Source organism: Coprococcus sp. RTP31081st1_H1_RTP31081_211007, from assembly GCF_040227275.1.
GTDB classification, from domain to species: Bacteria; Bacillota; Clostridia; order Lachnospirales; family Lachnospiraceae; genus Coprococcus; species Coprococcus aceti.
Genome location: NZ_JBEHVP010000004.1, coordinates 96668 through 154338 on the forward strand (window position 1 = coordinate 96668; position 57671 = coordinate 154338).

At 46.1% G+C, this 57671-nt stretch carries 43 protein-coding genes and 2 pseudogenes (1 of these 45 cut by a window edge); 36 read left to right on the forward strand and 9 right to left on the reverse strand.

Going from position 1 to position 57671, the window contains the following annotated elements; genetic code table 11:
• Both ABUA31_RS08360 and ABUA31_RS08365 read left to right on the forward strand, forming a co-directional pair.
• Positions 1-731: pseudogene (locus ABUA31_RS08360) on the forward strand (hypothetical protein); the annotation flags it as partial.
• Positions 732-764: 33 nt separating this feature from the next.
• Entirely contained in the window at positions 765-2855 is a 2091-nt protein-coding gene (locus tag ABUA31_RS08365; protein ID WP_349818794.1) for a transglutaminase domain-containing protein, read from the forward strand.
• 87 nt (positions 2856-2942) lie between these two features.
• Here ABUA31_RS08365 and ABUA31_RS08370 read toward each other — a convergent pair whose 3' ends face one another.
• The gene (locus ABUA31_RS08370; RefSeq protein WP_055223024.1) at positions 2943-3917 is read right to left on the reverse strand and encodes a putative ABC transporter permease; all 975 of its coding nucleotides are present in this window, start codon (positions 3915-3917) and stop codon (positions 2943-2945) included.
• A 387-nt stretch (positions 3918-4304) separates the two neighbouring features.
• Between ABUA31_RS08370 and ABUA31_RS08375 the strand changes: the two genes are divergently transcribed.
• The 3 genes from ABUA31_RS08375 to trxA all read left to right on the forward strand — a co-directional run bounded on the left by ABUA31_RS08375 (position 4305) and on the right by trxA (position 7399).
• Entirely contained in the window at positions 4305-4625 is a 321-nt protein-coding gene (locus ABUA31_RS08375) for a DUF6110 family protein (protein ID WP_055223026.1), read from the forward strand.
• Between the two features lie 37 nt (positions 4626-4662).
• On the forward strand, positions 4663-6738 hold the full coding sequence (locus tag ABUA31_RS08380; RefSeq protein ID WP_349818793.1) for a heavy metal translocating P-type ATPase: 2076 nt from the start codon (positions 4663-4665) through the stop codon (positions 6736-6738).
• Positions 6739-7087: 349 nt separating this feature from the next.
• Positions 7088-7399: a thioredoxin gene (gene trxA / locus ABUA31_RS08385; RefSeq protein WP_022217252.1), complete on the forward strand. Its 312-nt coding sequence runs from the start codon at positions 7088-7090 to the stop codon at positions 7397-7399.
• A 178-nt stretch (positions 7400-7577) separates the two neighbouring features.
• On the opposite strand, the gene ABUA31_RS08390 is transcribed toward trxA, so the two are convergent.
• The 4 genes from ABUA31_RS08390 to ABUA31_RS08405 all read right to left on the reverse strand — a co-directional run bounded on the left by ABUA31_RS08390 (position 7578) and on the right by ABUA31_RS08405 (position 11853).
• The gene (locus tag ABUA31_RS08390) at positions 7578-8924 is read right to left on the reverse strand and encodes a citrate/2-methylcitrate synthase (protein ID WP_055146778.1); all 1347 of its coding nucleotides are present in this window, start codon (positions 8922-8924) and stop codon (positions 7578-7580) included.
• A 40-nt stretch (positions 8925-8964) separates the two neighbouring features.
• Complete coding sequence (locus tag ABUA31_RS08395) at positions 8965-9615, reverse strand: endonuclease III domain-containing protein (RefSeq protein WP_015533674.1); 651 nt, start codon at positions 9613-9615, stop codon at positions 8965-8967.
• Positions 9616-9796: 181 nt separating this feature from the next.
• The gene (upp, locus tag ABUA31_RS08400) at positions 9797-10426 is read right to left on the reverse strand and encodes a uracil phosphoribosyltransferase (protein ID WP_015533675.1); all 630 of its coding nucleotides are present in this window, start codon (positions 10424-10426) and stop codon (positions 9797-9799) included.
• A 38-nt stretch (positions 10427-10464) separates the two neighbouring features.
• A complete protein-coding gene (locus ABUA31_RS08405) occupies positions 10465-11853 on the reverse strand; it encodes a uracil-xanthine permease family protein (protein ID WP_238051906.1) in 1389 nt (462 codons plus the stop codon).
• A gap of 211 nt (positions 11854-12064) precedes the next feature.
• Here ABUA31_RS08405 and ftsE point away from each other — a divergent pair, with 211 nt between their 5' ends.
• From ftsE to ABUA31_RS08455, 10 genes and pseudogenes are all read left to right on the forward strand, one after another.
• The gene (gene ftsE, locus ABUA31_RS08410) at positions 12065-12751 is read left to right on the forward strand and encodes a cell division ATP-binding protein FtsE (RefSeq protein ID WP_022216898.1); all 687 of its coding nucleotides are present in this window, start codon (positions 12065-12067) and stop codon (positions 12749-12751) included.
• Positions 12741-13649: a permease-like cell division protein FtsX gene (gene ftsX, locus ABUA31_RS08415; protein WP_015533677.1), complete on the forward strand. Its 909-nt coding sequence runs from the start codon at positions 12741-12743 to the stop codon at positions 13647-13649. The genes ftsE and ftsX overlap by 11 nt, the downstream gene beginning before the upstream one ends.
• A 136-nt stretch (positions 13650-13785) precedes the next feature.
• Positions 13786-15075, forward strand: coding sequence for a murein hydrolase activator EnvC family protein (locus tag ABUA31_RS08420; RefSeq protein ID WP_015533678.1), 1290 nt, complete (start codon positions 13786-13788; stop codon positions 15073-15075).
• Positions 15076-15357: 282 nt separating this feature from the next.
• A complete protein-coding gene (locus ABUA31_RS08425) occupies positions 15358-16782 on the forward strand; it encodes an MBOAT family O-acyltransferase (RefSeq protein ID WP_022217256.1) in 1425 nt (474 codons plus the stop codon).
• Positions 16783-16793: 11 nt separating this feature from the next.
• The gene (locus tag ABUA31_RS08430; RefSeq protein WP_349818792.1) at positions 16794-17888 is read left to right on the forward strand and encodes a GDSL-type esterase/lipase family protein; all 1095 of its coding nucleotides are present in this window, start codon (positions 16794-16796) and stop codon (positions 17886-17888) included.
• 52 nt (positions 17889-17940) lie between these two features.
• On the forward strand, positions 17941-18819 hold the full coding sequence (locus ABUA31_RS08435) for a DMT family transporter (protein WP_349818791.1): 879 nt from the start codon (positions 17941-17943) through the stop codon (positions 18817-18819).
• Between the two features lie 651 nt (positions 18820-19470).
• Positions 19471-20154: pseudogene (locus ABUA31_RS08440) on the forward strand (patatin-like phospholipase family protein); the annotation flags it as partial.
• A gap of 201 nt (positions 20155-20355) precedes the next feature.
• Positions 20356-20919 carry a histidine phosphatase family protein gene (locus ABUA31_RS08445; RefSeq protein ID WP_334290611.1) on the forward strand — a complete coding sequence of 188 codons (564 nt, stop codon included), beginning with the start codon at positions 20356-20358 and terminating at the stop codon, positions 20917-20919.
• A gap of 282 nt (positions 20920-21201) precedes the next feature.
• Complete coding sequence (locus ABUA31_RS08450) at positions 21202-21912, forward strand: ABC transporter ATP-binding protein (protein WP_238051902.1); 711 nt, start codon at positions 21202-21204, stop codon at positions 21910-21912.
• Between the two features lie 43 nt (positions 21913-21955).
• Positions 21956-24313, forward strand: coding sequence for an FtsX-like permease family protein (locus tag ABUA31_RS08455; RefSeq protein ID WP_349818790.1), 2358 nt, complete (start codon positions 21956-21958; stop codon positions 24311-24313).
• 211 nt (positions 24314-24524) lie between these two features.
• Here ABUA31_RS08455 and ABUA31_RS08460 read toward each other — a convergent pair whose 3' ends face one another.
• Positions 24525-25379: a hypothetical protein gene (locus tag ABUA31_RS08460; protein WP_349818789.1), complete on the reverse strand. Its 855-nt coding sequence runs from the start codon at positions 25377-25379 to the stop codon at positions 24525-24527.
• 170 nt (positions 25380-25549) lie between these two features.
• Here ABUA31_RS08460 and ABUA31_RS08465 point away from each other — a divergent pair, with 170 nt between their 5' ends.
• The 8 genes from ABUA31_RS08465 to ABUA31_RS08500 all read left to right on the forward strand — a co-directional run bounded on the left by ABUA31_RS08465 (position 25550) and on the right by ABUA31_RS08500 (position 38142).
• On the forward strand, positions 25550-27841 hold the full coding sequence (locus tag ABUA31_RS08465; RefSeq protein WP_349818788.1) for a S8 family serine peptidase: 2292 nt from the start codon (positions 25550-25552) through the stop codon (positions 27839-27841).
• A gap of 15 nt (positions 27842-27856) precedes the next feature.
• Positions 27857-29983, forward strand: coding sequence for a HelD family protein (locus tag ABUA31_RS08470; protein WP_161172081.1), 2127 nt, complete (start codon positions 27857-27859; stop codon positions 29981-29983).
• Between the two features lie 386 nt (positions 29984-30369).
• Positions 30370-30951: a TetR/AcrR family transcriptional regulator gene (locus ABUA31_RS08475; protein WP_243869271.1), complete on the forward strand. Its 582-nt coding sequence runs from the start codon at positions 30370-30372 to the stop codon at positions 30949-30951.
• 102 nt (positions 30952-31053) lie between these two features.
• Positions 31054-32538: a DUF6937 domain-containing protein gene (locus tag ABUA31_RS08480; RefSeq protein ID WP_349818787.1), complete on the forward strand. Its 1485-nt coding sequence runs from the start codon at positions 31054-31056 to the stop codon at positions 32536-32538.
• Between the two features lie 17 nt (positions 32539-32555).
• The gene (locus ABUA31_RS08485) at positions 32556-33569 is read left to right on the forward strand and encodes an alpha/beta fold hydrolase (RefSeq protein WP_015533688.1); all 1014 of its coding nucleotides are present in this window, start codon (positions 32556-32558) and stop codon (positions 33567-33569) included.
• Between the two features lie 19 nt (positions 33570-33588).
• A complete protein-coding gene (locus ABUA31_RS08490; RefSeq protein WP_349818786.1) occupies positions 33589-35040 on the forward strand; it encodes a glycoside-pentoside-hexuronide (GPH):cation symporter in 1452 nt (483 codons plus the stop codon).
• 11 nt (positions 35041-35051) lie between these two features.
• Complete coding sequence (locus ABUA31_RS08495) at positions 35052-37541, forward strand: alpha-galactosidase (protein WP_349818785.1); 2490 nt, start codon at positions 35052-35054, stop codon at positions 37539-37541.
• A 199-nt stretch (positions 37542-37740) separates the two neighbouring features.
• Entirely contained in the window at positions 37741-38142 is a 402-nt protein-coding gene (locus tag ABUA31_RS08500; RefSeq protein ID WP_015533691.1) for a Fur family transcriptional regulator, read from the forward strand.
• 111 nt (positions 38143-38253) lie between these two features.
• On the opposite strand, the gene ABUA31_RS08505 is transcribed toward ABUA31_RS08500, so the two are convergent.
• On the reverse strand, positions 38254-39810 hold the full coding sequence (locus ABUA31_RS08505) for an asparaginase (protein ID WP_349818784.1): 1557 nt from the start codon (positions 39808-39810) through the stop codon (positions 38254-38256).
• Between the two features lie 319 nt (positions 39811-40129).
• Here ABUA31_RS08505 and ABUA31_RS08510 point away from each other — a divergent pair, with 319 nt between their 5' ends.
• The 8 genes from ABUA31_RS08510 to dut all read left to right on the forward strand — a co-directional run bounded on the left by ABUA31_RS08510 (position 40130) and on the right by dut (position 49477).
• Complete coding sequence (locus tag ABUA31_RS08510; RefSeq protein WP_022217270.1) at positions 40130-41398, forward strand: glucose-1-phosphate adenylyltransferase; 1269 nt, start codon at positions 40130-40132, stop codon at positions 41396-41398.
• Between the two features lie 2 nt (positions 41399-41400).
• Positions 41401-42525 (forward strand): glucose-1-phosphate adenylyltransferase subunit GlgD, encoded by a 1125-nt coding sequence (gene glgD, locus ABUA31_RS08515; protein WP_022217271.1) that lies wholly within the window; start codon positions 41401-41403, stop codon positions 42523-42525.
• A 79-nt stretch (positions 42526-42604) separates the two neighbouring features.
• Complete coding sequence (gene spoVG, locus ABUA31_RS08520; protein ID WP_015533695.1) at positions 42605-42865, forward strand: septation regulator SpoVG; 261 nt, start codon at positions 42605-42607, stop codon at positions 42863-42865.
• Positions 42866-43016: 151 nt separating this feature from the next.
• Positions 43017-43751: a sugar phosphate nucleotidyltransferase gene (locus tag ABUA31_RS08525; RefSeq protein WP_022217273.1), complete on the forward strand. Its 735-nt coding sequence runs from the start codon at positions 43017-43019 to the stop codon at positions 43749-43751.
• A gap of 43 nt (positions 43752-43794) precedes the next feature.
• Positions 43795-44352, forward strand: coding sequence for an aminoacyl-tRNA hydrolase (pth, locus tag ABUA31_RS08530; protein WP_015533697.1), 558 nt, complete (start codon positions 43795-43797; stop codon positions 44350-44352).
• 12 nt (positions 44353-44364) lie between these two features.
• Positions 44365-47931: a transcription-repair coupling factor gene (gene mfd, locus ABUA31_RS08535; RefSeq protein ID WP_117550884.1), complete on the forward strand. Its 3567-nt coding sequence runs from the start codon at positions 44365-44367 to the stop codon at positions 47929-47931.
• A 57-nt stretch (positions 47932-47988) separates the two neighbouring features.
• Positions 47989-49017, forward strand: a complete 1029-nt coding sequence (locus ABUA31_RS08540; RefSeq protein WP_349818783.1) for a SurA N-terminal domain-containing protein — start codon at positions 47989-47991, stop codon at positions 49015-49017.
• Between the two features lie 13 nt (positions 49018-49030).
• Positions 49031-49477 (forward strand): dUTP diphosphatase, encoded by a 447-nt coding sequence (gene dut, locus ABUA31_RS08545; RefSeq protein WP_022217276.1) that lies wholly within the window; start codon positions 49031-49033, stop codon positions 49475-49477.
• A 53-nt stretch (positions 49478-49530) separates the two neighbouring features.
• Here dut and nrdG read toward each other — a convergent pair whose 3' ends face one another.
• Together nrdG and nrdD are read right to left on the reverse strand one after the other, a co-directional pair.
• A complete protein-coding gene (gene nrdG / locus ABUA31_RS08550) occupies positions 49531-50070 on the reverse strand; it encodes an anaerobic ribonucleoside-triphosphate reductase activating protein (protein ID WP_022217277.1) in 540 nt (179 codons plus the stop codon).
• A gap of 147 nt (positions 50071-50217) precedes the next feature.
• Entirely contained in the window at positions 50218-52344 is a 2127-nt protein-coding gene (gene nrdD / locus ABUA31_RS08555; protein WP_015533701.1) for an anaerobic ribonucleoside-triphosphate reductase, read from the reverse strand.
• Positions 52345-52439: 95 nt separating this feature from the next.
• Between nrdD and ABUA31_RS08560 the strand changes: the two genes are divergently transcribed.
• The 5 genes from ABUA31_RS08560 to ABUA31_RS08580 all read left to right on the forward strand — a co-directional run.
• Entirely contained in the window at positions 52440-52694 is a 255-nt protein-coding gene (locus tag ABUA31_RS08560) for a hypothetical protein (RefSeq protein WP_173795951.1), read from the forward strand.
• A gap of 132 nt (positions 52695-52826) precedes the next feature.
• Positions 52827-54056, forward strand: a complete 1230-nt coding sequence (gene tig, locus ABUA31_RS08565) for a trigger factor (protein ID WP_015533703.1) — start codon at positions 52827-52829, stop codon at positions 54054-54056.
• Positions 54057-54078: 22 nt separating this feature from the next.
• The gene (locus tag ABUA31_RS08570; protein ID WP_349818782.1) at positions 54079-55185 is read left to right on the forward strand and encodes an FKBP-type peptidyl-prolyl cis-trans isomerase; all 1107 of its coding nucleotides are present in this window, start codon (positions 54079-54081) and stop codon (positions 55183-55185) included.
• A gap of 182 nt (positions 55186-55367) precedes the next feature.
• Positions 55368-57575 carry a fibronectin type III domain-containing protein gene (locus ABUA31_RS08575; RefSeq protein WP_349818781.1) on the forward strand — a complete coding sequence of 736 codons (2208 nt, stop codon included), beginning with the start codon at positions 55368-55370 and terminating at the stop codon, positions 57573-57575.
• Positions 57576-57592: 17 nt separating this feature from the next.
• Positions 57593-57671, forward strand: partial view of a fibronectin type III domain-containing protein gene (locus tag ABUA31_RS08580; RefSeq protein ID WP_349818780.1) — the beginning only. 2117 nt of this gene lie beyond the right edge of the window; the window shows 79 of its 2196 coding nt (coding positions 1-79); the start codon lies at positions 57593-57595; its stop codon lies beyond the right edge, outside the window.

The following is a 57671-nucleotide window of genomic DNA, read 5'->3' on the forward strand; positions in this document are numbered from 1 at the left end:
TACAGCCAACATACAAGACAGAGGGAACAAGAAAGTACACCTGTACAAACTGTGGCGAGACAAAGACCGAGACTATAGCCAAGCTTGTATGTACGACCCATGCATGGGATAATGGAATGGTTACTAAGAAAGCTACATATACAGCTACAGGAGTCAGGAAATATACGTGCAAGACATGTGGCGCAGCAAAGCAGGTCACAATTGCAAGGCTGAAGCTTGCGAAGGTAACCGTAAAGTCTGCACAGCAGGCCGGCGCGATAAAGCTTACCTGGAATAAAGCGTCAGGGGCATCTGGTTACAAGATATACAGGAGAACCGCCAAGGGAAGATATGTATGCATCAAGACAGTCAAGTCGGGAACGACAAGCTATGTAGACAAGACAGTCAAGTCAGGAAACAGGTATTACTACTGTGTAAAGGCATATAATGGAAATGTACTCAGTGGATATACAGAGGCAAGTATTCTCTACATCAAGGCTCCGGTTGTCACGGTCAGGAAGTCAGCACAGGGAGTGAAACTTTCCTGGAAAAAGTCTGCCGGTGCAAAAAAATACATTGTGTATAGAAAGACACCAACAGGCAAATACAGGGCAGTCAAGACTGTAACAGCGAAAACTCTCAGTTGGACAGACAAAACGGCAAAGAAAGGTCAGACTTATTATTACATTGTGAAGGCAGTGAATAATAAGACATACAGTGCAGCGTCACCGCAGAAGAGAATAAAAAGGTAGATGCTTACTGCGTAATTATAAGGGAGAAAAAGAATGAAATATGAAAATGTAAGACTCACAGAAGCTGTGCGGCGTATCAGGATGATATTTGTGGTGGGCGTCATCGCTGCGTGTGTGCTGTACGGCGGAAAAATACCAGCATTTGCGGAAGATACTCAGGAACAGTATGACTCATCACAGAGCAGCTATGGTCAGTTGCTTGAGCAGGAGGGCGATACTTCAGGTATCCTGCAATTTGGCGGACAGATAATAGAAGATGAAGCATCGGATTCATCGGAAGCGTCACTGGCAGCGGCAAATTCAAAGAAATATGAGAGTGCCATTGTCGGCGCTGTGGAGAAATTTTCACCGAGACTCAATGTAAAGAGCTGGGGATTGACCACACGAAATGTTGCAAATGTAGTCACAACCGCAATGAATGCGCATCCCGAGGTCGTGTATGTGGCAAGATACAGTTATCTGTATGACCAGACCACAGGAAAGGTCGTGTATCTGAAGTTCTCATACAAGCCAAATGCCCGAACCGAAAAGAAGCAGTTGGATGCAGCCATAGCGGAAGTGAACAAGCAGATAAATACAAAGAACATGAAGCCGACAGAGATCGTGCTTGCATATCATGAGTTCCTGACATCCACAGTTGCATATGACACCAGCGGGGCTAAGGAATTTGATCCAACAACCGGAAGAGACCACATGTATGATATGTATGGTGTATTGGTTAAGAGGAGCAGCGTGTGTCAGGGATATGCGGAGACCATGTGGTATTTCCTCAGGAAAGCCGGGGTTCCGTGTGGAGTTGCCACAAGCCAGTATGTAAACCATGCGTGGAATGTTGTAAATATAGGTGGAAAGTGGTATCACGTTGACGCAACCTGGGATGATCCCGCAAGTGATATACCGGGAAGGTCGATGCATGATTATTTCCTTGTAAGCTTTGACACCCTGAACAGTAAGACTAAGGCCGCCAGCAGCGATTATTATCTTGGCAGATATGACACAAAGGTGGGAAATGTATGGAAGGGAACATACAGCAATGCCACGGATAAGCGATATGAAAAAGGCCAGTTCTGGAATGGCGTTGAGAAGGTAATCTTTTATAGAAAGGGCTACTGGTACAGCATAAAGCAGGGCAGCCAGTCATCATACTATCAGATAAACAAGTACAGCTTCACCAACGGTGTAAATACAACGATATTTACCGGGCAGGATGAATGGCTGGATACAGATGGTACGGCACTTAACAAACAGTATGGAACAATGTTCCTTGCACAGGAAAAGCTCTATTTCTGCACATCGAGATATGTTGCATGGATAGATCTTGAGGTAAATGAGCGCAAGGCGTGGGCTATATATGACATAAGACAGAAGTATGTATCAGGTGTAAACATATATGGAATGGGATATTACGGAAATGATGTTGTGATCTGGGTTTCCGACACTCCATCCTGTACAAGAAAGGACGCTTATTATCTCGGAGCATGTATGAGCCACAAATGGCAGGCGGGAGAGGTTACAAAACAGCCGACATTCACATCCCAGGGATCGCAGAAGTACAAATGCAGCAACTGCGGATATACCAAGAATGTCACACTTGACAAATTGAAGCTTGCGACGGTGACGGTCAAAACGAAGAATACAGGTAAGGGAATAAGCCTCACCTGGAATACCGATTCAAGAGCCACCGGTTATAAGGTATACAGACGCACAGGCAAGGGTGCATACAGACTTATAAAGACAGTGAAGGGAAGCTCTGTGAGATCAATGGTAGACAGATCTGTTGTAGGAGGAAAGACCTACACATACAGAGTATCGGCATACAACAGCTATACAAAGGGCGGCTCCAAGGCAAAGAGCCAGTATTATATAGGTTGCACGACCGCAAGAGCAAAGAATACCTCACAGGGAGTAAGAGTCTCCTGGAAGAAGACAAAGGGAGCCGCCGGCTATAAGATATACAAAAAGACAGGCAGCGGCAGATTCAAATGTGTGAAGGTTGTGAAAGCAAAGACCAGAACATATCTTGACCGCCGTGTGAAGTCAGGAACAAAGTACACATACTTTGTAAAACCATACAAAGGAAAGACGGCAGGAACCTACAAGAAGGCTAGTGTCAAGTACAGATAAAAAGTAAATAGAGCGCGTAAAAAATACCATGTACAGCATTTCGCCTGTACATGGTATTTTTGCTTTTGTTATATGCTTAGAATGATATTATTTTTCATTCTTGTGTTCTGTTATGTCCCTGTGGGAATTGTCGAACAGATCTGTGTCGGCCACATCTGATGAATCATTTCGATTCAGCGTCTCGCCTATGCGGGCCTTTGCCTCAGTTCCGGCAGCCTTGATACCCTCGGTGATCACCTCGCTCTTTTCCTTGAGATTTTCACTTATCACAGCGCTTTTTTCCTTTACGTTCTCTGTAAGCTCCTCAGCCTTCAGTTTGATCTTCTTTGTTATGGAGAAGCTTTCAGGGTTATTCTCAAATGCTCGTTTGATCGATGCTGTATCGTGAAGAGAGAGAAGGAAGCTTGGCTTCTCCTTGAACTTCTCACGATCCAGAGCCAGTCGGGACTTGAGTTCCTCAACACGGACAATAAGATCATTCTCTTTCGCAAATTTCTTCACCTTGCTCATCAGGTTGAATGATACAACACAGTCGATCACGAATACCCCGTAGAAGAAACCGATGAAGAAGGAGAATGTCAGGTGATCCGCCAGCCAGTACACAGCGTTCAGTATGTGTGGATGGAGGAAGAAATAGTACAGTGCCGCGATCACACCCCAGAAGAATGAGAACAGCGGACATATGATGCCCTGTATATTGCCCCACTCATCTGAGTAGTCCCACAGCTTGATGTTCATTCCTATTATAAATATACGTCCGGCAATGTATTCCACAACGGTCATGGCGATGGCCATGATCAGTACCACCAGAACCTTTTGCAAAACAGGATGGGCGTCAACAGCATCTATATGGATCAGGGACAGGAGATACAGCACCACCAGGCCTGAACCGTAGAGAGGCAGGTAAGGTCCGATGAGGAATCCCGGGTTGATCCATTTGTGGCTTGGGTTGCTCTTGGAGAAGAACTTTCTGAATATGACTTCAATGCACCAGCCCATGATGCATCCTATGAAAAATAAAAATAATATTACCAGAATACTTTTGATATTGAAATTATCCATACATGGAATCTCCTTTGTATATATGACTTTGCCAATAGTAATAAGATAGTATATAGAAGGAAAAAAAGCAACCTTACAAAATGTCACAAGTGTAAGATAGCTTGTTGATACTTATTGAGAAAAAAAGTCATTTAAATTGCGAATGTTATATTGGACTAACGCCGGGGACAGTGCTATACTTACAGCAAATAAAAAGCCACGAAACAGATGCAGACTCTTTCTACAGTACGAAGATCGAGAATGCATTTTTTACGTTAAGGAGAGTTTGATTGAACAAACCGTGATTAGAAAAATCGAATCACGGCGAAGCCTGTCATATAATCTACCATGCGTATAAGTGGTCATATCATTAATCAGAATAAATATATAATCAAGGAGGACAAAATCATGATGAAGGCATTAAAGAAGGTAAACTGGAAGAAGCTTGGAATATTTGCAGGTGGAGTATTATTTGGAACAGCTGGTATCAAGGTTCTCTCAAGCAAGGATGCAAAGAACGTATATACACATTGTACAGCTGGTGTTCTTAGAGCAAAGGACTGTGTCATGAAGACAGCAAATACTATCCAGGAGAACTGTGGTGATATCTACGCAGGAGCAAAGGATATCAACGAGGCAAGAGCACAGAAGGCAGCAGAGGCTGACTTTGAGGATGCTGAGTGCACAGAGGCTGAGAGCGCTGACGCAGCAGAGACTGTAGAAGAGTAATCAGTATAAGACAAAACATAAGAAAGAGGCGAAGATCTTGAAGTTTTCTATTTTAAATGAAACAAAGAATCGTCTGCGTATACACATGGCACAGAGCCGTATGACCATGGCACAGGCCGACATACTTCAGTATTATCTGGAGAACTGTGAGGCAGTGGAAGAGGTCAAGGTGCACGACAGAACCTGTGACGCGATCATCATATATGATGGTGACCGTGCAGCGGTGATAGATGCGCTGAGACAGTTTGGATATGACAGGGTGGAGGTTCCGGCGGATCTCACAGAGACATCAGGCAGAGTCATGAACAGACAGTATGAGGACAAGCTGTTTTGGAAGACCGCCTGGTACATGACCAAGAAATGGATCATGCCAATGCCGCTTCGGTATTGTCTGACATCCGTCAAAGCTCTCAAGTATATAGGCAAGGGGCTCAAGTGTCTTGCGAACAGGAAGCTTGAGGTGCCGGTTCTCGATGCAACAGCCATAACAGCATCCATTCTGACAAATGATTTCGCGACAGCGGGATCAGTCATGTTCCTTCTGGAGATCGGTGAGATCCTTGAGGAGTGGACACATAAGAAGTCGGTGGATGGACTGGCAAGAAGCATGTCACTCAATATCAATAAGGTATGGGTGCGTGTGGATAATTGTGATGTACTTATGGACAGTGCGAAGATCGCAAAGGATGATTTGGTAGTGGTTCATATGGGCAATGTCATTCCATTTGACGGTGTTGTGGATCAGGGCGAGGGCATGGTCAATCAGGCATCCCTCACCGGAGAGTCAGTACCGGTCCACAAGGGACACGGAGACAGTGCATATGCAGGTACAGTTGTTGAGGAAGGTGAGCTGGTAGTCAGAGTTGTAAAGACTGGTAAGACCAGCAGATATGATAAAGTTGTTGCGATGATAGAGGAGTCTGAGAAGCTTAAGTCAGGACTTGAGAGCAAGGCAGAGCATCTTGCAGATGGTCTTGTGCCATGGACTCTCGGTGGAACTATCCTCACATACCTTTTAACAAGGAATATCACCAAGACACTTGCGGTGCTCATGGTCGACTATTCATGTGCACTGAAGATGTCCATGCCTATAGCGGTATTGTCTGCTATACAGGAGGCAAACAAGCATCACCTCACAGTCAAGGGCGGCAAATTCCTGGAGGCTGTAGCTGATGCAGACACGATAGTATTTGACAAGACAGGAACACTTACAAAGGCATCACCTACGCTTGTACGCGTCGTATCATTTGACGGAAGAGATCCTGATGAACTGCTCAGGATAGCTGCATGTCTGGAGGAGCATTTCCCTCATTCCATGGCAAGAGCGGTTGTGGCAGGAGCTGCAGCCAAGGGGCTGGAGCATGAGGAGATGCACTCCAAGGTTGAGTATGTTGTGGCTCACGGTATCTCATCAAGCATAGACGGCAAGAAGGTTGTCATAGGAAGCTATCATTTCGTATTTGAGGATGAGGGCTGTGTGATACCTGAGGATAAGATAGAGCTGTACGAGTCGTTGTCCAAGACTCATTCACATCTGTTCATGGGAATCGATGGCAGGCTGGCAGCAGTCATATCCATCAAGGATCCGGTCAGACCTGAGTCGGCTGAGGTTGTTTCAAGGCTCAAGAAGCTGGGAATCAAGAAGGTTGTCATGATGACAGGAGACAGTGACAGAACGGCCAAGGCTATTGCAGAGCAGGTAGGGGTGGATGAGTATTACTCAGAGGTCCTTCCTGAGGACAAGGCAAAGTTTGTCGAGGCTGAGAAGACTGCGGGTCGAAAGGTCATCATGGTGGGAGATGGAATCAATGACTCACCTGCACTGTCGGCATCCGATGCTGGAATTGCCGTAAGTGATGGCGCGGAGATTGCCAGAGAGATCGCAGATATAACTGTCAGTGCGGACAATCTGTACGAGCTCGTAACACTTAAGGAACTCAGTAATAAGCTGATGAGCAGGATCAACAGGAACTATCGCAATATAGTGACCATCAACACAGGACTTATTATCTTGGGCGTGATGGGAGTTATCCAGCCAACCACATCAGCACTGCTTCACAATTCATCGACGCTTCTCATAAGTCTTGACAGTATGAAGAAGCTGCTGGATTGATGATCGGAGCATAGAATTATATTGATGATCGAAGCGTAGAATCATATAGAATATAAAATAAAGCTGCCCTCTTCACTGTGATGAGTACCCGGGATTCCGGAACATTAGTGAGGAGGGCAGTTTTGTAGTTAAAAGATGATTTTAAATAATAAAAATAATCTGTAAGAATTGTTGACCGGGCCGACAGAATATGACAAAATGTACGTATAAATCATGAGTAGATAGCTGAACATAAGGGCAGAATATTAGCAGATATTATCTGGAATGTTTATGAAATGAAAATATACAGATGTGTGTGGAGCACAGCGTGATGCGTGTGTTCATCACAATAGAATGGAGGATGATCAGTATGGTAAAAACGGTAAAAGGCGATAATTTTGAAGATATAAAGGCATGCGGTGTGGCGGTTGCGGATTTCTCAGCAACATGGTGCGGACCATGCAAGATGATGGCACCGGTATTTCACACGGTTGCAGATGAACTGAATGGTGAAGTGGATTTCTTCAGTGTGGACGTGGATGAGAATCCCGGACTTGCGGCTGCCAATAAGGTGTTCAGTGTTCCGACATTGATACTGTACAAGAATGGTGTTGAGGCATCGAGGAGTGTCGGAGCTATATCCAAGTATGATCTTCTCGATTTCATTGAGAAGATCAAATAATTGTCTGTGATATGTATCCCGGATATTTTAATTGGGATCTGAATTGAAGTGGGGATACAAACTAGAAACAGGAAAAACATAAAGCCCTGTCAGACTTAACATTCATATGGGTCTCATATTATGGATACATATGAATGTTAAGTCTGACAGGGCTTTAAGGTTATTGAAAACACATTGACTATCTGGCGTCTCTGTCTACATATTCTCTATACTTAACCAGACTCTTATATGCCGGTCTGATGATCTTGTCCGTGGTGACAAGCTCCTCGATTCTGTGAGCGCTCCATCCAACTATACGTGCCACTGCAAAGAGCGGTGTGTAGAGCTCCCTAGGAATTCCGAGCATCTCATACACGAATCCGCTGTAGAAGTCTACGTTAGGGCTGACACCCTTGTATATCTTGCGTTCCTTGGCGATGAGCTTTGGCGCGATCTTCTCAATGTTGTTGTACAGAGTCATATCCTCGTCCCTGCCCTTGGCAGCGGCAAGCTGTTCGACAAATGACTTGAATACTTTTTCTCTTGGGTCTGACAGTGAGTAAACGGCATGGCCCATACCATAGATGAGTCCCTTGTGGTCGTAGGCTTGCTTGTTCAGCAGCTTATCCAGATATGCCTCTATGGCCTCTTCGTCATGGTAATCCTTTATGTGCTCCTTGATATCGTCCATCATGTTCATAACCTGCAGGTTGGCACCACCATGCTTCCTTCCCTTGAGGGATGAAAGGGCGGCGGCAATGGCAGAGTATGTGTCAGAGCCGGATGACGTTACAACTCTTGTGGTGAATGTGGAATTGTTACCACCGCCGTGTTCCATGTGAAGCAGAAGTGCTATGTCAAGAACTCTTGCCTCAAGCTCGGTATACTTCATGTCAGGCCTGAGCATCCTGAGGATGTTTTCAGCCACGGAAGCATCCTTGTCAGGTCTGTGAATGTACATACTTCCGTCGTTCTCATAATGGTTGTATGCGTGATAACCATACACAGCCATCATAGGAAATGTTCCGATGAGACCGATACACTGTCTGAGAACATTGTCTATATCCAGGTTGGTAGCCTGATTATCGTATGAAGCCAGAGTCAGCACACTTCTTGTCATGGAGTTCATTATATCCACACTAGGTGCTTTCATGATGACATCACGGGTAAAGTTGGTCGGCAGGTTCATGGACTCGGCGATGACACTGCTGAATTCTGAGAGCTGAGCCTCGGTAGGCAGTTCTCCGAAGAGAAGAAGATAAGCAGCTTCCTCAAATATATGGCGTTTTCCTTTGCCGCCTTTTACGAGATCCTGTACATCATAGCCTCTGTACAATAACTGTCCGTCACACGGAACCTTCTGGCCATCCACATCCTTAAATGCTATGATCTGTGATATATTGGTAAGACCGGTCAGAACTCCCTGTCCATTCTCATCACGCAGTCCTCTTTTTACTCCGTATCTGGCATAGAGCTCTTTGTCTATCACATCATGCTGCTGACAGAGAGAAGCCTGCTTCTCCACGTATTCTGTCAGATTCTCCATATACTCCATATAAGTAACTCCTTTCCGTTTGTATGATAAATCAGATGATCTTTTTGCATATGTCGCTTAGACAACATGCGTCGCAATGTGGCTTCGTTCTGGCTGTGCACACGGATCTGCCGTGATCCACCAGCCTGTGACAGAAGTCATTGCTCTCATCTGGAGGTACAAGCTTCCACAGTTCCATCTCAACCTTCTTCGGATCTTTTATCCCGTCAACCAGTCCCATTCGGTTGACAAGGCGTATACAGTGGGTATCTGTTACAATGGCAGGTTTGCCGTAGATATCACCCATGATGAGGTTTGCGCTCTTGCGGCCTACGCCGGGGAGCTTAAGCAGCTCATCTAGACTGTCAGGAACCTGGCAATCATAGGAATCAACAAGCATATTCATACATGCACTAATATCTCTGGCCTTGCTCTTCCCCAGTCCGCAAGGTCTCACAATGGCCTCGATGTCACTGACATCGGCAGCAGCCAGTTCTTTTACTCCTGGATATTTGGCAAATAAATCCTGGACTACCACATTCACCCTTGCATCAGTGCACTGCGCCGCCAGGCGGACACTGACAAGAAGCTGCCATGCGTGTGAAGTATCGAGGGTGCATACCGTGTCAGGATATTCCTTCTTCAGCCTCTCGATAATGTCCAGTGTTCTCTGTTTTTTCGTATATCTCTTCTGTGATTCCATAAAAAAGACCTCCAGTCTCTATATGATAACATGAAAGGCCTGCAAATGGATATCGAAAAAGAATTCTTAATAAAAATGTTAGAAGTGTGAAAATGTTGGGAAGAGAAGACATGCCGCAGCCCAGTATATGTGCTGGGCTGCGGCATGTCTTTGCTGGTATAAATAGCATGTCTGAAAGATTTTACTTTGTTCCGAAGATTCTGTCGCCGGCATCGCCAAGTCCTGGGCAGATGTAAGCGTTCTCGTTCAGCTCGCGGTCAACATGACCAACGTAGAGCTGGATGTCAGGATGAGCCTTGAGAAGTCTCTCAATTCCCTGCGGTGCAGCGATGATCGACATGAACTTGATATGCTTACCGCCGTGCTGCTTGATGAAATCAACGGCAGCAACAGCTGATCCTCCGGTTGCAAGCATAGGATCCGTGACAACTATAAGTCTCTCATCGATAGGATCAGGGAGCTTGCAGTAGTACTCGTGAGGTTCATGAGTCTCCTCGTCTCTGTACAGACCGATGTGTCCGATCTTGGCTGTAGGAACCAGAGCCTGAAGTCCACTGACCATTCCAAGTCCTGCACGGAGAATAGGTACGATCGCAAGATTTCTTCCTGCGATGACCGGAGTCATGCATTCCTCGATAGGAGTCTCTATACATACATCCTCGGTAGGAAGATCTTTCAGAGCCTCATATCCCATGAGCATGGCGATCTCTTCAACAAGTGCACGGAATTCGGCAGTTCCGGTGTTCTTATCTCTGAGCTTTGAAATCTTATGCTGAATAAGTGGATGTGTCATAACTGTGTAATCTGTCATATTGTGTAACCTCCTAATAAATAATATACAGATAATTATTATGCCTCAATGTCAGAGTTCTGTGGATTCATTCCAAGTCCGCGGCTTACATCACCCTTGGTGTTCTCACCAAATGTATAGTCGTTACCAGGCAGTATAGCGTTCAGCAGGATGCCGAATATAGCTGCGAGGGCAAGTCCTGTAAGAGTGATAGTTGTGCCTCCGATCGTGAATGTAAGGCCATTTGAGAAACCAAGTCCACATACCATGATAACGGCTGCGATGATCAGGTTTCTTGACTTCGTGAAGTCTACGTGGTTCTCAACCACATTTCTTACACCGATGGCTGAGATCATTCCGTAGAGGATGAAGCTTATACCGCCGATGATGGCAAGTGGCATAGAGCTGATGACTGCAGCAACCTTAGGTATGAAACCGAGGATGACTGCAAATAAAGCAGCAAGTCTGATAACTCTTGGATCGTGTACACGGCTGAGCTCGAGAACTCCTGTGTTCTCTCCGTAAGTCGTATTTGCAGGACCGCCGAAGAGAGCTGACAGTGATGTTGCAAGACCATCACCGATAAGTGTTCTGTGGAGACCTGGATCCTCAAGGAAATTCTGATCTACAGTTGCTGATATGGCACATATATCACCTATATGCTCCATCATGGAAGCGATGGCGATAGGAGCCATGACAAGTATGGCAGTTAAGTTAAATTTACAGATCTGGAAAGGTGGCAGACCGAGAAAATGTGCGTCTGAAACTCCAGAAAAGCTGAGTATTGCTGAACCATCAGGGTTGGTCATACCACAGAAGTGAAGTATGAGTGCAACGCCATATGAGATAAGTACACCCATGAGGATAGGTATGATCTTGAACATGCCCTTGCCCCAGATGTTGAACACAATGACAACAGCCAGTGCGATAAATGCAAGCAGCCAGTTAGTGGATGCGTTTGATATAGCTGATGGTGCGAGGCTCAGACCGATACATATGATGATAGGTCCGGTAACCACTGGTGGAAGGAATCTCATGACACGCTTCACGCCGACAAGCTTGACGATCAGTGCAAGTATCAGATACAGAAGTCCTGCAACCACAATACCGCCACATGCATATGGAAGCTTTTCGCCCATTGGCATGTCCTTGAATATGCCTGTTTTAAGGTCTGCAACTGTGGAGAAACCTCCCAGAAATGCAAATGAAGAACCGAGAAATGCAGGTACCTTAAGCTTAGTGCATAAGTGGAAGAACAGTGTTCCAAGACCGGCACATACAAGAGTTACCTGAATTGAGAGTCCCTGACCCTCGAAGTATCCGTTTACGAGAAGCGGAACAAGAATTGTTGCACCAAACATGGCAAACATATGCTGGAATCCAAGTAAAAGCATCTTTGGAATTCCAAGCTTACGTGCATCACGAATGGCTTCTTTTTGATTATCCATAAGTAATAATCCTCCCATATTTTTTCTTAATTAAATATTATAAAGTTTATTTACACTAAGGTCAATTTGAATAGTGAAATTTCCAAAATAAACTTAAGATATGTAATATATGTCAGCACTTGACAAAATGTTACAGAATTGTTACAATTCTGCTTGGATTGAGTAAAGGGGAGAAAAATAAAGATACAGGTCGAAGGAGACTACAGATATTATGATTGAATTAGAGAACGTGAGTATGACATATCCTGGGGGCAATCAGGCACTCAAGAATGTCAATATTAATATAGAGAAAGGCGAGTTCGTATTTATCGTTGGAAGCAGTGGTTCGGGCAAGACCACTCTGTTCAGGCTTCTGCTCAAGGAGCTCGATCCTACGGAGGGCAATATCACTGTTGCCGGATACGACTACGGCAAGATCAAGAGGAAGGATATACCGAAGGTCAGAAGAAGGATTGGAGTCGTATTCCAGAACTTCAGACTTCTCAAGGACAGGACTATATACGAGAATGTCGCATTTGCACAGAGAGTCATCCAGACCCCGGCGAGATATATCAGAAGACGAGTTCCGGCCATGCTGACGCTGGTTGGACTTGCAGACAAATACAAATCATACCCGAAGGAGCTCTCAGGTGGTGAGCAGCAGAGAGTTGCCATGGCGAGAGCACTGGTCAACAATCCGGACATCATACTGGCGGACGAGCCTACAGGAAACCTTGATCCTAAGAACTCACTGGATATCATGAACCTCCTTGAGGATATTAACAAGAGAGGAACCACAGTTGTTGTGGTAACCCACAACAAGGATATCGTCAATGAGATGAAGAAGAGAGTTATCACCTTGAAGAAGGGCGTTATAATCAGTGATGAGAAGGAAGGAGGCTACATAGATGAAGATTAGTACATTTTTCTATGTCCTCAGACAGGGCTTTGCGAATATAAGAAGAAACATACTGTTCTCACTTGCATCACTGGGAACCATCATATCATGTCTGTTCCTTTTCGGAATCATATATGCGGTGGTTGTAAACTTCCAGTCAGGTATGCAGGAGCTTGAGAAGACAGTCACCATATCTGTATTCTTCGACGAGGATGCGTCAGATGAGACCATACAGCTCATAGGTGAACAGATAAGAACGGTCGATTATGTTGAGACGATGGATTTCATCTCAGCCGATGAGGCATGGGACAAGTTTGCAGATCAGAACTACGATGATCCACAGGTTGCAAAGAATGCATTTGGCGGAGATAACCCGTTAAAGAATGCTGCGTCATATGAGATCACACTCAAGGATGTATCAAGACAGCCGGAGTTCGTGGCATTTGCCCAGGGCCTTTCAGGAGTCAGAAAGGTAAAGAGTTCTGACGTGACTGCGGACAGCATCACGACACTGTCATCCCTTGTGGGATATGCATCCATAGGAATAGTTGTGATACTGATGCTGGTATCTATATTCCTTATAAGTAACACGATCACCATAGGTATCACAGTGCGAAAGGAAGAGATAGGGATCATGAAGCTGATCGGTGCGACAAATGTATTTGTAAGAGCACCGTTCATCATAGAGGGTGTGATCATAGGCGCGGTCGGTTCGGCTATACCTCTGGTCCTTCTGTACTACATGTACGATAAGATACTGACATACGTTGCCGGAAGGTTCAAGGTTGTCACAACGCTGTTCGCATTTGTGAGCCAGCAGGATCTGTTCAGGACTATGGTACCGGTCGGACTTGTGCTCGGTATCGGTGTTGGTCTGGTAGGAAGTATTCTTACCACAAGAAAGCACCTGAGAGTGTAGTGTTAAATGCGGTCAGAGCAATGCACAAAAAATTCACAAATTGTTATTACTTTTTTAGGAACAATATGTGTTATAATGCTGATAAGTAGGGCAAAAAGATAATAACATTATGAAATGCGATTAGGAGGCATGAATGATGAGAATAGATTTATACAAGATAAAGAAGAAAGGTATGCAGGTGGCAGTGGTTACTACAGGAGCACTGCTCATGTCGTTTACATCCATATTTGCGGCTCCTGTGTTCAGCGTGCATGCTGAGGAGACCAAGGAGGATGTTGAGCAGCAGAAGGAAGAGGCTCAGCAGGCTCAGGAAGAGGCGAATGCAAACGCAGAGAAGTATCAGAAGAAGGTAGACAAGCTTACAGCGGCTGTAAATGAGCTCGATAAGCAGGCCACAGATATAAGCACACAGATCGTGGAGAAGAAACAGCAGGCTGAGGATCTTCAGAATGAGATAGATGAGACTCAGACAAAGCTTGCAGAGGCTCAGGTCAGTGAGGATAATCAGTATGAGGCGATGAAGAAGAGGATACAGTACCTCTACGAGGAGGGCGATGTTGCTTACATAGATGCACTTATGTCATCGGCTTCATTTGAGGATAGTCTTAACAAGTCTGAGTATGTTGATCAGCTCAGCACATATGACCAGAAGCAGCTCAACAAGCTGGTAAAGACTAAGAATGACATAGCAGAGTATCAGCAGACACTCAAGGATGATCTGGCGGATGTAGAGAAGGTAAAGGCAGACCTGGAGACCAAGCAGGCAGACCTCGATGATGTTATAAGCCAGAAGAATGCGGAGATCAACAAGTACAGTGATGATGTTGAGATGCAGAAAGCTCTTGCGGCTGAATACGCAAAGCAGGAGTCAGAGCTGGATGACAAGCTGGCAGAGCTTGCGCGTCAGGAACAGCAGAGACTGGAGGAGGAGCGTAAGCAGAGAGAAGCTGAACAACAGCAGCAGGATAACAACGGTGGAAGCGATAACTCAGGCAGTGACAGCGACAACAGTGGAAGTAACAATGGCGGTTCAACAACCGGTTCAGGTCAGTTCATATGGCCTGTATCAGGACCTATCACAGACTACTTCGGACCTAGAGAGTCACCGACAGCAGGAGCAAGCTCCAATCATATGGGTATAGATATAGGATGTTCATACGGAGTGCCTATCGCAGCGGCTGATGCAGGTGTTGTAACGGTAGCCGAGTGGGGCGAGAGTGGTGGTAACTACGTTATGATAGATCACGGTAATGGATTTGTGACGATGTACCTTCACAACTCATCACTTGCAGTAAGCGTTGGCGATGTGGTTTCACAGGGACAGACCATTGCGTACGCAGGTTCAACAGGATATTCAACAGGTACACATTGCCACTTCTCAGTATTCCTGAATGGCTCATATGTCAACCCACTTGATTATCTGTAAGATGAGGCTGAGACATGGCATAGGGATATGTGTCATATCATAAGATCTTAATATGATCATATATAGAATAGAGAAAAAATGCGTGATTCATGAAATATGGATCACGCATTTTTTATGTTAATAGGGGCGTGGATATGGGCGAAGTACCATATGTTGTGGTGGTGAGAAAATATGTCGAAAACAATAGTTTTTTTAAGAAAAAATAGGATTAGTGTCGGTTGACATAAGTGGTAAAAGTATTTATACTCACACTGGACTGAGTATTTATTTAAGGAGTATATTATGGTTTTTTCGAGCATGGAGTTCTTATTTAGATTCCTGCCTTTATTTTTGCTTATCTATTTTGTGACAAAGCCGAAGTACAGGAATGTTGTACTGCTTTTAGGCAGCCTTGTGTTCTACGCGTATGGCGAACCCATATACGTGTTCTTGATGATGTTTTCTATTATATTTAACTATTCGGTGGCAAGACGAATCAAGCGTTTTTATGATATAGAAGTATATTCGGAGATCGACTGTTCATTTGAGAGAAACTGCTGGCTGGCGGTGGCTATGGTGTTTGATTTTGGAATGTTGTTCATATTCAAATATATCAACTTCTTTATAGAGATAATAAACACTGCAGCGGGAACAAAGATATTTGATAGCGTGGCGATCACACTGCCGCTTGGAATAAGCTTCTATACGTTCCAGATAACATCGTATATATTTGACGTGTACAGGCTCAAGTATCAGGCGGACAAGAGTATAATCAAGTTCGGAACATATGTGAGCATGTTCCCTCAGCTCATAGCCGGCCCTATAGTCAACTACGATGAGGTGAAGCCTGAGCTGGATCACAGAGAGGTCAAGGCGGACGATATAGAGCGCGGTGCGACACTGTTCGTATTGGGACTTGCGTACAAGGTGCTTCTGGCAAATAAGATAGCCAGTCTGTGGAACGATGTGCAGACGGTTGGCCCTTATGGAATAAACACTGTGACCGCATGGCTTGGTTCATGGGGATATTCATTCCAGCTCCTGTTTGATTTCATGGGTTATTCCGTGATGGCAATAGGAATTGGCCTTATACTTGGCTTCAGGATACCGGAGAACTTTGTCGATCCTTATATGGCACATTCCCTCACAGATTTCTGGAGACGCTGGCATGTTACACTCGGACGCTGGTTCAGAGAGTATGTGTACATACCGATGGGCGGCAACCGAAAGGGAAAGCTCAGAATGATACTTGCCATGTTCACTGTGTGGATGTTTACCGGATTGTGGCATGGTGCGGACTGGAATTTCCTGATATGGGGCTTGTTCCTGTTCGTGTTCCTTCTCATGGAGAAGCTGTTCCTTGGCAAGGTATTTGACAAGGTGAAGGTTCTTGGCCATGTGTACATGTTCTTCCTGATACCGATATCATGGACAATATTTAACATATCTGATCTGAAGCTTCTGGGACTGTACCTGAAGAGAATGTTTGGCATGAACATAGAGGGATCAGTCACCACACATGCCATGGACAAGCTGATCATGCTGGGACACACATACTGGTGGCTACTGCTGATCTGCGTGATCTTCTGTACACCGTGGCCTAGAAAGCTCATAGAGAAATTCTACAAGAACTGGGTATGCAAGCTTGTAATGCTCGCACTGTTCTGGTTCTGTGTATATCAGATAGCAAAGGGTGGCTCCAATCCATTCCTTTATTTTAGATTTTAGGAGGTGGGCAGATGAAGAAATTATGGCAAATGATAAAAGGCTGTCCACTGTTCTCGATACTCATAATATCCGGCGTGATAGTTACCGCAGGCGGTTATGTGGGAGCTGCGCTTGGCGTGTATAAATGGGATGTCAGCTTTCATCATCCTATGGCCCAGACCGTGCTGCTTGATGAGAGGGTGGCAACCGGAACTGACGCAACAAGCACGGATGCTCCGGGAAAGAGCGAGCTGACGTCGGAGTCCACGGGCAGTGCGGCTGCAGAGGAGCAGACAACGGAGGTGAAATCCACGGAGAAGCAGACTTCTGAGAATGCATCCACGGAGAAGACAACAGAGAAATCTACAGAGAAAGCGACCACCGAAAAGGCAACTACGGAAAAAGCAACCATAGATACAGGCGGTTCGGCTGCTCCGGTGACAAGACAGACTCAATACAAGAAGGTTAAGAAGAGAAAGGCAAGAAATAGCTGCTACAGAGATCTCACACAGATCGCTCTTGAGACCCAGTACCCATATATAAAGGTTGACAAGTCTTATTTTGACGATGCTCTGTTCATAGGTGATTCCAGAGTGGAAGGACTGGCGTTGTATTCCGGACTGGACAATGCAGAATTTGCATATATGGAGGGCCTTACTTCATTTGGACTGATGGGTGAGAAGATCGCCTCAAATGGAACAAAGACACTCACAGAGCTGCTTAAGAGCAAACAATTCAGAAAGATATACATCATGCTCGGCATAAATGAGGCGGGTTACAATACGGAGACATACGCATCCACATATATCGATGCGGTGGCCCAGATACAGGCGCTTCAGCCGGACGCAGTGATCTTTATGATGGGCTGCATGCATGTATCCAGCGACTATTCGGCAAGCCACGATATTGTGAACAATGACAATATCGATGACAAGAATGGTGCCATAGCTGCATATGCTGATGGAATAAAGCTTTTCTATCTGGATATGAATACGGTTGTGGACGATGGCAAGGGTGGTCTTGTAAAGGACTATACTTGGGATGACATACATTTGCAGGCGCAGTATTACAGTCTGTGGGAGCAGTATCTGTATGAGCATGGGCTCAAGGATGATGCTTTCAAATAGATAAAGTGCTGCGGGACCTGATGGCATTTTATCATTATCGGGAGTTGATCAAATGGCAAAAATACTGGTAATAAAAGATAAATATAAGGGAATCCTGTTCATAATCATGGCAGGGTTCTTTTTCTCACTGATGACATTCTTCGTGAGACTGTCGGGGGATCTTCCGACCATGCAGAAGGCATTTTTCAGAAATGCGGTGGCCGCTGTTGTGGCCATTGCCATGCTCATGAGGACTGAGGAGAAATTCAAGATAAAGAAGAGCAGCTGGCCGGGAATCGCGGCGAGAAGCATATGTGGAACGACAGGACTTATCTGCAATTTTTATGCAATCGACAAGCTCAACATAGCGGATGCCAATATCCTCAACAAGCTTTCTCCGTTCTTTGCTATCATAGCATCATACTTTGTGTTGAAGGAACGGGCAAACCGGGTAGAGTGGGCATCTGTTGTGCTGGCTTTCGCTGGTGCATTGTTCGTTGTGAAGCCTTCGTTTCATATGGATTTTCTGTATGCCATGGTTGGTGTGGCAGGAGGCCTTGGGGCAGGAATAGCCTACACCTATGTGAGAAAGCTTGGAAAACAGGGGGAGCGCGGACCGGTCATAGTCATGTGTTTCTCTGTATTCTCATGTCTGGTGACGCTTCCATTTATCATATTGGACCACGCACCTATGACATGGCAGCAGATTGTGTGCCTGCTCTGTGCCGGACTTGCGGCGGCTGGTGGACAGTTCAGTATAACCGCAGCATACCAGAAGGCTCCAGCCAGGGAGATATCGGTATTTGACTACAGTCAGGTCATATTTGCGGCTATACTGGGATTTGTATTCCTGGATCAGATCCCTGACATGCTGAGCATTATAGGATATGTGATCATCATTGGAAGTGCAGTTTTCAAATGGTGGTACACCATGAGACAGGACCGCACTTAGCATGATCGGCATGGCTGAGAGTGGCAGTGCCTTGTACAAATACTTGTAGAATAATTGATATATACAAAAAGACGGATGTCAGAAATGGAAAATGGGTAAAAGTTTCATTGTCTGATATCCGTCTTTTTTATAAAAGTTATAAAGGAAGGTTTTAGGTGTTGTGACCGGACTTGTGAGGTATCCGGCCTCCCATCTATATAAATTGGATTGTTGTTAGTTTGAGTGACGGCAGATACGCTGGTGCTGCCTGGGCATGTCGCACATCTGCTGTCCTCATCAATCTGTATATATAATAAGATGGTACTGTGTACATTCTGTGTATCGGATGTTAAAGAAATATGTTCATAAAAGAAATAATATATAAAGCGTAAATAAATGTTCTATAAATGGTAAAGCTTCTGAATATAGTGAGTATAAGGTTGTGGGTATAGTTGCTGACATGTTAAAATGAAACACACATATGATCATAATTGGTGGATATATCAGATGACAATATTGGATAGAGCAGCTTTATTATGGAATAGTAAGGGGGATTAATATATGGATAAAGAAAAGGTTATACAGGAGCTTCAGGAGAGAACAGAGGAGATAAAGGAAAAGGCCGGGGAGCTTCATAAGGCGATAGAGGAGACTATATCGCAGAAGAAGCAGATGCATTACACGGAACTGGGCGGTCAGGCCGGGCAGCCGGACGTGCCGGTTAAGGAAGGATACGGTCTGGTGCTCGGTGGCGGTGGTGGCCGTGGCTCCTATGAGATCGGAGTGTGGAAGGCTCTTGAGGAGTACAGAGATGTGATCGATATAAAGGCGGTATCAGGAAGCTCGGTAGGCGCACTGAATGCGGCATTGTACGCTTGCGGCGATCTGGATAAGGCTACACAGATGTGGTACGACATAACCAACGACAGGATACTTTCCAACAAGGATATAGACGAGGACAACAGGAACAAATGGTTTGAGTCCATCAAGGAGAAGCTCACGACCATAGACAATCCAGTCATACAGAGTGCAATAGAGTGCATAGGACTGGATGCTGTGGCAAAAGGCATGAGGATAAAGGATGGCTTCTTCTCCAGAGAAGGACTTATGGACATACTGGAGAATTCACCAGTACTTGATGGTGTGTCGAACAGTGACATGAGCTGTTATGCTACATGTCTCAATGTGGAGGGCAAGCCTACTCCTGAGAGATTCCAGCTGTCAGGCATGGAACCGGAGGAGATAGAACGTATACTTCTTGCTTCTTCAGCCATACCGGTCATATTCCCTATGGAGACGATAGACAAGACAAAGTATTATGATGGAGGCTTCTTCCTTGGGGGAGATAATGTGCCAATACAGCCTCTTTATGATGAGGGCTACAGAAAATTTGTCGTGGTGCATCTCGATGAGAGGAAGACCGACAGATACGATGATGCAGAGATGATACATATATATCCGTCTATTCCTCTTGGTGGTGCCATAGATGGCATGCTTGACTTTTCGCCTGAAGGTGTTGAGAAGAGGATAACACAGGGATATGACGATGCAAAGGCGGTGCTTGTTGAGAAGTTTGGCCCAAGACTGTTCTTCACCCGCCATGGGCAGACCGTGTGGAATGTGGAAAACAAGATATGTGGAGCCACGGATATTGAACTCACAGAGCTTGGACATCAGCAGGCGGAGCAGCTTGGTGAGATGATAAAGAATGGAGATTATCACATAGATGAGATCCTGTATTCGCCTCTGGTCAGGGCTTCGGAGACGGCAAGACATATATCCGAGATAACAGGAATTCCTATGAGAGCCGAGGAGAGACTCCGTGAGCAGTGTTTTGGCAAATACGAGGGAACAGCCAGAAACGGCGCTATATTCGCCAAGGCGAAGACGCATTTTCTGGATCACTATGAGGGTGGAGAGACCATGGTTCATCTGTGTCAGAGGGTGTACAATTTGTTAGATGAGCTTAAGGCTGAGTCGGAAGATTCCGGTAAGACATATCTTCTGGTTGCCCACAATGGAATATCAAGAATAGTACAGTCGTATTTCAATGATATGACAAATGAGGAATTCGCAGCATTTGGCATAAAGAACTGTGAGATAAGAGAATATAGATTCTGATCGCCACATGTGTGGAATCAGATGTAAAAAAGAGAAAACAGCAGGCAGATCAATATGATGTGAATGTGGTTTTCTCTTTTTTTCTGGGATATCCCCAAATGCTCCTGTAAATGTGTATAAAAGAATACTTGATATTATTTATCACTAATATAGTTGACACAGAGCCTACATATGTGTTAATAAATATATGAACATATAATCATATGTTTAAATATTAACGTACGGCATGAGAGCTATGCGATGCGTTTATGGAGAATATAAAATGTGGAAAAGGAGAGAATCATGGGAGACAACAGTTTTTTGAAGATAAGTGGGATAAAGAAAAGCTTCGGTTCAGGGGATAACCGAACTGAGGTACTTAGAGGAATTGATTTTGAGGTCGCAAAGGGAGAGTTCTGTGTGCTGCTTGGCCCATCGGGGTCTGGCAAGTCAACTCTGCTCAATATCATAGGTGGGATCGACAGCCCGGATTCCGGTTATATCTCCATAGATGGAGAGAAGACAGGGGATATGGATGAGAAGACACTGACCAGATACAGGAGAAAGCATCTCGGTTATGTATTCCAGATGTATAATCTCATACCTAATCTCAATGTAAAGGAGAATGTGGAGGTTGGAGCATACCTTAGTGATAATCCTTTTGATGTTGATGATCTGTTAAAGACTCTGGGGCTTTATGAGCACAGACATAAGCTCCCAAATCAGCTGTCGGGTGGACAGCAGCAGAGGACCTCGATTGGAAGGGCAATCGTGAAGAATCCTGATATACTTCTCTGTGATGAGCCGACAGGTGCCCTTGACTACAACACTTCCAAGGAGATACTTAAGCTCATAGAGGATGTGAACCAGAAGTATGGCAACACAATAATCATGGTCACCCACAATGATGCCATCAAGAATATGGCGGACCGGACTGTGAAGCTCAGGGACGGCATGATAAGACGCAACATTGTAAATGAGAACAAGATATCCGCTGTAGAGCTTGACTGGTAATTGGGCAGACAGGGTAGATGTTCAATAGGAAAGGGGATCTGTTATGAGAAATCCATTGTGGAGAAGAATTCCAAAGGAACTGAAGGAAGAGCTTGGAAAATATATAGTCATATTCCTGTTCATGGTCATCACGACGGGAATGGTGTCGGGCTTCATGGTTGCAGGTGAGAGCATGAAGAAAACCTACGACAATACATTTGACAAATACAACGTGGAGGATGGACATTTTGATCTGTCGGATGAGGCGTCAGACAATATGAAGGGCAATATAGAGGATGAGGGCGTGAAGCTCTATGATATGTCGTATTATGAACTGCCTATGAGTAAAATCGGATCAGACTCTGATGGCAATAGTGGTAATGTGGAAGGCAATGCAGAGACAAAAGATGATACGGTGAATTCTGTAAATGATGCTGCAGATGATGGGGGAAGGACACTGAGGATATTCGCACCAAGACACGATGTAAATAAAATGTGCCTGATGGATGGTGAATTTCCTGTAGGAACTGATGAGATCGCCATTGACAGAATGTATGCGGTGAACAACGATATAGAGATCGGTGATGATATAAAAGCGGGTGACAAGGTATACAGCGTGTGCGGATTTGTGGCACTCTCCGACTACAGTACCATGTTCCAGAACAACAATGATACCATGTTTGATGCCACGATATTCGGAATTGCGGTTGTGTCAAATGAGGAATTTGATGATCTTCCAGAGAAAAATAAGACCTGGTCGTATTCATGGATGTACGATGATGGAATGCCGGATGAGGAGAACGATGAGAAAAAGCTGGCGGATGACCTTCTTGAGATTGTGTATACACAGGCGGTCATGAACGGCATTATGGTGGAGAACTACATTCCAAGGTATCAGAACCAGGCGATCAACTTTGCAGGGAATGATATTGGCAGTGATACAAATATGATGAAATGGTTTGAATACATCGTCATAGTTATACTTGCATTTATATTTGCGGTAACCATCAGCAACACTCTGACAAAGGAAGCGTCGGTTATTGGAACATTGAGGGCTTCAGGATATACGAAGGGCGAGCTGCTTATTCACTACATATCACTTCCTGTCATAGTTACATTTGTGGCATCAGTGGTGGGAAACGTGCTGGGCTATTCGGTGTTTAAGGATATGGGTGCGCAGCTTTACTATGGAAGCTATTCCCTCACTAAGTATGTGACGTATTGGAATGCCGATGCATTTGTGCTTACCACAGTCATACCTCTTATAATCATGATCGTTGTGAACCTGTTAGTGGTAAACAGCAAACTGAAGCTCTCACCACTGAGGTTCCTGAGGCATGATCTCAGCAGATCAAAGAGAAAGAAGGCGGTGAAGCTGCCTCACTGGAAGTTCATGACAAGGTTCAAGACCCGTGTCATACTTCAGAACATTCCAGGATATGTGGTCATGCTTCTTGGAATTTACTTCGCACAGGTTCTTCTGATGTTCGGACTTATGTTGAATCCTATGCTGAAGCACTATCAGAATGACATATTGGATAATATGGTAGCTGACCACCAGTATGTTCTGGATTCACAGGTGGAGACGGCAAATAATAATGCGGAAACCTACTGTATGAAGACGCTAAGGACGACCGGAGATATAGATGATGAGATCATGGTGTATGGAATACACTCGGACAGTAAATATTTCCCGGTTAAGCTGGACGACGGAGATGTGCTGGTATCTGACAGCTACGCAGACAAATATGAGATAGTTGATGGCGACAAACTTGAGCTCAAGGAGAGCTATACTGATGACACATATGAGCTCAAGGTGACGGGTTCTGTGGTGTATCCGGCAGCCCTTGCGGTGTTCGTGACAGAGGGTGATTTCAGAGAAATATTTGACAAGGACGAGGATTACTTCACCGGCTATTTCTCGAATGACAAGCTGACCGATATAGAGGATCATGTAGTGTCAGAGATCACAAAGGATGATATGATAAAGGTGTCCAGACAGCTCACCAAGTCCATGGGAGGTATGTTCTACATAGTGGTTGTATTTTCACTTGTTATGTTCATGCTTCTCGTATATCTGCTCACAAAACTAATAGTGGAGAAGAACACGGTGTCCATATCCATGGTTAAGATACTGGGATATGACACAAAGGAGATCAGTAAGCTGTATCTGTCATCCACAACTGTCATGGTTGCGGTGGTGACACTGCTCGATATACTGCTCAGTTACCTGTCGATCAAGGTGATATACAGGGCAATGCTGATAGATATGCTAAGCGGCTGGATGCCGATATACATGGCACCATGGATATTCCCACTCATGTTCGCGCTCAGCTTTACCTGCTATCTGGTGATCTCACTGTTGCAGATGAAGAGGATAAAGAAGATTCCTATGGACGAGGCGCTCAAGAATGTGGAGTGATGTGTCAAGCTGTGTTCAGGTATTATATTGAAAAAAGAGAAAATTTTGTGCTGTAAATCCCCCGAATCCCTGAAAAGGATACATGGATTAGAAGTTGTGTATCTTTTCAGTGGGAATCCGGGAGTTTGAGCACAAAATTTTCTTTTTTTGCTATTTTGTGGGAAATGTTCCCAAAGCTGTCAGGTTGTCGACCCGGACAGGCTCATGCCAGCTAGATGGTTCCTGTGACAGTCACGGTTGCTGTTCCCGGTGTTGTGGTGATGACTCCTGTGGCTGTATTCTGTGTGAATGTTGCCGCTGGAACAGTGATCTGTCCGGCAACTGTTGCGAACTCGCCTGTTGCTTCATTGTAGGTGTAGCTGGCTGGCGCTGTCCATGCATTTCCATTGTATGCCACAGTGATTCCGGTGAGAATCGGATTGAAGGTATCTGTGATGATGACGTTGTCACTTGCGGATGCCTCGGTGTTGCCGTAGTTCTCTATAAGGAAGGTGTAAGTGATCTGACCATTCTCTGCAACTATGCTAGGACTCACAGACTTTGTGATGGCGAGATCGGGAGCTACAACAGGGGAAACCGACTCAGTTGCAGTGACTGCGTTGGTAAGTCCTGCGCCGGTTACTGTAACAGTGTTGGTCACGGAATCCTCATTGCCTCTAGGTGTAAATTCATTTGTTGTTGTCTCATATATAATAGTAGCATTTCCACCCGCTGGAACGGAGATTCCAGTGAGTGTCAGCGGAGCTGCAGCACCGACAGCCGGAGCGGCTACCAGAGTTCCATTGGTGTAGTATCTGATGGAATCCGGAATATATGTGAGAGGATATACTGTTGTATTTCCCACTGCATATGCTCCCAGATTATCTGTGAGAGACAGACCTGTGAGTGTGGTAGTTCCGGAATTGATGAGACTTATCACATACGTGATCTTATCCGGTGTTCGGTAGGTGTCCACCACAGCCGTCTTGGAGACTGTGAGGACTTCAATTATTTCTCCAGTTATGATATTGGAATTGGTGGATCCTCCGTTGTAGGACAGAGTTGCCTGATTAGTGAATGTTGCCATTACTTTACCTCCGTATTGTGTTGTCAGAGGTTTATATACCTCTGATATAAAATATGTGCTGTGGAGGCTTTGGGTTACAGATATTACTCACCATCTGCGGCACATTTATGTTATACTAAAAGATAACTATGTGGTTTAAAGAGCTGTTTTTATATACAGGAGGAATATAGGTGAGAAGGAAAAGGTGGTCGTACCTGATTGCCTGTGTGGTGCTGGCAGGTGGGCTGGCAGCGCCTGGCACATATACCAAGGTGTACGCGCAGGATTATGAAAATGTAGAATACGTAACCAGTGTGTCAGAGCTTAGAGATTCCATGGACGAAGCTGATGTGGTAAACTCGGCCGATGTGATGGATAGGGGAGCGGATGTCGACGCCACGGCAATGTACAGCAGTGAGTCAGCCGACATATACAGTCTTCGCAGGATCATATTGTATACAGATGAAGTGCCGGAGACCTATGGCGCGACAACAGTCATCTGTTATGACAAATACGATTACTATGTGCTTGGCTACGATACCGAGGAAGCGACGAAACAGGCATACGAAAAGCTTCAGGAAGAGTACGAGCCTGACAAATGTATGCTTGATCAGGTCATATATTCAGAAGATGTGCTAGCGGATTCAGATTTGGATTCAAATTCGTATGCTGCACAGCGGAACGTTGATGCCATGCTTGCCGCATCGGAGACATATAAGGCTGTAAGCTGGGGCACAAGGTACATGGGAATGGACAGGCTCAAGGCGGAGGTGTCAGAGTACAAGCTGGATGCTAAGGTAAATGTGGCGGTCATAGATACCGGAGTTAATTCCTCGGATACTCTGTTTGAAGGCAGGATAAATGAGGAAGGAAGTATGAACTGCTGCGAGGGCGAAGACCGGAGCGACTACGGAGACAACATGGGACATGGAAGTCATGTGGCGGGTATAATAGCGGATGCGACACCGGACAATGTCCGGCTCACGATCATCAAATGTTTCACAAGCCGGGGAGCAACAACAGTGTCAACGGTACAGCAGGGAATCATGGCTGCGCTTGACAGCGGTGCGGACGTGATCAATATGAGCTTCTGCTTCTATGGTAAAAATGCAAGTGACAACACCAGGTCGAAGCTTGACGAATTGTTAAAAAGTGCAAAAGAAGATGGCGTCATCATGTGTGTGGCAGCAGGCAATACGAATAGCACTGTGAACAACTGGGAGATCAGCGACGTGGAAGGTGTGTCATATCCTGCGGACAGCAGTGATGTGATAACAGTGTCGGGGCTTATGCAGAAGGCTGGAACGGAGGAGACAGCAGACATGATATCGACGGATGCGGTGAAATTTGACGATAGCTATTCTTACTATGGAAATGCCGTAGATTTTTCCGCTCCCGGAACGAAAATAACATCGGCGTGGAAGACCGGAACAAATCATGGGTTTTCCACTTCAGGAACATCCATGGCGGCTCCGCATATATCAGCGGCGGCGGCCTACGTGAAGCTGGCGGAGCCAGAGCTTGACAGTGACCAGTTGAAGAATAGACTTATCTCATATTCCGTGGATCTGGGAACAGCGGGAAAGGATAAATACTACGGTTACGGTTGTCCATACATGGCGGATTATTTTGCTAATACATTTGGCGGAAAACATCCGGAGACAAAGGTCGGAACCTGTGCGGTGGAAAGTCTTGGAAATGCGAAGGATGGACTGAGACTGTCGTGGACTTCGGCGGATAATGCAAGTGGGTATAAGATATACAGGAAAACTGCGACAAGCGCATACAAATGTATAGCTGAGATAAAAGGTTCAGGAGTCAGAACATACACTGACAAGACTGCGGCGGCTGGAATCAGATACAGATATGCGGTGAGGGGCGTGAACGGCACGGCCGAGGGACAGCCGGCGGCTACAAAGGCACTGGTCAGACTTACCCAGCCGAAGTACAACGTGAAGAATGCATATTCCGGCGTGAAGGTATCCTGGAACAAAGTAAAGGGCGCGAGTGGATACAAAATATACCGCAAGGCACCGGGGCAGAACGGATGGAAGCAGTACAAGGTGCTGTCAGCGGGAACGCTCACATTTGTCGATAAGAATATGACTAATTACAGAAACTATACATACACGGTCAAGGCGTTCAAGGGTACTTCTGCAAGCTCGTATGATACTGCGGGGGTCAGGTTGTACAGGATGCCGGGATGCAAGGCGAAAACGGTCAGATCAAATTCCAGAAAGACGATGGATGTAACATGGAACAAGGTCAGGTATGTCAGCGGGTATCAGATTCAGTACAGTACATCGTCGAAATTTGACAGATATAAGGTGGCAACGATAAATAAGTCCACAAAACTCAGACGCAGGATAAGCTCTCTGTTCTCAGGAAAATATTATTATGTGAGGATGAGAACCTACAGAAGAGTTGGCGGCAAGACCATTCATGGCGGTTGGAGCAGTGTACAGCGCATAAAGGTAAAATAGTGAAAGGCAGATAAGATGGCAGAAAATAAGGATTTGGAAGGATACAAGATCTCCACGATGGAGGATGAAGAGGATTATTTTGACAATGTGGAGATGGAGCTCGACTACAGCATCAGTATAACTGAGGGTTCCATGGAGCTTGGAAAGGACAATATAAAGGAACAGAAGAAGTACATGCGTGACAGCCATGGAGACATGGACGACGAGGAGTTCCTGCAGAACATGCAGTCGGTGAACAATGATGAGGCGTTCCTCAGAAGAGCTGCGAAGCGCCTGGAGGTGTATGAGCACCAGAAGAAGGTGCCGTACTTTGGCAAATTTGTATTCAAATATAAAGATGACGAAGAGTATCTCACGGTATATGTGGGTATGAGCGGTTATCAGTCAGATATGAATGGGCAGCAGCTTGTGTACGACTGGAGAGCACCTGTATCCTCTATGTATTATGCTTATGAAAAGGGACCGGCATCCTACAATGTCCATGTGGATGACATGGAAGATGACGAGTTTTCTGGAGACATAGTGGAGAAGAAACAGTTTCTGGTGTCAAATGGCAGACTTAAAGACGCGGTGGATACTGACTCCAACATCAACGACGCCATATTGCTGGAGGCCCTTGGCGGCAACAGTGGTGTGAAGATGAAAAATGTGGTGGCTACCATACAGAAGGAGCAGGATGCGATCATAAGAAACCGCACGGCGTATAACCTTATAGTGGACGGCCGCGCCGGAAGCGGCAAGACGGTCATAGCCATGCACAGACTGGCGTGGCTGTTGTACAATTACAAGACACTTGAGAGTGACAATGTCATGATACTGTCTCCAAACAGTATATTTGGCGATTATATATCAGAGGTTCTCCCGGAGCTCGAGGAGAACAGTGTGCCTGAGAAGGAATTTGACAGTCTGCTTGAGGAGCTTCTTTTCATAGAGGAGGAATATGAGAGCAAGCTGGATCAGTCGGAGTTCATTATAGACAGCGGCGATCAGGACAACCAGAGGATGAGAAATATCAAGGTCAAGTCGTCCATCTCTTTCTACGACAGTTTCAATGAGTATCTGGACAGGTATGTGTCAGGTATAAAGTTCAGAAATTTCCACTATCAGAAGGTGGAGTATACAGGCGAGGATATAGCTGCCATGTTCAATGGAAGATTTGCAAGAAAACCTGTGTATGAGAGATTCGAGAACATAGCATACTTCATAGTAGACAGGGTGGAGGATAATTCACCAAAGGAGTTCCCGGACGAGAAGAAGCGTAATCTGGCAAGGCAGATACAGAAGCAGATGGTAAATTTATTTGCAGAGAGGAATCTGGTTGAGTTGTATGTTGGATTCCTGGCGGAGATGGAGAAGAAATATCCGGGTATATCGGAGTACAGAAATGAATATGGAAAGATATGCTATGAGGATATCCTTCCTATACTTTACCTGCAGGTGTATTTCTACGGATGTCATTCCTACAACAATATCAAGCACCTCGTCATAGATGAGATGCAGGATTACAATATATTCCAGTATGCGGTGATAGACAGGGTGTTTGGCTGCAAGAAGACTATCCTCGGCGACAGGTATCAGGTACTCTTCTATGATCCTGAGGAGACTGTTGTGGATGTTCTGACGAAGATATTTGCAAAGAGGAACGGACAGGGCGGCTATGAGCTCAAGGAGCTGTTCGCGTCGTACAGATCCACGGCGGAGATCACCGAGTTCTGCAACGGTATACTTGGCGGAGAGGGCGTAGGCGGCAACACTGTGGAGAGACACGGCAGGGTGCCTGAGGAGATACAGTGTGAGTCACTGGATGAAGCTGTGGAGTTCATAAATGACAAGCTGAGCTACGGAGACATGGACGCCTACGACAACATAGCAATCCTGACAAATGACGAGGCAGACGCCTACGAAGTGTACAAACAGCTTTCCGAGTACACCGAGGTGACGCTCATCACCAATCAGTCGGTTGTCTATGCGGGCGGTGTGGTCGTACTTCCAAAGTTCCTTGCAAAGGGAATGGAGTTCGATGCAGTGTACGTCATGACGGACGGAACCTACGACGGAAGCATGGTCACAAGACATGCGCACTATATAGCCTGTACGAGAGCACTCCATGAGCTGTATGTGCTTGATGTGGAGCAGCCATAGGAGTGATACAAAGACAGAAATATTATATCTAGAAATATTTTTCGGGAAAATCGCGATTCCAACTGAACATATATGATGTACTATACGGCATTTCCGCTTTGGGAGATGCCGTATTTTTTATTGTTGCTATATGGCAGATGGTACGCCTGAGCAGAAATGTAATTGTGAGTGTCAGAACTCTGTAAATTATTCGCCAGCTAATAATTGAGATTTGTGTTGATTGTGCAAAAATTATACATAAAACGAGATAACGTATTTTTATTGTTGCAATATCTACAAAGAAATGTTATCATTAAGGAAACGAGAAAACTAAAAATAGTTTCTGAGTTTCCTGAGCGGGAAGCATGTACAGGAAGCTGACAGGTACGGATGGACAGGAGGGAGTTATGGACGGAGAAGCACAGCAGCAGCTTAAATTGAGGATATATGAGGCGACCATAGAGGAGTTCCGGGAGAAAGGGTTCAAATTCACCATGGACGATATGGCAAGGCGACTTGGAGTGAGCAAGAAAACCATATATCAGGTCGTCAGGGACAAGGAATCATTGTTCTTTGACACGGCGACATATATATACGAGCAGATCAAGAGAAGTGAGCAGGCGGTCATGGATGACGACCACCTGACCACTGTGGAGAAGATAAAGGCGATACTCATAGCCATGCCGGACAGCTACAGCGAGCTGGACTGGAGGCAGATATACCAGTTGGAGAATTCATATCCACGGATATTTGCCCGGGTGAGAGTAATGATGGAGCAGCAGTGGGATAATACCATAGAGCTTCTGAAGCGCGGAATTGCCGAGGGTGTTATAAGGAATATTCCGATTCCGGTCATCAAGACGATGTTCGAGGCCACGCTTGAGAAATACATGGAGACTACAGTCCTGATAGACGCGGGACTTACATTTGACGAGGCGGTGCAGTATACACTTGATGTACTTATGGATGGCATATCCTGTAAGGAGTAGGAACCGCTATGAATGAAGTGATTATATGGAATTGATGCCCGCGGCCGGTTTCATTCACCGGGGCGAGATGGGCGGTATATATAAAAGACAGGAGGTTGTGTTATGGGTAAGAGATCTGAGGTTGTATTTGGCAACAGGATGAGCGGTCAGGTCGTCAAAAAGGCGGAGAACTCCAAAGAGAGATTTGTAAAAAGATTCGGTGATGACAGTGACGTGGATTATCCTCTTGCAGTTGTGAAGAATCCGTATATTGGAGATACTCTCGGTGTCTCCAATATTGTGATCGACGGCGGAGTCAGTGATTATGCGGATGCCGGTGAACGTGAGGCGTTTGACAGGGACAAAGGAATCATAGTTGGCAATATCAGGATGGGATTCGGACACTACAGGATATCCATGGCGATAGCATCAGCGGCCAATCATCTGGGATACAAGCCGTACTGGATGGATCTCAATTCCTACAGTGAGACCACTGGAGGAAAGGTCATAGAGGCGCAGAATAAGCTCTATTCCCTGGGATCCAGGATCTCTGGAAAGAGTAAGGCTTTCAACAAGGTGGTGTGGGAGCCTATGAATTATGAGGGCTTCAGGAAGTTGTCATACAATGCCTCGGATCAGATGAATGCGGAGCTCATGACACCCGTATTCGGGAATGTTCCGAAGGATATCCCGCTTGTGGCGACACATGTGTGGCCTGCCCAGGCGGCGGTTCATGCAGGGATGAAACATGTGGTGAATGCAATCCCTGACAACTGGCCTATGGCGCTCCACCTTGCGGAGGGAAGCCTTCACACGGTTCAGACCAGATCGGCATACCTCGGATACAGGACCCTGAACGGAATGCAGGGCGACGAGGTGCTTAAGCCTATGCCCGGTGATTCAATCAGATACGTTGGACACTATATAGACCATGAGCTGGTGGCAGCCATAGAGGAGGACTGCGACAGGAGAATAGAGAGAAGAAAGAAAAAGGCACCGATGCGTTTCCTTCTCACCATAGGAGGTGCCGGAGCACAGAAGGATATATTTGCAGCTATCATCAGGACGGCGCTTGCCAGCGTGAATAAGGGCAACATGGTCCTGTATGTAAATGTGGGCGACTATATGAACGTGTGGGAAGAGCTGGTGAGAGAGATACCCGCCATGGAGAGCCTTGTCACTACACATTTCGATGACTGGAGCGACACCACAGCATTTGCGGATAAGGCACTTAAGGAAGAGGTGTACGGAATACACGCATTTTGCCATGAGAATATATATGAGGCTGTGTACTGCACCAACCTTCTCATGAGAAGCTGTGATGTACTCATAACGAAGCCGTCTGAGCTGGCCTTTTATCCAGTTCCAAAGCTGTTCATCAAGAGAGTTGGCGGGCATGAGCAGTGGGGGGCGATACACTCGGCGGAGATCGGAGATGGAACACTGGAGTGCCGTGATATACCGCACACTCTACAGATGATGAAGCTGTTCATGCAGGATGACAGCATACTCACAGATATGTGTGAGAACATAAAGCGGAACAAACTGGATGGAATATACGACGGAGCGTATGAGGTCGTAAAACTGGCGATGGATATGAAGAACTGAGAATGGAGGGTTACATTATGTATAAGGTAAAGAAGAAAGAGACATTTATACCATCATCAAATGGCAAGGACAAGCTGCACGTTATCGTGTGGGAGCCACAGGGCGAGGTGCGGGCGATACTTCAGATATCCCATGGAATGATAGAGCTGATAGACAGGTACGACGAATTTGCGAGATATCTTGCTGCGAAAGGCTTCGTAGTTGCAGGAAATGATCATCTGGGACATGGGCTTACGGCGGCAAATATGGATGAACTTGGATATATGAATGCCTACGATGCGAGCAAGGCAATAGTCGCGGATCTTCATAGAGTCACTAGAAGTCTGAAGAAGGCATACAAAGGAGTACCGTTCTTCCTGATGGGACACTCTATGGGTTCATTTATGGCGAGACGATACATGAGTGACTACGGCTGGGATCCAAAATATCCGTCACCTTACACGGAGGGCTCAAGTGTGGACGGCTTTATCTGCATGGGAACTGGAAGCATGCCTGAGTATATGCTGCAGATCGGAAGACTTGTGTTGGAGCTTGAGAAGAGTCAGCACGGCGAGAGATACAGAAGTACCCTCATGGAAGTGTTGGCATTTGGAACATACAACAGGGGTATCCCGAAGACCACTATCGTGGACGGTGAGGTGAGAAAGAGGACGAATAAAGACTGGGTGAGCCGTGACCCGAAGCGCGTGGATGCATATGTGGATGATCCGCTGTGCCAGTTCTCATTTACCCTGAAGGGCTACGAGACGCTGTTCAATACACTCCACTATATACAGGAGGACAGGAACATAGCGAAAATACCGAAGAATGTGCCGGTTCTGTTTGTGTCCGGTGACAGGGATCCTGTTGGACATTACGGCAGGGATGTTCTGAAGCTCTACGAGTTATACCACAAGAGAGTTTCGCACAATGTGGCATGCTATCTGTATGAGGACTGCAGACACGAGATACTGAATGAGCTGTGCAGGGATAAGGTATTTGACGATATTGACAAGTGGCTTGAGACAAGGCTTGCAGATATAAAAGGTTAGGCCTTTAAGGAGGTTATATATGGGAGAAAATTCACAGGATAATACACAGAACGGCGCACCTGCGGGCGGCCTTCAGAAAAAGACAAAGATAGCCTACGGAGTAGGGGCCGTGGGAAAAGACATGGTGTATATGCTGGTAGCCAGCTATATACTGTACTACTACAATTCTGTGCTTGGTGTCAGCTCAGTGTTCATAGGAACAGTGCTGATGGTGGCGAGAGTGTTTGATGCATTTAACGATCCTATCATGGGTATCGTGGTGGCAAAGACCAGAAGCAGATGGGGAAGGTTCAGACCGTGGATATTCTCGGGAACCGTGCTGAATGCGGTTGTCCTCTATGCGATGTTCGCCGTGCCGGAAAGCATGGGAGCTGGTGGGATGAAGGTGTTTCTGACAGTGACATATTTCCTGTGGGGAATCACATACACGTTGATGGATATTCCGTACTGGTCCATGATCCCTGCCATCACTGAGCCGGGCAAGGAGAGGGAGAATCTGTCTGCACTTGCAAGATCCTGCGCGGGCGTGGGTTCTGCCATCCCTACTGTGCTTACTATGATAGTAGTTCCAGCCATCAGCGGCGCAGCCCTGGCGGCGGACAAGCTGAAGATCACGGATTACCGCATCGGCTTCAAGTGGTGGGCTCTTCTGGTTGCAGTGGTGTTCGTCATCTCGGAGGCCATTTGCGTGGCAAATGTAAAGGAGAAGGGTGACACAGTAGTGGAGTCCCATGGCATAGGTGAGATGTTCCATTCGCTGGTGACAAATGACCAGGCTCTGGCGGTGGTCATAACCATCGTGCTCGTAAACTCTGCACTCTATATAACAAGCAACCTGCTCATATATTTCTTCACATATGACATAGGAAGTGAGAGCGGATATGCGCTGTTCTCCGCATTTGGCGGCGGTGCGCAGATACTTGCTATGATGCTGTTCCCGCTCTTTAGAAAGAAGATGTCCAAGAGAAAGCTGTTTGTACATTCGGTGGTATATGAAATCGTCGGATATGTGATGCTGCTTGCCTGCAGCCTTGCCGGTGTTACCCGTATGACGGTGGGCGGAGTGCCTTGTTGGTACGTTCTGTTCATCCCGGGACTTCTGGTATTTGCGGGAAGCGGACTTCTAAATGTGCTGATAACTGTGTGTCTTGCCGACAGCATAGACTACGGAGAGTACAAGAATGGGCAGAGAGATGAGAGCGTCATATGCTCCATGCAGACATTTGTAGTAAAGCTTGCATCGGGAGTTGCAGTGTTCTTTGCCGGACTTGCGATCAAATGGGTCGGACTTATCCAGCCGGCAGATGGAACATCGGAAGTCATAGAGCAGAGCACAGGAACTCTCATGGGACTTTCCATGATGATGACGGTCGTTCCGATAGTCCTTCTAATCATAGGACTTGTATTCTTCATCAGGAAATACAAGCTGACCGAGGAGAGGATGCAGGAGATCATGACGAAACTTAGATAGGAGGAACCGCTATGATCAGATATATAGAAGAACATCAGGTATTCATACTGGAGACAAAGTCGACGCAGTATGCCATGTGCGTGCGCCCGGATGGACACCTTGAGCACCTGTACTACGGTGGCAGGAGTCTGGACTGCGGAGATCAGAATATTGCGGGACTTTGGGATGTGGCACATGACCGCAGCCTGTTCGAGACCGGCAATGCCATAGCGCTGGATGGTGGACTTACCTTAGAAAGTCTGCTACAGGAACTGTCGTCAACCGGCAAGGGGGATGTCAGCGAACCATTTGTCTGTATGACCCATGCAAATGGCAGTACGACCTGCGACTTTGTGTACGAATCATACGAGATAAAAAACGGCAGGGATGAGCTTGAAGGACTTCCGTGTGCGGTGGAATATCATAGGGGGACAGATGGCAGATTCAACACAGTAAATGAGCAGCAAGGCACAGAAGTGGGAAGCGGTGTGGCTGGTGGATTGCAGAGCATACAAGCATATGAGCGACAGAATACAGCGGGCGAGGTAACACAGCTCACCATAACCCTCCGGGACAAATTCTACAGACAAAGGCTTGAGCTAATATATGTCACATGGGATGACTGCGACGTGATAACCAGAAGTGCCCGCCTGACAAATGAAAGCGATGACGTGGAGCGGGTGGACAGACTTATGTCCATGCAGTTTGATATGAGAATGTATCAGGAATATGACATGATACATTTCGGAGGAGCCTGGGCGAGGGAAATGCACAGATCGGTGCACCCTGTAAGGCAGGGAAGAGTGTCTGTTTCATCGTCGACCGGAACTTCGGGCAGCAGGGCCAATCCATTCTTCATGGTGGTTGAGCACGGCAGTTCAGAGGAACACGGTGAGTGTTACGGCTTCAATCTCATATATTCAGGAGACCATATGGAGAGCTGTGAACAGAATTCATATGGACGTATGCGTATACTCAGCGGCATCAATCCGGAAGGATTTTCATTTGCGCTTGAGCCGGGACAGTCATTCCAGTCGCCGGAGGCGGTTATGACATATTCAGATTCAGGATTTGGCGGTGTCAGCAGTCATATGCATGCATTTGTCAGAAGACATGTAGTCAGAGGCCACTGGGCGGATCGGGAGAGGCCTGTTCTGCTGAATAGCTGGGAGGCCGCATACTTTGATATAAATGAGAAAAAGCTGCTGAAGCTTGCAAAAGAAGCAAAGAAGTGCGGCATAGAGCTGTTCGTCATGGATGACGGCTGGTTCGGACACAGGGACAATGACACATCCTCACTTGGAGACTGGCAGGAGAACCGCAGCAAGCTTCCGGGCGGAGTGAAGCAGCTTGCGGACAAGATAAATGCACTTGGACTTGACTTTGGCATATGGGTAGAGCCGGAGATGGTGAACGAGGACAGTGATCTCTACAGGGCACACCCGGAGTGGGCGGTCAGAGTGCCGGGACAGAGCCACGCCGAGGGGCGTCATCAGATGCTTCTGGATCTCACCAATAAGGATGTGAGAGACCATATAGTGGAAGCCATGACAAATGTGTTCTCATCTGCCAATATATCGTATGTTAAGTGGGATATGAACAGGATTATGTCTGACAGGTACAGCCAGACGCTGCCGCCTGACAGGCAGAGTGAATTTGGACACAGGTATGTGCTTGGACTCTACGACATCATGGGAAGACTCACGGAGCGTTTCCCTGAGATATTGTTTGAGGGATGTGCCGCCGGGGGAAACAGATTCGATCTCGGTATACTGTGTTACATGCCGCAGATATGGGCGAGTGATGACACGGATGCCAGGGAGAGGCTTGAGATACAGACGGGTTACAGCTATGGCTACCCTATGTCGGTAGTCAGCAGTCACGTGTCCGGATGCCCGAATCACCAGACACTCAGAGTCACCCCGCTTGAGACGAGATTCGGAGTGGCGGCATTTGGCGTGCTGGGCTATGAGTGCAATCTGTGCGATATGAAGAAGAAAGATCTGGAGGCAATAGAAGAGCAGGTGGAGTTCTACAAGAGACACAGGCGCACATTTCAGTTCGGCGAATATCACAGGATCGAGAATGGCACAGTGTCAGATCTCCGGAGGAATGAGTACCAGTTCATGACGGTTTCCCAGGATGGCTCCGAGGCGGTGTCCTGCTATTATGAGGGACAGGTGATACCGAATTACACTTACAAGCATATGCGGACTAAGGGACTTGACGAGAATGCAGTTTATGTCATGGAGGGCAGAAGCCTGCAGTACAGCGTAAAGCTCATGGGAGATCTCATCAACACTGTTACGCCGGTGCATGTGAAACCTGATTCCCTGACCCAGAGTGCGATAGACAAGGTGGTAAAGCTTCAGGGCGAGAAGGAATATGTAAAGGCGTCCGGTGCAGTGTTTAACCGCGTTGGGGTGAACCTTGCTCCGAACTTTGCGGGAACTGGCTACAACGACCAGACCGCTCTCTGGACAGAGCATGGACTGAGGTTATATACCTTCACCAGACAGTGATATATATGATCACAAGCAGATGTATATATAGAATTGGGGCTCTGGAACATAGTACATTATAAAAATAGTGGAAATAATATCTGAAATGTGTTATCTTGCTCTTATAGAGAACTGTTCCTATTTGAAATGCTAAAAGAAAAATAGTTAGTTAGAACAGCTTTAAATATCTGCATAATAATACCAGAAGGAGGACTATACAATGAGTGAGAAGCGTAACACATGGCAGAAACAGGTCATATACTCTGTTATAAAGGAGCTCAAGACTCATCCTACAGTCCAGAGCCTGATAGATGAACTGGAAAAGAGAGGATATAAGATAGGCAAATCAACTGTGTACAGGGTGCTCTCTGATGCGGTTGATGAGGGAATTGTCATGAATGTGTATTCAGGGGACAAGATGGAGCATTTTGATGGCAATACCGAGAATCACTATCACATACGCTGCAAGGTATGTGACAGGATATTTGACAGTGAGCTTCCATACCAGGATTCCATCACACAGATGGGCGTGGAGGCGGACAGCGATTTCGTCATACTGTCACACAACCTAGAATTCATCGGGATATGTCCATCCTGTAAGGACAGCCTGAAAAGTCTGTGATGGGGAAATGCAAAAGACCGGTACACATAAACGCATATTGTATGCGGTGTATGTGTACCGGCCTTTTTGTATGTGCAGGCAATGCCAAGAGCCTGTATCTTATCTGCTCTGTCAGTCTCTCTTTTTCTGTGAAATGATATTTGCAGATTTTATTTCCTTCTTTATAAATTCAGGAATTGCGGAATTGTCTTTCTGGTCAGATTCAGGTGTGTCCGGCTGCGCCTTAACTGTATGTGAGTTTACACTTATAGGATCCACGCGTGGATTGCTGATAAATGTCTTGTTGGCCGAAGGCTTTACAACTGTCATTCCGAGGATGGACTTCTTGTTGCGAAACTCTCTTTCCTCCTCTGGTGTGCGCTCAGGGGCGGCATCCACCAGATTGCCGTCTCCGAAAAGGTCTATCTCAAAGCTGCTGTCATTTTCCTCCTGCTCATCATCCGTATCGTCATCCAGCGCATCTGTAATTATCGGTTCTGCGTGGATGGAAGTATCCGTATCGTCGTCTGCAAATGCACTGTCGAGATCAGGATCGTATTCATCAGCAAATGCGCTGTCAAGATCAGGGTCATATTTTTCATCTGATTCAGTGTCGCCAAATTCAGAATCGGAGTCGACATACTCCTCAGGCTTTTCAAAAAATGTAGGATCTATATCGAGCTTGAAGTCGACCTCTGAGTGACCCACTTCAATGCCGCAGTCGTTGAACAGCTTGGTCGTGTAGCAGTTTTTCAGCTTCTCGATGAGTTCAGTGTTTTCGTACTTGAGCTGTTCGAGTATGTTTGCGATTATCATTCCCTGATATTCATCCGTCCATCCGTCCTCAAGCTTTACTGCGATACCGAGCTTCATGCTCTTTATCGCCATACATATAACACCCCTGGAGCCGTCCTTCATTATGAGGTCAGGATTCTGGTTGATATAATATGAAGGTGTTCCGTAATCGTTGATCTTCTCAGGATATTTGTGGATGCATGAGAAGTTGTAGTCTATAGTCTCCCGGAGTTCGTTTGACAGGCTGAATGGATCCATGAGCTTTGCGTAGGACATGGCGATGCTTCTAAGTGGCAGTGCAAATACCGGAACTCCACAGCCGTCTATGCCGAGCCCGATCTTGAATGTAGGGGTCTGGCTGAGCATGGATATGAAATTGATTATCTGCTGCTGTACAGGGGAATCCTTGCGCTGATAGCCGTCCGGCTTACCGGTGAGCTCTCTCTGGAGCAACATAAGGCTGAAATGTTTTCCCGAGCAGCAGTGCTGAAGTTTGCTCTGTCCCTGCCTTGGGTGGAGCTTTGACCTGTCGGTGAGCTTTGCCGCCAGCGCTGAAGCTGATGTGGAAGCGCATGGCTTCATGATCATGTCATCGGGATTCAATCCTGTCTTGCGCGAGATCTCCTCCAGCACAAATATATGATGGTTGCTTCCCCAGTGGGAAGAGTTGAACATGGCAACATCCTCGTCGGTGAGGTTGAACCTTCTGTGAAGTCCTGCCAGCAGTGTAGGCAGCACCTGTATAGGCTTGCTTGCGGAACGCATGAAAGTCTGTTTCTCTATGTCGCCAAGGTAGGCGATTGTATCTCCTGTGGATGACACAACTGCGATGGAGCCGCGGTGTGCATTCTCAACAATATTTCCACGGTATTCTTTTACTAATATCTCTGACATATATTCAACACCTCATTTGTATTTTGTATGATTTTCTTCCGATATAGTCATTATATGAAAAAGATATCCGTTTGCAAAATGAAAATTACATAATATATAAGAAAAATATGAGAAATGTAATTGAGTGTAAGTAAGTAATAACTAAAAAATATCGCCTGATACTGACAAAATACATCATTTGTCATATATACCCTGAGTAAAAAATGTTTAAAAAAATCGAAAAATGCGCATTTTTTTTGTGAAAATGCATAAAAAACTTTGATTATTATAAAAAGGATGGTATAATGTCTTTATAATTTTGCATGGAGAGGTGACTTACATGATTAAAAAAGAAATGATCGCCATGCTCCTTGCTGGTGGACAGGGCAGCCGTCTTGGGGTTCTTACATCCAAGCTTGCCAAGCCAGCGGTAGCATTTGGCGGCAAATACAAGATAATCGATTTCCCACTGAGCAACTGTATCAACTCGGGGATTGACACAGTAGGTGTACTTACACAGTACAGACCACTCAGACTTAACCAGCATATCGGAATCGGCATTCCTTGGGATCTCGATAGAAACATTGGTGGTGTCACAGTGCTTCCACCATACGAGAAGAGCAACAACAGCGAGTGGTACACAGGTACTGCCAACGCTATCTACCAGAACATAGAGTTCATAGATTATTACAATCCAGACTATGTTCTCATACTTTCCGGTGATCATATCTACAAGATGGATTATGAACACATGCTTGACTATCACAAGTCCATGAATGCGGATGTGACACTTGCCACATACCAGGTTCCATGGGAGGAGGCAAGCAGATTCGGAGTAGTTATAACGAATGATGACGGCATTATCTCAGAGTTTGAGGAGAAGCCGGAGAACCCAAGAAGCAACAAGGCTTCCATGGGTATATACATATTCAACTGGAAGATCCTCCGCGAGGCACTTGTTACCATGAAGGATCAGCCGGGATGCGATTTCGGTAAGCATATCATTCCATACTGCCATGAGAACGGCAACAAGATATGTGCATACGATTTCAAGGGATACTGGAAGGATGTAGGAACTCTCGGTTCATACTGGGAGGCCAACATGGAGCTTGTCGACATAGTTCCTGAGTTCAATCTGTATGAGGAATTCTGGAAGATATATACGAAGACAGACGCCATACCACCTCAGTACATAGATGAAGCGGCAAAGGTATCCAAGTGTATCATCGGAGAGGGAACCGAGATATACGGAACCGTTGAGAATTCAGTTATAGGCTCTTGTGTAACCATAGGAGAGGGTGCGGTCGTTAAGGATTCGATTATAATGAATGGGGTTACGATCGAAGCTGGTGCCTATGTTGAAAAGGGAATCATTGCCGAGAATGTCAAGGTTGGTGCAAATGCCAAGCTTGGAGTTGGTGAGGAAGCTGTCAATGAGATGAAGCCTAATATCTACGCATTTGGCCTTGTTACTATAGGTGAGAACTCAGTTATACCTGAGGGCGTAACAATAGGTAAGAACACTGCAATATTCGGTGACACAGATCCTTCGGATTATCCGGACGGAACACTTCCGAGTGGCGGTAGTATTATAAAGGCAGGTGAGTAGACATGAGAGCATTAGGAATTATTCTGGCAGGTGGTAACAGCAATAAGCTGGGAGATCTTTCAGCAAAGAGAGCCGTTGCAGCCATGCCTATCACAGGAAGCTACAGAGCAATTGATTTCGCACTTTCCAATATGACTAATTCTCATATTCAGAAGGTAGCGGTATTCACACAGTACAACACAAGATCACTGAATGAGCATCTGAACTCAAGCAAGTGGTGGGATTTCGGAAGAAAGCAGGGAGGTCTGTTCATCTTCACACCTACCATCACAGCAGCTAACAGCTACTGGTACAAGGGAACAGCAGATGCACTTTATCAGAATATCAAGTTCCTCAAGGAGAGCCATGAGCCATATGTAGTTATCGCTTCAGGAGACGGTATCTACAAGCTCGACTACAACAAGGTTCTTGAGGAGCATATAAGCAATGGTGCAGATATCACGGTTGTATGCAAGGATATGGCACCGGGCGAGGATGACATCAACAGATTTGGTGTTATCAAGATGAACGAGGATGGCAGGATCATAGACTTCGAGGAGAAGCCTCTTGTGGCAGGAACCAACACGGTTTCCATAGGTGTATATGTCATAAGAAGAAGACAGCTCATCGAACTCCTTGAGACATGTGCCAACGAGGGAAGAAATGATTTCGTAAGAGATATTCTCGTGAGATATAAGGGTGTCAAGAGAATTTACGGATACAAGATGGACAGCTACTGGAGAAACATAGGAACAAAGGAGTCATATTACAGAGCTAATATGGATTTCCTCAAGAAGGACGTAAGAGACTTCTTCTTCAAACAGCATCCGGATATCTACTCAAGAGTGGATGATCTCCCACCAGCAAAGTACAATGCAGATGCGGTGGTAAATAACAGCTTGATAGCAAGCGGTTGTATCATCAACGGAACCGTTGAGAACTCAGTTATATTCAAGAAGGTATACATTGGAAATAACTGTGTGATCAGGAACTCGATCATACTTAACGATGTCAACATTGGTGATAATTCCATCATCGAGAATTGTATCGTGGAGAGCAGGGATACACTCCGCGCGAACACAGTACATCAGGGAACACCTGAGGACATCAAGGTAATAGTGGAGAAGGATTTCAGATATGCGTTGTAGGATGCATACGGTATAAGTAGTACAAATGACAGTTGCGTGTGGGATCGCAATGTGTGTCAGGGTTAAGGGGGTAATTCAGATGCAGATAACTGATATCAGGATCAGAAGTGTTGAGAAGGAAGGCAAGATGAAGGCGGTTGTTTCTATTACGATCGATGACGAGTTTGTTGTGCATGACATCAAGATCATCGAGGGTGAGAAGGGCATGTTCATCGCGATGCCGAGTAGAAAGGCAGCGGATGGAGAATATAGAGATATCGCTCATCCGATCAATACAGCTACAAGAGAGCGTCTGCAGAGTATGATTCTTTCAAAGTATCAGGAATCTTTGGAAGAGTAATACCAGTCTCAAATAGACATTCAGAGCCAGTGCTAGAGGCGTAAGTCACCAAGCTGATAGCATTGGCTCTTTTTATATGGTCTTGTAAAAAAATATAGTATAAAGTAGAATGTATCTGTTTAGATCCAGATAGAATATGGAGGATATAATAATGGTAAAATCAGTTATACTTGCGGCAGGCAAGGGAACAAGAATGAAGTCAGATAAGCCAAAGGTAGTTCATCAGGTGATGGGAAAACCGATGGTATATTATTCTATAGAAGCGGCGCGCCAGGCGGGTGCAGACGAGGTGTGTGTGATCGTTGGATACAAGGCAGACGAGGTGAAGTCAGCCATAGCTGCCAGTGTCAACGATGTGAAGGTTGACTATGCGCTTCAGGAGGAGCAGCTCGGAACAGGCCATGCGGTAAAGTGTGCTGCAGATTTTATTGGACGTGATGGGGATGTGATCATACTCTGTGGAGATACACCGCTTGTGACAGGGGATACACTCAGAAAAGCACTTGATTTCCACAAGGAGAGCGGGAATGGTGTAACTGTAATATCGGCGATGCTTGATGATCCATTTGGATATGGAAGGATCATAAGGGACGGTGACAGCCTGGCAAAGATCGTGGAGCAGAAGGATGCTGACGAAGCGGAGCAGGCTGTGAAGGAAGTTAACTCGGGCATGTATATATTTGACTGCGCAGCACTTCAGGACGCACTGTCACAGATATCAAATGACAACGCCCAGGGAGAGTATTATCTTCCGGATGCGATAGAGATAATAAAGAAAATGGGGCTTCCGGCTTCCGCTGTTCCGATGGACGATGCTGACCAGATAAGAGGAGTCAACACCCTGGAGCAGCTTGCAGATGCTGAGAAGATCATGGAGAACAGATAACAATAGAACGATCCACCTGGGTGGAGGAAAATGGAGAGACCAAATGAAGATCATAGTTGGACTTGGCAATCCCGGTGCGAAATATGCCGGAACAAGACACAATGTAGGATTTGCGGTTCTGGATGAGCTGGCAGAGAGACATAATATAAGGATAGACACTGCAAAGCATAAGGCACTTATAGGAAAGGGTATAATAGACGGAGAGAAGGTCATACTCGCCATGCCTCAGACATTTATGAATCTCAGCGGAGAGAGCGTAAGGGCGATAATGGACTTCTACAAATGCACGGTTGAAGATCTGATAGTCGTGTACGATGACATAGATCTTGACGTCGGCAAGCTCAGGATCAGACAGAAGGGAAGCGCCGGCGGTCATAACGGTATGAAGAATATCATACAGCATGTTGGCAGCCAGGAATTTGTCAGGATCAGAGTGGGTGTTGGCAAAAAGCCGGATCACATGGATCTGGCTGATTATGTGTTGTCGAGATTTGGAAAGGAAGATCTGGCGAATATAAGAGAGAGCTGCGGTAATGCCTGCGATGCGGTGGAGACCATACTGGCGGATGGCACAGTTGCAGCTATGAATAAGTTTAATTGAGAGTGATGGAGAATGATACGTGTACTTGGTGAGCCATTTGAAAAACTGAATATATATACAGAGTTGAAGGAGTGGCTTGCATCCGGAGATGGATTTGTCAATGTGACAGGTACGACGGGCGAGGGCACGGACAGAGTATTCATGATGCAGGGCTTCGGTGATGACGCATCGGTGCGCCTGATACTGACATATAACGACAGGCGTGCGGAGGAGCTGTACAGCGATATGAAGTTCTACGGAAGGGATGTATATATGTATCCTGCAAAGGATATTCTGTTCTTCAGTGCAGATGTCCACGGCAATGCCATAACCAGACGGCGCATGGAGGTCCTTCGGCGTCTGGCAACGGGAGAACCATGTACGATCATAGCCACGGTAGATGCAATGTATGACAAGATACCTGCATTGTCCTATATGAAAAAATACGTGATAAATATCCATGCGGCACAGTCTCTTGATCTGGATGAGCTTAAGGGCAAGCTGGTGGACCTTGGTTATGAAAAAACTGACAGTGTGGAGGAGCCGGGACAATTTGCCATACGAGGCGGTATCGTGGACATATTTCCGCTGACTGAGGAATGTCCATACAGAATAGACATGTGGGACGATGAAGTCGATACCATCAAGACATTTGATGCGGAGAGCCAGAGATCCATAGAGGATGTGGATGAACTTGTAATTTATCCCGCGGGAGAGATGGTGCTTTCAAAGGAGAGGATCGACAGAGGTATACACAGGCTGGAGGCAGAGCTGAAGCCGTATGCGAAGAAGCTTAAGGATTCATTTCAGACGGAGGCGTATGCCAGGATAAAGGGCGAGATAGCCACGCTGAAGGAACAGCTCACGGAGTTCAGTGCGATATACGGAGTGGACAGCTATGTTGATTATTTCTACAGTGACACGGTGTCTCTGGTGGACTGCCTGCCGGAGGATGCGTACATTTTCATAGATGAGACGAAGAAGGTCACGGAGAAGGCGGATGGCAGTGAGAAGAGTTTTCTTAGCAGCCTGACGCATAGGCTGGAGGGGGGATATATCCTCCCGGGGCAGATGAAGGTTCTGTTCACTTATGATGATGTTCTGGAAAAATGCAGACGCTACAAGGTTGTGGGCTTTGACTCATTTGTGGGTGAGGATGACCGTGTAAAGTATGCTCACCGCGTGGAGATCGAGAGCAGGGAGGTTCACAGCTACAGGAACAATTTTGATGCGCTGGTTACTGATATCAAGAAATGGAAGAAGGACAAATACAGCGTCCTGTTCGTATCGCCATCATCGGTCGGTGCGAAGAGAATGGTCGATAACCTCATGGACAATGACGTCATATGTCATTACCTGAACGACCCGGACAAAGCTCTGGCTGCCAGAGAGATGGCGGTCATGCCGGGAAGGCTCAGAGCCGGTTTTATGATACCGGAGATGAAGCTCATCGTGGTCAGTGAGGGAGATGTGTTCTCCAGCAAGACATCACATTCGCAGGCTTCGAGGAAGAAGCTGCCGCGTGCCGGGGAGATAGTAAAGTCATTCTCGGATGTGAGCGTGGGCGATTATGTGGTCCATGAGAAGTACGGAATAGGTATCTATCGTGGGCTTGAGAAGATAGAGGTCGACGGCGCCTTGAAGGACTATCTGGTCATCGAGTATGCTGAGGGCGGCAAATTATATGTCCTGGCTTCCGAGACGGACAGGATCCAGAAGTACAGGAGCAAGGAGAGCCGAGCCCCGAAGATCAACAGACTCGGTGGCAGTGAGTGGCAGAAGGTAAGAAACAAGGTTAAGGGCCATGTCAGCGAGGTGGCTCAGCATCTTGTAAAGCTGTACTCAGAGAGACAGGCGAGGGAAGGCTTTGCCTATTCTCCTGATTCCGAGTGGCAGAAGGAGTTCGAGGAGACATTTCCTTATACTGAGACTGACGATCAGTTAAAGGCCATAGAGGATGTCAAGGCGGACATGGAGAGCCATAAGATCATGGACAGACTGGTGTGCGGAGACGTTGGATTTGGCAAGACTGAGGTGGCGATCCGTGCTGCGTTCAAGGCTGTCGGTGACAGCAAACAGGTTGCGTATCTTGTGCCGACCACGATCCTTGCCGAGCAGCATTATGAGACGTTCACAGAGCGAATGAAGGATTATCCAGTGACGGTGAGACTGTTGTGCAGATTCTGTACCCAGAAGGAGATAAAATCTACACTCAGAGAGCTGAAAGAGGGCAAGGTGGACATAGTCATAGGAACTCACAGGCTGCTCTCAAAGGATGTGGAGTTCAAGAATCTGGGACTTCTCATAATAGATGAGGAACAGAGATTCGGTGTAAATCACAAAGAGAAGATAAAAGAGATGAAGACCAATGTGGATGTTCTGACACTGACGGCGACGCCTATCCCGAGAACACTCCATATGAGTCTTGTTGGAATCAGAGACATGAGCCTGCTTGAGGAGCCTCCGGTGGACAGGAGGCCGATACAGACCTATGTCATGGAATATGACAGGGAGCTTGCCAGGGAGGCGATTGCCAGAGAGCTTGCAAGGCATGGTCAGGTATACTATGTGTACAACAGGGTCGAAGGCATAGAGAGATTTGCGGATGATGTGAGAAGCCTCGTGCCATATGCAAATGTAGAGTTTGCCCATGGACAGATGGATGGCCGCACGCTGGAGGACATCATGTACCGGTTCAACAAAAAGGAGATAGACGTGCTTGTGTGCACGACCATCATAGAGACCGGACTTGATATACCGAATGCAAATACCATAATCATACACGACGCTAACCTGTTTGGTCTGGCACAGCTCTACCAGTTACGCGGAAGAGTTGGTCGCTCGGACAGAAGTGCATTTGCATTTATGTTCTACAGGCGCAACAAGATGATATCTGAGGTCGCTGAGAAGAGACTTAGAGCGATAAAAGAATATACGGATCTCGGCTCGGGAGTCAAGGTGTCCAAGGCGGATCTCAACATCAGAGGTGCGGGAAGCGTCCTGGGCGAGAGTCAGTCGGGCAACTATGAGGTCGTGGGCTATGACCTTTACTGCAAGATGCTTAATGATGCGGTCAGGGAGCTCCGCGGCGAGAAGGTTTTCCATGAATACGAGACGGAGATAGACCTTCCGGTGGATTCGTTCATCCCTGAGACGTACGTCAAAAACGACTTTGTCAAGCTGGAGCTTTGTAAGAGAATATCCCTCATCAAGAATGAGGATGAGTACAATGACATAGTGGATGAGCTCATTGACAGATTTGGCGACATCCCTGACGAGACAATGAATCTTCTTGATGTGGCACTGTTAAGGGCAAATGCAAATATCTGCTTCATAACCCGTATATGGTACAAGGACGGAGACCTGAGATTTGTCATGTACAACAGGGCTGACATAAATGTAGATGGGATAGATGAGCTCGTTAAGAGTTATTCAGGCAGGATGAAATTTGTCATGGGGGCAAAGCCTGAGTTTATATTGAAGCTTGGACGGGAGGAGAAAAATGATCTTCTCAGAAAGGCGGAATTTGTCGTGGCGGATATGTCCCAGATGTTGATAATGACCCACAGTGAAGAAGACAGTGTGGATAACAAAGCATAGATAGTGAGTTAGAAATATACAGACAGGAGAATACAAAGATAAGGAGGTGCGGTTCAGTTGAAGAGATGGTTGTGTGTGCTGCTGGCGCTCATATGTGCATTTGCCGTGACTGGATGTGGCAGTGATGCCGCTGAGGAGACTGGCAAGGAGGTAGTTCTCAGATACAACGGGCAGAACATAGAGATAGACGAGGTGTATATTTATGCCCAGACTGTGAAGGAGGAGTACGAATCAAAGTATGGCAGTGACGTGTGGAAACAGAGCATAGTGACTGATGATGGTCTGGAGATGGATGCCGTGGATGCAGCAAGGCGTCAGGCGATATCAAAGCTCATAAAGACCAAGACACTTATAACCAAATCCGGGGAGTACGGCATAAGCCTGACTGCAAGCGAGCAGAAGGATCAGGATACGGCGGCGCAAGAGTTCTATGACAAATTGACTGATGCCCAGATCGCAGAGGTTGGACTTGAACTCGATACGGTGAAGAGAGTTTTGCGTGAGAGCGCACTGGCAGACAAGATATATGATTATGTGATGAAGCAGAGCTCCACGGAGATATCCGATGAGCAGGCCAGGATGAGTACATTTTATGACATGTTCTTTGAGTGCTACTCGGAGGACGATTATGGAAATATCACCCTGTACTCACAGGACAAGATAGATGAGCAGAAGAAAAAGGCGGATGCGGCATATGAATCCATAGTGGAAGCCTCGGATGGCACAGATATGGATATATCATTCCTTGGAAGCGCAAAGGAGCTTAAGTATGCGGGAACACATACGATGAGCAGGGATGATATATTAAGCACCTATGGCCAGGATACGCTGGACATACTGTACAGCATGTCGGATGGCGAGATATCCACGGTGGTGGAGACTGAGTATGGTTACCATATATTCCAGATGATAAGCATTACGGATGAGAAGGCCACGGCCGAGAACAAGAAGAAGCTCACGGATGCCGCTGATGCGGAATACTATGACAACCTTATGAAGGACTGGATAGATGAGCTGGACAGCGGATATTCATACAGTAAGAGTGTGGATATGGATGTGTACAACAAGATAAAATTTGACGAATAAGAGGAGAAGAAAGATGGCAACAGTATACGATGTCAATATTAAGAAGCTGGATGAAAAGGCAGTCATACCGACATACGGTTCAGAGTACGCAGCGGGGGCGGATCTGTATGCGTGTCTTGATGAGGCGATTACTATAGAGCCGGGACAGACGGTGATGGTTCACACGGGTATAGCCATGGAGATACCTGAGGGATTTGCAGGACTTGTGTATGCGAGAAGCGGTCTGGCATCCAAGAAGGGGCTTGCACCGGCCAATAAGGTTGGAGTTGTGGATGCGGATTACAGAGGGGAAATCATGGTTGCACTCCACAATCACGGAACCCAGGCACAGACGGTTGAGCCTGAGGAGAGAATAGCACAGCTTGTGATCGCTCCTTATATCGTTGGAGCATTCCATCAGGTGGACGAGCTCAGCGATACAGTCAGAGGAGCCGGCGGATTCGGTTCAACAGGAAAGTAACAAAAAAGCGGCCGGGCATCATCATTTTAATGGTGTGCCAGACCGCTTTTCTTTTATTTAAAATACTTTCCGCTTTCATCCCACAGGACTGTGGTGCCTGTCTTCAAGGACTTTGGTACATCTATGATACGCTGGTTCCTTGAGCCCTTGAATCTCAGTGACAGATCCTTCTGTTCGTCTATGAATTCTCCGTCCACAAGGACGTCAATGTAGGAGAGAAGTTCTTTTGTATACTCCCATTCATTACACATGCGGTCTAAGAGATCGGTTTCAAATGTATAACCGGTGTAGCACCAGATGGTCTTGTCAGGGTAGGTCTCTTTGAACTTTCTTGCCAGAGGAAGAAGCCCCTGCTGGTTCACATATTCCATAGGTTCTCCGCCGAGCAGGGAGAGACCTGCTATATAGTCCTCCTTGCAACTATCTATTATGTGGTTGATCTCCACATCCGTGAACGGCTTGCCGTAGCCGAAATCCCATGTGTCAGCGTTGAAACAGTTCTTGCAGTGGTGTGTGCAGCCGGATACAAATACAGACACTCTGACGCCGGTTCCGTTTGCAACATCAAATAGTTTGATATCTGCGTAATTCATAATGTGATCCCTTCTAAATTTATCTTAAAACAAAAGTATGGCCTGCGTTGCCCTCTACGACATGCAGACCATACAATTGAAATTATTAATGCATACTGTTATTTTATATCAGTTGCCTGAATATATCAAGTGTTTTTCTATAAAAGACTATAGATGAAGCACTCTTGCCTTTATCTCTTTGGTCTTGCCCACGTTCCAGAAGTTCTCGCCCAGATAACCGCAGGTTCTTCTGGTAACATTCATCTTGTTGTGATCCTTGTTGCCACACTGCGGACATTCCCATTCGCCGTCATCGTTGATGAGGATCTCACCATCGTATCCACATACATGACAGTAGTCAGACTTGGTGTTGAACTCAGCATACTGTATGTTGTCGTATATATATCTTACGACCTCTGCCAGAGCATCCAGGTTGTTGCGCATGTTTGGTATCTCAACATATGAGATGGCACCACCTGATGATATGGTCTGGAACTGGCTTTCAAATCTGAACTTGCTGAATGCATCGATCTTCTCACGGACATCAACGTGGTAAGAGTTGGTGTAGTAGCCCTTGTCTGTGACATCCTTTATGGTTCCGAAACGCTCTTTGTCGATACGTGCAAATCTGTAGCAAAGGCTCTCGGCCGGAGTTCCGTAGAGTCCGAAGCCAAGTCCCGTATCTGCCTTCCATTTGTCGCAGGCTGCGCGGAGCTTGTGCATAAGCTTCAGTGCAAATTCCTCGCCCACAGGATCTGTGTGGCTCACACCACGCATGAGCTTGGTGGTCTCATATACACCGATGTATCCCAGTGATATGGTTGAGTAACCGTTGTGGAGCAGTGGATCGATGACCTCGCCCTTCTTAAGTCTGGCGATGGCACCGTACTGCCAGTGGACTGGGCTGACGTCAGAGGTTACACCCTCGAGGGCTCTGTGGCGGCACATGAGTGCGTCGTAGCAGAGCTGCAGTCTCTCATCCAGAAGACTCCAGAACTTGTCATCGTCTCCCTTTGCAAGTATAGCTATCTGTGGAAGATTAAGACTGACAACTCCCTGGTTGAAACGGCCTTCCCATTTATATTCTCCGTTCTCATCCTTCCATGGGGAGAGGAATGAACGGCATCCCATGCATGAGAATACATTTCCCTCGTAGTTCTCACGCATCTTCTTGGCTGATATGTAATCAGGGTACATTCTCTTGGCAGAACACTTGATGGCGAGCTCTGTGATATAGTCGTACTCACCGCCCTTGAGGCAGTTGTGCTCGTCAAGGACATATATGAGCTTAGGGAATGCAGGTGTAACATACACGCCTGCCTCGTTCTTGATTCCCTCAAGTCTCTGTCTGAGGATCTCCTCGATGATCATGGCGTTCTCCTTGATGTATTCGTCGTCCTCTCTGAGGTTGAGGAAGAGAGTGACAAATGGAGACTGGCCGTTGGTGGTCATCAGAGTATTTATCTGATACTGGATAGTCTGGACTCCTGACTTCAGCTCGTCCTTGAGTCTCTCTGTGATGAGCTTCTCAAGTGTGTCAGGGTCTATCTTGTCGCCGAACTCTTCGGTGTATCTCTTTTTATATTTGTTGTAGCTCTTTCTGAGGTACTTTCCAAGGTGACGGACATCGACTGACTGGCCGCCGTACTGGCTGGATGCGACAGATGCGATGATCTGAGTCACGATGGTACATGCCACCTGGAAGCTCTTCGGGCTCTCTATGAGCTTGCCGTTCATGACTGTGCCGTTGTCAAGCATATCCCCAATGTTGATAAGGCAGCAGTTGAATATAGGCTGGAGGAAATAATCTGCGTCGTGGAAGTGGATGGCGCCCTCCTCATGAGCCTTGGAGATCTTCTCAGGGAGGAGCATTCTCTTGGTAAGATCCTTCGATACCTCTCCTGCGATAAGATCACGCTGTGTGGATGCGACGGTGGCATTCTTGTTGGAATTCTCCTCCATGACATCCTTATTCCTGTTCTGGATAAGACTGAGGATAGAATCATCAGTCGTATTTGCCTTTCTGATGAGCTCGCGGCTGTATCTGTATATAATGTAGGTCTTGGCAAGGACAAACTTGCCGTCGGCCATAAGCCCCTGCTCGATGATATCCTGGATATCTTCAACGAGCATTCTCTTTCTGTTCTTGGCTTCGATGCTTCCGACGATCTCCTCGATCTTCTCGTCAGAGATCTTCTCACAAGGCTCAACCTCCGAGTTAGCCTTCTGGATAGCCAATATGATCTTGCTTCGGTCGTAAGTAACAGCACGACCGTCTCTCTTGATAACTTGCATTTCCCATTCTCCCTGTGTGTGATGTGAATGGGCGTTAAAAAAAGTACGCCCCCTAAATATTGTATACTACCATACAGGAGACATCAATATATGGTATGCCGACTGAAAAAGCCGCAAAAAAATTAGCGACAAATAAGGTGCCTCGTCGCAAATCTCACACTGATGTCTCAACATGGTCGATTATATCATTCCCCATTTTGTTTGTCTACAGGAGATTTGCAAAAAATACAAAATATAGAAAAATAAAAAATATGTGGACACAACATATTGTGGATTTGCCTTTGATTAATGTGGGACAGATAAAATACATCACAAAAAAAGATGTAAAACTGCCTGTTATAGGAATGTGAAATCATTTGTGAGAATTCTATGAATTATTCCAAATTGCTTTATTTTTACAGGAAAATATGGTATAAGTTTACTCGTTGAAGTTTATCATGAAGATGGTTACACTTCTAATAAAAAGTAAAAGAGGTATGATTATGCGAAAATTTAATAAGGGATGTGCAGTTGTTCTTGCGCTCGCTCTGTCCATGTCATTTATGACAGGCTGTGGCGACAGTAATGGTACGAGTGGAAAGCTGGATAATACAGCGAGTAAGGCAACATCTTCTGATGCTACAGAGAGTGCTGACAATTCATCAGAAGAATTTGCTTCTATAGAGGATATGGTGGATCAGTATGCGGCAGATGTCACACTCGGTGAATACAAGGGCATGGAGTATGAGGAGAAGGGCACTGATGTCACGGATGATGAGGTTCAGGCCAAGGTTGATTCATTTGTGAACGGACTTGCTACATTTGATAAGGACACAACCAGCGAGGCGAAGAACGGAGATACAGTAAATATTGACTTTGTCGGAACTGTAGATGGTGAGGAGTTCGATGGAGGCAATACCAATGGCAGCGGATATGATCTCGTCCTTGGTTCTGGTTCATTCATAGATAACTTTGAGGATCAGATAGTTGGACATAAGCCGGGAGAGACATTTACCGTGAATGTAACCTTTCCTGAGAATTATGGCAAGGATGAGTTAAATGGCAAGGCGGCCAAGTTCGAGACGACACTTAACTATATAAAGATAGATAAACCGGCTACATACAATGATGAGCTGGTTGCAAACAATACTTCATATAAGACAACTGCTGAGTATGAGGCATCTGTACGTGAGCAGCTCAAGCAGGACAAGGAGGATTCAGCTCTTGCAAGTGCTCAGAATGAGGTCATGGTTGCCGTTATAAACAACAGTACAATAGAGAACATATCAGCAGATGATGTTCAGGCGAATGCTGACAAGATCATAACATCCATAAAGACTCAGGCAGAGACAAACGGAATAGAGTATGACACATATATCTACTATTACTATGGATATGATGACAGCGCTGCATTTGAACAGTATGTACAGCAGGTTTGTGAGGAATCACAGAAGGAGAGAATGGTCGTATGTGCCATTGCCAAGAAGGAGAATATCAGTGTCACAGATGACGAGGCTGATAAGTATATAGCTGATTATGCAACGAAGAACAGTGTTGATGAGTCTACGCTCAGACAGAATCTTACAGACGTTGAGATAAAGTACAACGCTCTGGCAGAGAAGGTCATGAACTTCCTTATGGACAATGCAAAGGCGACAACTGGAGCAACAACTGAGGCTGCAGAGACCACAGAGTCAACAGAGGCGGCTGACGCAGAGCAGGCTGAAGAGTAAGTAAAGGGGTACGGAGAAAGATATGAGAGTAAAGAAGATATTTGCAGCAGGAATGGTGGCAGTCATGTGCGCAGGCCTGATGACAGGCTGTGGCAGCAATGACACAAAGAGCCAGTTTAAGAAGTTTTCAAAGTGTGCGACCATAGACAAGGCGGCATACACTGATATCGAATATGTTCCGGCATCGAGAGAGGTGTCCGAGGACGATGTAAACAGTGCGATAAGCAGTTTTTGCAGTGACAATTCTGAGACTACAGAGGATAAGACCAGCACAGTGGCAGATGGCGACAAGATCAATGTGGACTATGTTGAGACTGTCTCAGGAACAGAGAAGGACAGCAAGACAGATTACACACTGACCATGGGAAATAACACTCTTGGTGATGGCAGTGACGATCAGCTCATAGGAAGCAAGCCGGGTGATGTCAAGACGATCACAGTGACATATCCTGATGATTACAGCGACACAACAGTTGCCGGACTTACAGCAGAGTACAAGGTTACGATCAATTATATATCAGTTACCACGGTGCCTGAGTACACAGACGCACTGGTCAAGAAGGCTACTGATGGTGAGTACACAACAACCGATGACTACACAGCACATCTGAAGGAAGATGTTCAGAAGGACAAGGACGATTCCGCGGACGAGACAGACAGAACTTCTGTTCTCAAGGCTGTTGAGGAGAAGGTTACATTTGACAAGTATCCTGAGGATGAGGTAGCTTCCTACGTTCAGTCCATGGTGTCAAATGTGAGAAGTGCCGCAGACAACTACGGAATCGACTTCGAGGCATATATGAAGTATTTCTATGGATATGAGGACGAGGCATCATTCCTTGAGTACCTTCACACCACAGTTGAGAACGTCATGAAGGAGAAGATCGTTGTGTCATGCATAGCAATGGACAATGACCTCATCGCCGATAACGCAGACATAAAGGCGTACAGACAGAAGGTTATGGACAAGAACAATCTGAAGAATGACTCAGACGTGGACAAGTATTACTCAGAGTCAGACCTGATGTTCTATGCCACAGAGGAGAACGTGCTTGACTATCTCATGAACAGATCAGTTCAGGTGGAGGCAACTGCAACAGATGCATCTGAGGCAGCCACAGAGGAGTAAGCTGCACGCGATATATTTGAATATGGATAAGCTGATAGAGACCGAGGTTTTATGCCCGGTCTCTATTGTCGTCTATAGACAAATGAATCTGTGGTTTATCCACATTGACTAAGGGGCTCCGGGAATTTAAAATAAAAGAGAACATGTCTTTATTTTAAAGATAGAAAAGGAAAGGGGATATTATGAGAAAGAACATTGCGAGAAAATGTCTGTGCATTGCTCTGGCTTCAGCCATGATGCTCGGTGAGGCGGGCACGGCTATGGCAGCCAGTGTGGAAAATGCGGCAGACGGAAGAACTGCTGCCACAGTGGCGGCGGAGGAACAGGCTGATGTGGCGGCAGCCAATGTCAGCATATGGTATGCGGGAGCTTATAAGAACTCAAAGACCATAACGATCAATGCAAGCGGCCGGGCTTACAGAGTTGAGGTCTGGGTCAATGGAGTAAAGTGCGGGGAACAGTACAACGGAGAGGACCAGCAGTCCTTTAGTATTAACTGTGAGATCCCGGCGCTGCTTGATTCCACCTACAACGCAGAGGTCAGAGCCTACGATTCAAATGGAGAGGTGACTGTACAGAAGGTTTCACCGGTCAAAACTGACAAGGTGAGCTTTGATGGTGATCCTAGTGTTAGTGTAGGATATACAGTTGGAAGCACTGGCTATGCAAAACCAGGCTATGTGTCTGTCAGCGTATATCTTGATAGCAGGCATTCAGATGAAATCAAGTATGAGGTTCAGAGAGCGACCAAGTCAGGTGGGCCATTTACCACGATTGCAACGGGAAGTGAATCTTACACGTCAAGACTTGCATATCTTGACAGCACTGCGAAGACCGGAACTACATATTATTACAGATTCAGGATCGTGAGCGGTTCAGATCAGTATGTGAAGACGAGCAAGGTCATAGCTACAAGTAAGACAGCTTCAGTAAAGGTGGGCATTCCAGAGGTGGATCAGCTCTATGCTTCAAGCATGAATGTATCAGAAAAGATAAGTAAGCCGGGAGTATTCCTGTGGATGACCAGCAATTTTGCAAATCAGTACGATGTGTACCGCTCAACAAACAAGAGCAAGGGCTACAGAAAGATAAAGACTATATATTCTGCTGATTTCACGGACACAGCGGTCAAGAGTGGAACGGTATACTACTACAAGGTAGTGCCAAAGTATTACGACTCACAGACACGAAAGATAACAACAGGAAAGACATCTGGTGTTGTCGGCGTAAAGTTTATCATGAATGCAGCAGGTGCACCTAGCCTTATACAGACAGGCAACAGATCACTGAAGTGTACATGGGCTGCGGACAATACCGCAGACGTGTCATACGAGGTATGGGCAAAGAGAACCGATATAACCGGTGATGCATACAAGCGTATGGTGGTCACCAAGAAAAACTCATGCACCCTTACAAAGCTTGATCCGAACGGAACATACAAGGTGATGATAAGGACAGTCAAGAAATCAGGAGCTGCCGTGAGATATGAGACGACAGATACATCTGAGAGGACCATGGGTTACACCAAGAGAGTACAGGATCTGACTGCGGGAGCTGTATCTTCATCACTGAACGGCAAGAAGGATGTCCTGTCTGTAAGATATTCTCTCACATGGTACAGAGACTGGGGCGCATCAGGATATGTTATATCGGGCCTCAACAGCAGTACAGGCAAGATAGAGACCATCAAGAAGATAAAATCGGGAAAAAAGACATCATATACATTTACAAACACAAGTGCCAAGGGCAAGGAGCGCAAATACTCTCAGATATATGTGAGACCATATAAGGGAAAGGCAAGAGGCGAGGATAACACTCTGTGGAATTCAGAGATGCCAAGTGCAAAGCGTGTTAAGGCTGTAAAGAAGAGCACAACATCGACCAAGATAACATGGTCTGCTGTAAGCGGGGCAAAGGAATACTATGTATACAGAACTACAGAGCTCGGTGTACGCCAGTACATAGGATCGACAAAGGCAACTAACTTCACGGATGTGAACGTGACAGACGGAATGAAGTATACATACTCTGTTGTTGTAGGCACAGACTTTGGATTCAGCAGCGGATATGATTTGTATAGCAGTGACTATACACATAAGCTTGCATCACCGGCCATAACAAAGGTTGTAAACGGTTCCAAGGGTACAGCGACTGTAACATGGAAGAAGGTTACAAATGCAACCAGATACTATGTATATCGTTCAACCAGCAAGAATGGAACATACAAGCTGGTCGGCAAGACTGGAGCTACAAAGCTTTCATACATGAACAAGAAGCTCAAGAAGGGAACGACCTATTACTACAAGGTTGTGGCTTCAACAGTTAATGATGGAGGAAAGACAGTCAAGTCAGTTGCATCACATGCAAAGGGAATAAAGATCCGCAAATAGATGAAAAGGGGTAAACTATGAAGAATAGATTGATAAAGAAAGCTTTATGCGTGGCGCTTGCTTCAACCATGGTGTTTGGTGAGGCATTGCCAGCAA

Excerpts from the sequence above, each read along its gene's own strand:
- ABUA31_RS08505 (WP_349818784.1), bottom strand. The coding sequence starts at position 39,810 with ATGTCAGAGATATTAGTAAAAGAATACCGTGGAAATATTGTTGAGAAT.
- ABUA31_RS08510 (WP_022217270.1), top strand. The coding sequence starts at position 40,130 with ATGATTAAAAAAGAAATGATCGCCATGCTCCTTGCTGGTGGACAGGGC.
- ABUA31_RS08560 (WP_173795951.1), top strand. The coding sequence starts at position 52,440 with ATGCCGACTGAAAAAGCCGCAAAAAAATTAGCGACAAATAAGGTGCCT.
- spoVG (WP_015533695.1), top strand. The coding sequence starts at position 42,605 with ATGCAGATAACTGATATCAGGATCAGAAGTGTTGAGAAGGAAGGCAAG.
- ABUA31_RS08500 (WP_015533691.1), top strand. The coding sequence starts at position 37,741 with ATGAGTGAGAAGCGTAACACATGGCAGAAACAGGTCATATACTCTGTT.
- ABUA31_RS08375 (WP_055223026.1), top strand. The coding sequence starts at position 4,305 with ATGATGAAGGCATTAAAGAAGGTAAACTGGAAGAAGCTTGGAATATTT.
- tig (WP_015533703.1), top strand. The coding sequence starts at position 52,827 with ATGCGAAAATTTAATAAGGGATGTGCAGTTGTTCTTGCGCTCGCTCTG.
- ABUA31_RS08425 (WP_022217256.1), top strand. The coding sequence starts at position 15,358 with ATGGTTTTTTCGAGCATGGAGTTCTTATTTAGATTCCTGCCTTTATTT.
- ABUA31_RS08420 (WP_015533678.1), top strand. The coding sequence starts at position 13,786 with ATGAGAATAGATTTATACAAGATAAAGAAGAAAGGTATGCAGGTGGCA.
- ABUA31_RS08390 (WP_055146778.1), bottom strand. The coding sequence starts at position 8,924 with ATGGAGAATCTGACAGAATACGTGGAGAAGCAGGCTTCTCTCTGTCAG.
- ABUA31_RS08525 (WP_022217273.1), top strand. The coding sequence starts at position 43,017 with ATGGTAAAATCAGTTATACTTGCGGCAGGCAAGGGAACAAGAATGAAG.
- ABUA31_RS08430 (WP_349818792.1), top strand. The coding sequence starts at position 16,794 with ATGAAGAAATTATGGCAAATGATAAAAGGCTGTCCACTGTTCTCGATA.
- upp (WP_015533675.1), bottom strand. The coding sequence starts at position 10,426 with ATGACAGATTACACAGTTATGACACATCCACTTATTCAGCATAAGATT.
- ABUA31_RS08570 (WP_349818782.1), top strand. The coding sequence starts at position 54,079 with ATGAGAGTAAAGAAGATATTTGCAGCAGGAATGGTGGCAGTCATGTGC.
- ABUA31_RS08480 (WP_349818787.1), top strand. The coding sequence starts at position 31,054 with ATGGGTAAGAGATCTGAGGTTGTATTTGGCAACAGGATGAGCGGTCAG.
- ftsE (WP_022216898.1), top strand. The coding sequence starts at position 12,065 with ATGATTGAATTAGAGAACGTGAGTATGACATATCCTGGGGGCAATCAG.
- ABUA31_RS08450 (WP_238051902.1), top strand. The coding sequence starts at position 21,202 with ATGGGAGACAACAGTTTTTTGAAGATAAGTGGGATAAAGAAAAGCTTC.
- ABUA31_RS08370 (WP_055223024.1), bottom strand. The coding sequence starts at position 3,917 with ATGGATAATTTCAATATCAAAAGTATTCTGGTAATATTATTTTTATTT.
- ABUA31_RS08455 (WP_349818790.1), top strand. The coding sequence starts at position 21,956 with ATGAGAAATCCATTGTGGAGAAGAATTCCAAAGGAACTGAAGGAAGAG.
- mfd (WP_117550884.1), top strand. The coding sequence starts at position 44,365 with ATGATACGTGTACTTGGTGAGCCATTTGAAAAACTGAATATATATACA.
- ABUA31_RS08460 (WP_349818789.1), bottom strand. The coding sequence starts at position 25,379 with ATGGCAACATTCACTAATCAGGCAACTCTGTCCTACAACGGAGGATCC.
- ABUA31_RS08495 (WP_349818785.1), top strand. The coding sequence starts at position 35,052 with ATGATCAGATATATAGAAGAACATCAGGTATTCATACTGGAGACAAAG.
- ABUA31_RS08490 (WP_349818786.1), top strand. The coding sequence starts at position 33,589 with ATGGGAGAAAATTCACAGGATAATACACAGAACGGCGCACCTGCGGGC.
- nrdG (WP_022217277.1), bottom strand. The coding sequence starts at position 50,070 with ATGAATTACGCAGATATCAAACTATTTGATGTTGCAAACGGAACCGGC.
- ABUA31_RS08405 (WP_238051906.1), bottom strand. The coding sequence starts at position 11,853 with ATGGATAATCAAAAAGAAGCCATTCGTGATGCACGTAAGCTTGGAATT.
- ABUA31_RS08470 (WP_161172081.1), top strand. The coding sequence starts at position 27,857 with ATGGCAGAAAATAAGGATTTGGAAGGATACAAGATCTCCACGATGGAG.
- ABUA31_RS08485 (WP_015533688.1), top strand. The coding sequence starts at position 32,556 with ATGTATAAGGTAAAGAAGAAAGAGACATTTATACCATCATCAAATGGC.
- ftsX (WP_015533677.1), top strand. The coding sequence starts at position 12,741 with ATGAAGATTAGTACATTTTTCTATGTCCTCAGACAGGGCTTTGCGAAT.
- ABUA31_RS08395 (WP_015533674.1), bottom strand. The coding sequence starts at position 9,615 with ATGGAATCACAGAAGAGATATACGAAAAAACAGAGAACACTGGACATT.
- trxA (WP_022217252.1), top strand. The coding sequence starts at position 7,088 with ATGGTAAAAACGGTAAAAGGCGATAATTTTGAAGATATAAAGGCATGC.
- dut (WP_022217276.1), top strand. The coding sequence starts at position 49,031 with ATGGCAACAGTATACGATGTCAATATTAAGAAGCTGGATGAAAAGGCA.
- nrdD (WP_015533701.1), bottom strand. The coding sequence starts at position 52,344 with ATGCAAGTTATCAAGAGAGACGGTCGTGCTGTTACTTACGACCGAAGC.
- ABUA31_RS08435 (WP_349818791.1), top strand. The coding sequence starts at position 17,941 with ATGGCAAAAATACTGGTAATAAAAGATAAATATAAGGGAATCCTGTTC.
- ABUA31_RS08365 (WP_349818794.1), top strand. The coding sequence starts at position 765 with ATGAAATATGAAAATGTAAGACTCACAGAAGCTGTGCGGCGTATCAGG.
- glgD (WP_022217271.1), top strand. The coding sequence starts at position 41,401 with ATGAGAGCATTAGGAATTATTCTGGCAGGTGGTAACAGCAATAAGCTG.
- ABUA31_RS08575 (WP_349818781.1), top strand. The coding sequence starts at position 55,368 with ATGAGAAAGAACATTGCGAGAAAATGTCTGTGCATTGCTCTGGCTTCA.
- pth (WP_015533697.1), top strand. The coding sequence starts at position 43,795 with ATGAAGATCATAGTTGGACTTGGCAATCCCGGTGCGAAATATGCCGGA.
- ABUA31_RS08475 (WP_243869271.1), top strand. The coding sequence starts at position 30,370 with ATGGACGGAGAAGCACAGCAGCAGCTTAAATTGAGGATATATGAGGCG.